Source organism: Microbispora sp. ATCC PTA-5024, from assembly GCF_000511135.2.
GTDB classification, from domain to species: domain Bacteria; phylum Actinomycetota; class Actinomycetes; order Streptosporangiales; family Streptosporangiaceae; genus Microbispora; species Microbispora corallina.
In genome coordinates, this window is record NZ_KI866522.1 from 2311243 (window position 1) to 2364980 (window position 53738).

Genomic DNA, 53738 nt, shown 5'->3' on the forward strand with positions numbered 1-53738 from the left:
CGGGCCGTTCACGCCGTACCCGCCGGAGATGGCCACCACCTCCCTCGACCCCGAGGCCGTCGAGCATGAGATGTGCCTGGCCGCGCCGCACGTGCTCGACCGCGCGACCGCCCTGCTGGAGAACGTCGACAAGACCGTGCTGCCGTTGCTGAAGAACGGCGGGGTCGGCGTACGGGAGGTCAAGCGGGTGGCCAGGGAGACCGGCTCGTCCGAGGACGAGACCCGCCTGCTGCTGGAGGTCGCCGCGGTGGCCCGGCTGATCGCGCTCGACGAGGCGGCGGGCGGGCTCACGCCGACGGACCGGTTCGACGCCTGGCGGCTGGAGGAGCCCGCCACCCGGCTGCGCGTGCTGCTGGCCGCCTGGTGGCGGATGGAGCGCTCGTCGCTGCGCCGGCCGGAGGGACGCCAGCCGGCCCTGCTGAGCGACGACCCCGCGGGCGAGACCGTCGCGCGGATCCGGTGGGCCGTGTTCGCCGCGCTGGCCGAGATCCCCGAGGACCAGGGCTTCGCGACCCTGCAGGAGCTCGTGCAGCGGGTGCACTGGCGGGCCCCGCTGCTGGACAAGGAACTGCTGGCCGGGTGCGCGCCGTCGTTGCTGGAAGAGGCCCGGCTGCTCGGGCTCGTCGCCTGCGACACGCTCACCGGCCTCGGCCGGGCGCTGGCCCCGCTCGCCGCCGCGGCCGGCGACGAGAGCCACAACTCGGTGCCCGAGGTCGAGCACGACCCCGCGCTGGCCAAGTGCTCCACGCACGCGCTCGCGAGCGCGCAGCGCACCGCCCTGTTCGGGGCCGACCTCACCGCCGTGGTGACCGGCCCGCCGTCGGTGGAGCTGGCGGCGCTGCTCGACCGCGCCGCCGACCGGGAGTCGCAGGGCTCGGCCTCCGTGTGGCGGTTCGGCCCGGCGAGCGTACGACGCGCGCTGGACGCCGGGGAGACGGCCGAGTCACTGATCGACGACCTGGCGGAAGTCGGGACGCTCCCCCAGCCCCTGACATACCTCATCCGCGACGTCGCCCGCCGCCACGGCGAGGTGACGGTGTCGTCGGTCGGCTGCATCATCCAGGGCTCCGACCCCGCGCTGCTGGCCGAGATCGCGGCCCACCGGAGGCTGGCGCGGCTCGGGCTGCGGCTGCTCGCCCCGACCGTGCTGGCGAGCGCCGCCGCGCCCGCCCCGACGCTGGACGCCCTGCGTGAGGCGGGGTACGCGCCCGTGCCGGTCGACGACACCGGCGAGATCACGGTCCGCCGCGAGCCGCCCGGCGGCCGGCTGATCCTCCTCCCGGGCGGCCGGGTCGCCGAGCTCGACCCGCCCGGCGCTCTGCTCGAGCCTCCCCCGGACCCGCGCGAGCACGCCCGGCGGCTGCTGGTCAACGCCGGGTCCGCCGGCCCCGGCGGGCAGACGTGGGCCGTCATCGGGCGGATGGCGACCCGGCTCCCCGCGGCGCAGCAGTCCCTGCTCGGCTTCGTCGTCGACCGCGACGTTCGGGCGCTGATCACGCTGTCCGACGGCGTGACCGCGACGGTCAGTCACGGGGAGCTGCGCAGCGGCGTCCTCGACGCGTGGTGCGAGGAGGCCGGCGACTACCTCGAGTTCCCGCTCAACGAGATCGCGTCCGTCACGAACACCCACTGACGGGACCGGCCGTCACGGCGGCGGCGAGGCCGGTGAGCCCGGCCTTGATCTGCGCGGGGTCGCGCTCCCGCAGCACGGCCGTGACGTGCTCGGCCGCCAGCGGGGCGAGCAGGGCGTGGGCCAGGTAGCCGGCGTCGGCCTCCGGCCGGGCCTCGGCCAGCAGGATCGACAGGTGCAGGTGCCAGAAGCGGTAGGCCCCGATGCGGTAGCGGGCGCCCGCGCTCGCGGTCTCGGAGACGCGCAGCAGGTCGAGGTGGCCGAAGAGGTAGTCGGCGTAGGCGGCGACGAACGCCCGGACGCGCTCGGCCGCCCCCGCCCCCGGCCCGAGCGGCGGGGGCCCCGACAGGATGCGCTCCTGAAGGTCCCGCTCCTGCTCGTCGAGCAGGGCCGCCACGAGTCCCGACTTGTCGCCGAAGCGGCGGAACAGCGTCCCCTTGCCCACCTCGGCCCGGGCCGCCACGGCGTCCATCGAGACGGCCTCGACACCGTGCTCGCGGAACAGCGCCGCGGCCGCCTCCAGCACCTTGCGCCGGTTGCGGGCTGCGTCGGCCCGCTCGCGCGCGGGCGGGCCGCCCATGAGGGCCAGCAGTTCCCGAGGCCCCTCCGACGTGCTCATACAACCGGACTGTAGTCCAATTAGCTGTCCGGAGGCAACCTGAGGCACCCGTCAGCCCACGCCGCAGCGGCGGACCGCGAGCAGGGCGAGGGCCCGGGTGACGTCGCGCAGCTCGCGCAGGTCCACCTGCTCCCGGGGCGCGTGGGCGAACCGGACGTCGCCCGGCCCGTAGTGCAGCGCCGGCACGCCGCCCGCGTTGTACAGCCGCAGGTCGCTCCCGTACGGCGCGGCCGTCGTGCCGGGGCCGGCGCCGGTCACGTCGGCGACCGCCCGGGCCGTCTCCCCGAGCAGTGGGTGGCCTTCCGGCAGCCGGCCGCTCGCGAACTGCCCTCCCGGCCAGGTCACCGCGACCGGATTGTCCCGCAGCCAGGGGTCGTCCAGCCCCGCGAGCGCGTCCTCCAGCGCGGCCCGGGCGTCGGCCGGGTCCTCGTCGAGCCGCACACCGAGCCGCCCCTCCGCGACGAGCAGGTCGGGGACGCTGCTGGCCCAGTCGCCGGCCCGCACGGTGCCGATCTCGATGGGGTACGGCAGGGGGTTGCCGTCGAACAGCGGCCCGGCGTCGCGGTTGCGCTCCCGCTCCAGCCGCCGTACGGCCTGGAAGACCGGCCAGAAGGCCTCCACGGCGTTCACGCCCTCGTACCGGGTGGCGCCGTGGGCGGCCCGGCCGGCGACCTCCAGCCGGAACGTGAGCGCCCCGGCGTTCGCCGTGATGATGCTTCCGCTGGTCGGCTCGGTGATGACCGCCGCCTCGCCCGTGTGGCCCCTGGCCAGGGTGGCGAACGCGCCCAGCCCGCCGTCCTCCTCGCTCACCACGCAGTGGACGGCGAGCGGCCGGGTGAGCCGGACGCCGGCGGCCCGGAGCGCGCGCACGACGGCCAGGTTGGCGGCCAGGCCGGCCTTCATGTCGCAGGCGCCCCGGCCGTGCAGCGCGGTCGCGGTGAGGCGGGCGCCGAACGGGTCCTGCCCCTCCCACTTGGCCGCGTCGCCGATCGGCACCACGTCCACGTGCCCCTGCAGGATCAGCGCGGGCGGGCCCTCCCCCTCGCTGGTCGCGACCAGGCCGTACCCCTCGGACCGTTCGGCCTCCGTGCCCGGGAAGCCCTCGCGCGACCGGAGGTCGTCCAGGTCGAACTTCCACAGGTCGACGTCGAGGTCCCACTCCGCCAGCTGCCGGGCGCACCGGTCCTGCAGGTCCGACTCGGCGTCGGTGCCGGTGACGCTCGGCACCCGGACGAGGTCCGCCAGGAGGCGCACGGTCCCCGCCTCGTCGATCGCGTCCAGCACCCTCGCTTCGACATCCATGCGCAGACTGTACGGCCTCGGGGCAGGAGGGCACATCTCGCCTATTTCCCCGCGAAATTCCCGTACGGACACTACGATCAAGGACTTCGGGCGAGGGAGGAACCAGGCGTGGCGACCGGCTCTGCGGCGGCGGCGGACACGGCGGGCGGGCGGCCCGTCCGCGGGCGGGGACGGGCCCGGGTCTGGGGCGCGGTGGCCTGGGCCGTCGTCGCGCCGTTCGCGGTGTGGGCCGTGCTCCGGCTGCTGCCGGCCGACGTGCAGTTCCACTGGGTGCAGATCGTGGCGTTCACTCCCTATGTGGCCCTCGCGTCCCTGGTCGCGCCGCTGGTCGCGCTCGCCGCCCGAAGGCGGACGCCCTTCGCCGCCGCCGTGTGCGTGACCACCGTTCTGGCGACCTGCGTGGTGCCCCGGGCGTTGGGATCGGGGCAGCCCGCCGCGGACGGCCCCGCGCTGCGGGTCATGTCGGCCAACCTACTGATGGGGTCGGTGCCCGCCGCCGACCTGGTCGGGCTGGTCCGGCGGGAGCACCCGGACGTGCTCACGCTCCAGGAGTTCACGCCCGCCGCCGAGGAGGCGTACCGGAGGGCGGGCCTCGGAACGCTCCTGCCGTACGCCGTGTCGTCGCCGCGGCAGGGCGTCGGCGGCTCGGCCGTCTTCGCCCGGTTCCCTCTCGACGCGGGCGAGGCCCTCGAGTACGGCGGGTTCCGGCAGGCGACGGCCACCGTGCGGGTGCCGGGAGCCGGGCCGGTCGGGATTGTGTCCGTGCACCCCTGCGCCCCCCGGTACGTGGAGCGGCTGAGGTGCTGGCGGGACGGCCTGGCGGCGCTGCCCCGGCCCGGCCGCGGCGTGCGGATCCTGTCGGGCGACTTCAACGCCACCCTCGACCACGCCCGGGTCCGCGACCTGCTCGCCGCGGGGTACCGGGACGCGGCCGACGCCACCGGCGACGGGCTGTCCACCACCTGGCCGTACCGGCCGTGGCGGCTGCTCGGCGTCCAGGTCCCGCCGGTGACGATCGACCACGTGCTGGTGGACCCGCGGGTGGCCGTCCGGTCGTTCGCGGTCAACCGGCTGCCGCGCACCGACCACCGCTCGATCGTCGCCGACCTCGTCCTGCCCCGCGGCTGAGCGGCGTGCCCGGACGGGGATCACGCGTCAGGCGAGCAGCAGCCGGGTGAACCGGGTCTCGAAACCCTCACCCGTGGGCGCGGCGCACATGCCGCCGGCGAGGGCGGGCACGCCGGGCGGGAAGTAGGCCAGCCGGAGCATGTGGACCGGCTCCTCGTCCCCCAGGCCGTAGCGGACGGTCACGGCGTCGCCGGCGCGTTCGAGGTCGAACGTCACGGAGACCGCGTCCACCGGGCCGTCGACGGGCGCCCGGGTGACCGACCAGTCGGAGAAGCCGCGGGTCACGACCGTGCTGAGCTGCAGGGCGCCGTCGACGAACTCGCACCCGGCCTTGATCCAGTTCTGCTCGTCGACGCGCAGCACCGCACCCGCCTGGTCGTACTGGTCGGCGTAGGCGGCCTCGAACGTCACCGACACGCGCGCGTCGCCGTCCACCGTGCGGCCGAACATGTGGGCCGTGTCGAAGGAGTAGCCGTAGTGCGTCTGCTGCCACAGGTCGGTCCTGGCGCCCGCCACGACCCGCAGTCCCTCGCCCTGTGCCGACCAGTCGTCCGGCTCGTTGATCCAGATCCAGTCCTCGAATGCCATGCCGGCGATCATTTCATGAGAGCGCTCTCCCCGGGTGGCGGACATGGAGAGGCAAAGGACGATCTCGTGGGGTAAAGGACGATCTACCACCCTTTTGGGCCATTTTGTCCTCTTTACTGTCTCTTTCCCTATACTCGTGCCCTACCTCACCCTTTCCATCCGAAACTCCCCCAAATCGCAAAGCCGTCGTCACCCCTTCCCCAGGGGTCGGTGTCCGTCCTCGCGCCGTCCGCCCCGCCGCCTCCCCGCGGGTCCGTCGTCCGGCGCGTCCTCGGCGCGCACCCGGAGCCCGCCGTCCAGCCGGGCGTCCTTCCGGCGGCGCCCGCTCTCCCCCGCGGGCGCGATCCTCACGAAAGGAGCCCCATGCACACTCGAGCCCAGCAGGTGTTCGTCGCGGTCACGGCCGGCGCCCTCGTCGTCACGGGCGCCACGACGGCCGACGCCGCGGTGGTCGGCCAGGCTCCCTCCCTGATCTCCGCGGCGCGGATCCCCGTCCAGGTGCTCCCCGCCCCGGGCACATCCGTCCTCGCGACCCCCTCCCCCGCCGCTCCGGCTCCCGCGTCCCCCGCTCCCGTCGCCCCCGGGTCCGACGCCTCGCCCGCCCCCTCACCCTCCGCGTCCCCCGATCCGTCCCTGCCGTCCGGCGTGGCGACGGCCACCTCGTTCTGGGACGGCGAGACCGCCTCGGGCAAGCCCATGCGGTACGCGACCGTCGCCAGCCCCTACTGGCCGCTCGGGACCAGGGTGAAGATCAGCTACCACGGCCGGAGCGCCGTGGGCGTCGTCGAGGACTTCGGCCCCGCCGAGTGGGCCGTCGCCCAGCACGACATCCCCGCCATCGTCGACCTGTCGGAGCTGATGATGGCCGACCTCAGCGGAGTTCGGTCGAACACCGTGCACGTCCACTTCCAGGTGCTGAAGTGGGGCAAGGGCGGCGTCTACCGCCATTCCGGCACGGGCTACGCCCTCGCCATGGGCAAGGGCTGACCCCCGGACGGGCTCCCCGCGCCTCACCCGCCGTTACCCCGCCGTCGGCCGGGATGACGACGGCCCGTCCGCCCCGCGTAAACTGCCAGCGTGGCCGACCCGAAGTTCGAGATCCAGATGCTCCACGACCGCGTCATGGTCAAGGTCGAGCGGGATGCCGAGGAACGGCGCAGCAGCGCGGGCATCGTCATCCCCGCGACGGTCAAGTTGGCCAACCGGCTCGTCTGGGGCGAGGTGTGCGGGGCCGGCTCCAGCGTCCGGTCGGTCAAGGCCGGCGACAAGGTGCTGTTCAACCCCGAGGAGCAGTTCGAGGTCGAGGTCCAGGGCCACCTCTACCTCGTGATGCGAGAGCGCGACCTGCACGCCGTGGCGACCCAGCAGACCGACCACGGCACCGGTCTCTACCTCTGACGCCGGCGCCCCGCCCCCGTGAGCCGGCCGGGTGTTCACCGCCCGGCCGTCCGGCGCTGGCCCGCCGTTCACGCGCGCTAGGGTGACCAGCGGTAGCGCCCTCCGTCGATGGTGATGAGTCATGACTTTTCAGGAAGAGCTGGTCGAGCTTCGCCGGTCGCTGCACCGCGAGCCCGAGGTCGGTCTCGACCTCCCGCGCACGCAGGAGAAGGTCCTCGCGGCCCTCGACGGCCTCCCCCTCGAGATCACCACGGGCGAGCGGCTGTCGTCCGTCACCGCGGTGCTGCGCGGATCCCGGCCCGGACCCGCCGTCCTCCTGCGGGCCGACATGGACGCGCTGCCGGTGCACGAGAAGGCCGACGTGCCGTACCGGTCGCGGGTCGACGGCGTGATGCACGCCTGCGGGCACGATCTGCACACGGCGATGCTCGCCGGGGCGGCGCGGCTGCTGTCCGGCCGGCGCGCCGACCTCGCCGGCGACGTGGTGTTCATGTTCCAGCCCGGGGAGGAGGGCCAGGAGGGCGCCAAGATCATGATCGAGGAGGGCGTGCTCGACGCCGCCGGCTCCACGCCCGTCGCCGCGTACGGCATGCACGTCTTCTCCACGACGATCCCGCGCGGGCTGTTCCTGACGCGCGGCGGCCCGGTGCTGGCCGCGGCCGACACGCTGACCGTGACCGTGCGCGGGCGCGGCGGCCACGGGTCGTCCCCCCACCGGGCCCTCGACCCCATCCCGGCCGCCTGCGAGATCGTCACGGCCCTGCAGACCCACGTGACCCGGACGTTCGACGTGTTCGACCCCGTCGTGGTGACGGTCGGCAGCTTCCACGCCGGCACGACCGACAACGTGATCCCCGATGAGGCCCGGTTCGAGACCACGATCCGGACGTTCTCGGCCGAGTCGCGCGACCGGGCCAGGGACGGCCTGGTGCGGGTCGCGCGCGGCATCGGCGAGGCCCACGGGCTGACGGTGGAGTGCGAGTTCGGCATCGGGTACCCCGTGACGGTCAACGACCGGACCGAGTCCGACTTCGCCGCCGAGATCGTGCGGGAGCACCTGGGGGCCGGCCGGTTCTTCCCGCTGCCCAACCCCGCGACCGGGTCGGAGGACTTCTCGTACGTCCTGGAGCGGGTGCCGGGGGCGTTCCTCATCGTCGGGGCGTGCCCGCCGGACCGCGACGCCGCCACGGCGCCGTCCAACCACTCGGCGGAGGCCGAGTTCGACGACGCGATCCTGTCCGACGGCGCCGGGCTGTTCACCGAGCTCGCCGTCCGGCGCCTCGCCCTCGCCGCTCACTGACGGCCCCTTCGCGCCGGCCCGTCCCCGCGTCGCCCGTCCCGGACGACCGTGATCCACGCGACGGCGCAGACGCCGGCCGGCAGCGCCAGAGCGGCCGGGGCGCCGGACGCACCGCCCGCGGTGACGAAGGCGCCCGCCAGCGCCACCCCGAGGGTCGCCCCGACCTGACGCACGGCGTTGAGCAGCCCGCTCGCCGCGCCCGCCGCGCCCTCGGGCGCGGCCGCGACGACCATCGCGACCAGCGCGGGGAGGGCGAGCGACACCCCCGTCCCGGCACCGGCCAGGCCCGCCGCCAGGGCCGGATAGGCGGCCCCGGACGCGACGGCGGCACCGAGCGCCGCATCGGACGCGATCAGCAGGATCAGCCCGGCGAGCACGGGTGTCCGGGGGCCGGTACGCGCCAGGATTGCGCCGGTGAAGAGTGGGTTGACCGCGAAGGGCAGCGTCATCGGGAGGAAGGCCGCCCCCGTCTCCGCGGGCGTCAGCCCCAGCGTCGCGGGCAGGACCAGGGGCAGCGTGAACAGCACGGCCGACAGGGCGAAGCCGACCGCGGCGCCGGCGAGCAGGGCCGCGGGCATGCCCCGGGCGCGCAGGACGGAGGGCGCCAGGACGGGCGCCGGGCTGCGCCGCTCCCGTGCCGCGAACGCGGCCGCCGCCACGGCGAACGCCGCGGTGGAGCAGGCGGCGTGACGGGCCTCCCCCGCGCCCAGCGCGATGACGGCGTCGGTCAGCAGCCCGAGGGCGGCGCACGCGGCGATCTGGCCCGGCCAGTCCACGCCACGGGTGCCGCGCGGGCAGCGGACGGCCGGATCGGCGATCAGGGCCAGGACGACGGCCGCCAGCGGCACGTTCACGAGGAAGACCGCCCGCCAGCCGGCGAGACTGACGAGCGCCCCGCCCGCGATCGGTCCCGCGGCCACGGCCGCCCCGCTGATCGCGGCCCAGGCCGCCACCGCCCGGGCCCGCTCGGCGGGCGCCGGGTAGAGGCGTGCGATCACGGCCAAGGACGCGGGCACGGTGGCGGCCGCCGCCGCGCCGAGCAGACCCCGCAGGCCGACCAGGGTCCATGTGCCCGGCGCGAGAGCGCACAGCAGCGAGCCCAGGCCGAAGGCCGCCACGCCGGCACGGAGGACTCGGTGCGCGCCGTACCGGTCGGCGACGGCGCCGGCGGACAGCAGGAGTGCGCCGAACGCGACCGTGTAGCCGGTGACGGTCCACTGAAGGCCGGCGACCGACGCTCCCAGCGACCGGGCCAGGTCGGGCTCGGCCACCGAAAGCACGGTCATGTCGAGCAGGACCATGAAGTAGCCGAGCGAGACGCCCACCAACGCGAGCGCCGTTCCGGCTGAGCGGACGACCGTGCCGCCGGCAGGACCGGAGACGGAGGGATCGGGGACGGAGGGATCGGGGACGGAGGGATCGGGGACGGAGGGATCGGGGACGGCAGGCGGGTCGAGGGCCTGAGGCAGGCCGGGCGAGCGGGGGGCCGGAGGTGTGCCCGGCGCCTCGGCGTCGCCGGGCCGGCTGGGATGAACACGCATGGAACTCCTCGGAACGTCGAGAACGCGTGCCCCAGCCTGTCCGCGCTGGTGGCGCGGCTCCACCGGCCGGCCCGCACCCCGCGTTCGGAATAACCGAACGCTCCGGTCGCCTTGGCCCTCCTGGGAGGGGAGGCTGGGCGGGTGGAACTACGGCAGCTGCGGGTGTTCGACGCGGTCGTCACGCACGGGACGGTGACCGAGGCGGCGGTGCGGCTCGGTCTTGCGCCGTCCTCGGTCTCCCAGCAGATCCGCACGCTGGAGCGGTCGCTGGGCGTGGCCCTGTTCGGGCGCGGCCCCCGGGGCATGCGGCTCACCGAGGCCGGGGAGCGGCTGCTGCCCTGGGCGCGGACCCTGCTCGATCAGGCGGAGCGGGCCCGGGCCGACGTCGCGGACGGCCCCGCCGTCCTGCGGCTCGGCGCGCTGGAGACGATCGCGGCCACGCACGTGCCAGGCGTGCTCGCCCGTCTCGCTTTGCGCCGGCCGGAGCTGCGGGTGGAGGTGCGCGCGTCCACCTCGCGGGACGAGCTCCTCTCGGCCGTCGCCGCGGGCGACCTGGATGCGGCGCTGCTGCTGGACCGCGGCGCGTCGCTGGGTGGGCTCGGCTTCGTCCCCCCGCCCGCCGGCACGGACCTGGAGTTCGTGGATCTGGAACCGGTGCCGCTGGCGCTCGTGGCGGCCCCCGGCCACCGTCTCGACGGGGCGCAGCGCGTCACACCGGCCGATCTGCGCGGCGAGAGGCTCCTGGTGAACGTGCCGTCGTGCTCGTTCCGCATCGCTGCGGACCGTCTCCTGGGCCCGCACGTGGAGAGGGTGCCGGCGGGCGGCGTACCGGTGATGCGGGCCTGGGCCGAACGGGGACTGGGCGTCGCGCTGCTGCCCGAGTTCGCCGTCGGCGACCGGGTGGCGTCGGGCGCCCTCACCCGGCTGCCGATCGACGCCCCGGAGCTGGAGCTGCGGCTCGTGTGGCGGGCGGGCCGCGAGACCCGCGCCGGTGTCCGGCAGCTTCTGTACGCGGCGAGCGCGCCCCCAGAAGGCCCGTAGAGGTGGCAGTGGCCCCGGTTTTGCCCCCGCGCCTATCGGGAGGCGCGCGCGGCGAGCAGCTCGCGGGCCTTCTGCAGGATGTCGACGCCCAGCGTGAGCCGGACCGACGCCCAGACGATCGCGGCGGCGCACGCGAAGGTGACCACGGCGGCCAGGACCCGCACGGCGAGGTTCTGCCGTTTCAGCCAGTCGGTCACCGCCCGGACCCGCTCCTTGGCGAACACCAGCAGCCGGGACGCCCAGGCGAACTCGGTGGCCAGCACGGCGAGGCCGGCGAAGACCACGAGCCAGCCCGGCCCGGGGAACGGCACCATGATGAGCCCGCTGACCACCATCGCCGCCCCGAGCACGCCGATGACGATGCGCAGCGTGAGCCGGCCGCCGGGGCGCGCCCGGATCCGGTCCAGCCAGCCGAGCCCCGGGGGCACGTCCTCGTCTCCCCCCGTACGGCTGCTCTCCGCCGTCGCCACGCGATCACCCCCGTCCGATGCCCAGGATAGCCATCGCGCCCGCCCGGGCTCGTTCACCGCGCCCGGAGGCAGGCGGCGACCTGGTCGGCGATCTCCAGCTCCTCGTCGGTGGGGACGACCAGCAGCGCCACCTCCGCGCCGTCCGGGGAGATCATCCGGGCGCCCGTGGCCGGGGCGGCGTTGCGCTCGTCGTCGATCGCGACGCCGAGCCGGGTGAGCCCGGTGACGGCCAGGGCCCGGGTGCGGGGGTCGTTCTCCCCCACGCCGGCCGTGAAGACGATCGCGTCCACGTGTCCGAGCGCCGCGTAGTAGGCCCCGATGTAGGAGCGCAGGCGGTAGCCGTACACGTCCATGGCGAGCCGGGCGTCCTCGTCGCCCGCGTCGACCATCCGCCAGACCTCGCGCAGGTCGTTGGCGCCGCACATGCCGAGCAGGCCGCTCTCCTTGTTCAGCGCGGTGTCGATGTCCGGCAGGCTCATCCCCGCGACCCGGTTCAGGTAGGCCGGGAGGGCCGGGTCGACGTCGCCGGACCGGGTGCCCATCACCAGCCCCGCGAGCGGCGTGATGCCCATCGAGGTGTCGGCGCTGCGCCCGCCCCGCACGGCGGTGGCGCTCGCGCCGTTGCCGAGGTGCAGGACGATCGTGTTCACCTCGTCGTACGGGCGGCCGAGGAGCTCGGCGGCCCGCCGGGAGACGTACGCCGCGGACGTGCCGTGGAAGCCGTAGCGGCGGACGCCGAGCTTCTCGGTCCACTCCTTTGGGACCGCGTAGGTGTGCGCGTGCCGCGGGATCGTGCCGTGGAAGGCGGTGTCGAAGACGGCGACGTGCGGCAGCCGGGGGAACACCCGCCGGGCCACCCGGATCCCCTCCAGGTTGGCCGGGTTGTGCAGCGGCGCGAGCGGCGCCAGCTCCTCGATCGCCCGCTCCACCGCGTCGTCGATCAGCGTCGGCTCGACGAAACGGCTGCCGCCGTGGACGACCCGGTGGCCGACGGCGGCGACGCCGCCGAGCGCGGGACCGTGCTCGGCGAAGGCGTCGAGGACGGCCCGCAGCCCCTCGTCGTGGTCGGCGAAGGGCCGCTCGACCCGGACGCCGTCGTGGGTGAGCACGCTCTCGCGCTCTCCGATGCGCTCGACGAGCCCCCCGGACACGCCCCGGCGGGTCGCCATGTCGATCAGGCGGTACTTGATGGACGACGACCCGCTGTTGAGGACGAGGACCTGGCCGGTCACTGTGTCTCCTCCCGCGCCTGCGCCTGGATGGCCGTGATCGCCACGGTGTTCACGATGTCGTTGACCGTCGCGCCCCTGGACAGGTCGTTGACGGGCTTGCGCAGGCCCTGCAGCACCGGCCCCACGGCGACCGCGCCGGCGCTGCGCTGCACGGCCTTGTACAGGTTGTTGCCGGTGTTGAGGTCGGGCACCACGAAGACGGTCGCCCGGCCGGCGACCGCGCTTCCGGGCATCTTCGTGCGGGCCACGCTGGGCTCGGCCGCCGCGTCGTACTGGATGGGCCCCTCGACCGGCAGGTCGGGCCGCAGCTCCCGGACGAGGGCCGTGGCCGCGCGGACCTTGTCGACCTCGGGTCCCGCTCCCGACTCGCCGGTGGAGTACGACAGCAGGGCCACCCGCGGCTCGACCCCGAACCGCGCGGCGGTGACGGCCGACGAGACCGCGATGTCGGCCAGCTGCTCGGCCGTGGGATCGGGGACGATGGCGCAGTCGCCGTACACGAGGACGCGGTCGGCCAGGCACATGAAGAACACGCTGGAGACGATCCCCACGCCGGGCGAGGTCTTGATGATCTCGAACGCCGGCCGGATGGTGTGGGCGGTCGTGTGGATCGAGCCGGAGACCATGCCGTCGGCCAGGCCGAGGTGGACCATCATCGTGCCGAAGTAGGAGACGTCGGTGACGATGTCGCGGGCCGGGCCGACCGTCACGCCCTTGTGCGCCCGCAGCCGGGCGTACTCCTCGGCGAACATCTCCCGCAGCTCCGGGTCGAACGGGCTGACCACCCGCGCGTCGTGCAGGTCGAGGCCCATCTGGGCGGCCGTCGCGCGGATCTCCTTCTCGTCGCCGAGCAGGGTCAGGTCGGCGACGCCGCGGCGCAGCAGGCTGTCGGCCGCCCGCAGGATGCGCGGCTCGCCGCCCTCGGGCAGCACGATCCGCCGCCGGTCGGCCCGGGCCCGCTCCAGCAGGTCGTACTCGAACATGAGCGGGGTGATCGCGCCGGCCTTGGTGATCCGCAGGCTGCTCAGCAGCGCCGCGGTGTCGACGTGCTCGGCGAACAGTCCGAGGGCGGTGTCGATCTTCCCCTTGGCGTCCGGGCTGAACCGGCCCTCGGCCTCGGAGAGCCGCCGGGCGGTGGGGTAGGTGTCGCCGTCCGTGGCGATGATCGGCAGCTGGATGTCCATCCCGTCGAACAGCCGCAGGACGGGGTCGGGCAGCGGCATCCCCCCGTTCAGGATGATGGCCGACAGGGCGGGGAACGTGGGCGCGCGGTGCGCGGCGAGCAGGCCGGGCACCAGCGCGGCGGCCCGGTCGGCAGGAACGACGACCGCGACGCCGTCGGTGAGCCGCTCCAGGATGTTCGGCAGGGACATGGCCCCGACCATGAGCGCGCCGGCCTCCCGGCCGAGCTGGGCGGCGTCGCCGCGGAAGAGCCGGCCGTCGCAGGCCGTCATGAGGTCGCTCACCGTTGGCGCGGACAGCCGCGGGACCTCCGGCAGGACGTAGGCCCGCACGCGCGCCGCGACCTCCCGCAGGAGGCCCGGCGCCACCCGGGTCACGATGGTGGCGAGCTCGGTGGCGTGCCGCTCGGCGAGCTCCTTGCCGGACATCTCGACGGCGGCGGCGATCTCGTCGGCCGTCCGCTGGAGGCCGTTCACGACGTTGACGACCGGCGTGCCCAGGTTGGCCGCCAGGACGGCGTTGAACGCGAACTCGGTCGGCGCTCCCACGTCGGTGTAGTCGGTGCCCATCACCACGACCGCGTCGCAGCGCGCCGCGATCGCGCGGTAGCGGGCCACGATCTCGCCGGCCGCCCGCTCCTCGTCGGCGTGGACCTCCTCGTACGTCACCCCCACACAGGCGTCGTACGGCAGGCCGATGCCGAAGCGGCTGCGCGCGGTGTTGACGAGGCTGTCCTCCCGGCCCTGCCGGACCACGGGACGGAAGACGCCCACGTTGCCGACCTGGCGGGTCAGCATCTCGAGCAGGCCGAGAGCCACGGTGCCCTTGTTGCTCCTGGCGTCGCCGGCCGCGACGTACACCCCGATGGCCATCCTGCGTCTCCCTGTTCCGGCCCGGCTCGCGACCCGCAGCACAGGCTACGCGACACGGGTGACGGTTCCGGCACACCGAGGGCACGGCGGGACCATCGGCGGATGATCGGGGACGGAAGGCCCGGCCCAGGAGGGAGCGGGGGACCGGCCCGGGGCGGCGGTGCGGCCCCGGGCCGGCGATCACGGGATCGGGAAGGGTCAGGAGGCGGTGCAGCTCACCGGCGACGGCACGCCGTTGCTCCCGGTCCAGTTGGCGTTGAACCCGAACGTGGTGCTCGCTCCCGCCGCGAGGGAGCCGTTGTAGCTCACGTTCGTGACGGTGACGTTCGCCCCGGACTGGCTGACCGTGCCGCTCCAGAACTGGGTGATCGTCTGGCCGTTCGCGAACGCCCACTTGACGGTCCAGCCGCTGATCGCGGCCGAGCCGCTGCTCTTCACCGTGACCTCACCCTGGAAACCGCCCGGCCACTGGTTCGCCACCTTGTACGTGGCCGTGCACGCCTTGCCCGCGCTGGGGCTGGGCGAGGGCGACGGGGACGGGGACGGGGACGGCGAGGGAGACGGCGAAGGCGAAGGAGAGGGTGACGGGGAGGGAGAGGGTGACGGGGAGGGTGACGGGGAGGGTGACGGGGACGGCGAGGGCGACGGGGAGGGGGACGGCGTGCCGCCGGTCCGGTCGCCGTAGACGATCCCCCGGCCGTTGGTGCCGACGTAGACCCGGCCGTAGATCCGGGGGTCGCCGGTCAGGGCCTCGCCCCAGTTGCCGTACTGGTGCTGGTCGTCGTTGATCCGCACCCAGGTCGCGCCGGTGTCGTCGGAGCGGAACAGGCCGGTCACGCCGCCCGAGGTGCCGACGAGGTAGAGGGCCTGGTACGACCGGCCCGGCGCCGCCTTGCCGAAGCCCACGTTCATCGAGTCGGACACGTTCGACAGCTTGGCGAACGAGGCGCCGGAGTCGGTGGAGTGCCACAGGCCGCCGGTCCCGGCCAGCCAGATGTCGCCCTCCTTGCCGGGCAGGGCCTTGTAGTGCACGCCGCTCGTCGGCAGCCCGGTCGCCGCGGTGGCCGCGAAGCTCGCGCCGCCGTTGGTGCTGACGTAGAACTTGCCGGCCGAGTACGCGTAGAACTTCTGCGGGTTGACCCGGTCGGACTCGACGATCGCATTGGCCGGGACGCCGGTGGAGGCGCTCCAGCTGTTGCCGTAGCCGACGGAGTAGACCACCTGGATGCCGGGGTCGGCCGGCGACCACACGAAGCGGCTGCCGTCGGCGGCCGCGGCGACCGTGCCGCCGTTGTTCACGCCGCCGGGCTCGGTGCCCTGGAACCAGTTGGCGCCGCCGTCTGTGGAGAAGGCCACGTGGCTGTCGTTCGGCCGGTCGGAGTCGGTGAAGTTGCCGGCCCGCACCATGACGCTCGGGTTCGTCTCGGCGTAGTCGAGCGAGGTCGTGGAGGTGAAGACGGGCTGCGTGAACATCATGGACGGCACGGCGTCGAGGTTGGTGTGGCGGAAGCCGCCGATGTCGCCCAGCCCGCTGATCAGTGGGGCGCCGGTCGGCGGGCTGATCAGGTCGAGGACGGCGGTCTCCTCCAGGCCCTTGACGGTCGGCCTGATCGTGAACTGGCCGCCCGAGTCCCACTTGGTGAGGTCCGTGGTGCCGTAGATGGTGGCGCCCGTGCCGTACAGCATCCGGTCGGAGTTGAACGGGTCGATCTCGACGGACTCGTTCATCCAGCCCAGCTTGGGCGTGACCTCCGGCGGCTGCGGGTTGGTGCCGAAGGTGAGCCAGGGGGCCGCGGAGATGTCCATCTTGTAGCGGAAGCTGCGGTTCGGGTACGAGGTCCAGTCCCAGACGCGGGTCCAGGTCGCGCCGCTGTCGGTGCTCCTGAAGAAGATCGCGTCGGGCCACCAGGAGACCTGGGTGGCGACCATGATCGTCCCGGGGTGCTGGCGGTCGATCGTCAGGCCGCTGTAGCCGAAGTAGTCGTCGGAGCTGCTGGACGGGATCGGGCTGATCTGCGTCCAGGCGCCGGTGGCCGTCGCGTAACGCCAGACGTCGCCCTTGGCGCCGTCGTACGGGCCGCCCGTGTCGCTGGTGGCGATGTAGAGGTAGCCGTTGGCGGTGTCGAGCACGCCCTTGTGGGCGATGTAGCCGGTGGGCTGCCCGGCGACCCGCTCCCAGGTTGTTCCGCCGTTGGTGGTCCGGTAGACGGTGTTCTGCTTGTCCGCCACGCCGACGTAGACGGTCTGGGTGGCGCTGCCGGAGGTGCCGGTCCGTTTGTCGAACGTCACCCACACGACGCCCTGGTTGTCGCCGTTGTACGCGTCGCCCGGGCTGGCGACGTAGTTGCCGGCGTTGGGGAAGTTCGTGACCTTGGCCCAGGTGGCGCCGTAGTCGGTGCTCTTCCACAGCCCCTGGCCGCTCGGCGCGCCGAAATACAGGACGCTGTCCTTGTTCGGGTCGACGGCGAGGCGCTCGCCCATGCCGCGGCCGGGCATGTTGCCGCCCAGCTTGAACGGCAGCGGGGTCACCTGCCAGGAGTCGCCCTTGTTCGCGGAGCGCAGGATCGCGCCGTTGTTCGGGTCCCAGCTGTTGGTGTACATGCCGACCGCCGCGTACACGCGATTGGCGTCGGCCGGGTCGGCCGCGAGGCTGGCGACGCCGTTGTAGCCCCAGTTGGACTGGCCCACCCAGTCGAGCAGCGGTGTCCAGCTCTGGGTGGACGGGTTCCACCGGTACGCGCCGCCGATGTCCGTACGGGCGTAGATGAGATCCTTCTGCGCCTGGCTGAACACGATTCCCGGGACGAATCCGCCCCCGGCGATCTGCACGTTCTTGAACGTGTACGGATCGGCGGCGACGGCCGAGACCGGCGCCGTCCTGATCACGGCCGTGGCCAGCGCCACGGCGGCGACCACGAGCATGCTTGCCCATCTTCTTCGCATGGACGGTTTCCCCTTCGGGCTCCGGAGAGCCCCTGTAGGCACGGACAACCGCCATGCACGACCAGGAGGGACCCTGACCGTCGACCGCCCACGTGCATGGAACTGACGGAAGATTCACACAGGAGCGGAAGCCCCGTCAATAGTTGGGCGTTTGAACTAATGCCCGGCCACGCGCCGTTCAGGTCGGTGGAACATACTTCTGCTCATGACCACTGCTCTCGTACTGGCCGGAGGCGGCGTCGCGGGGATCGCCTGGGAGGCGGGCCTGCTGACCGGCCTGCGCCGTGAGGGTGTCGACCTCGGCACCGCGGACAGGATCATCGGCACCTCGGCCGGCTCGGTCGCCGGGACGCTCGTCGCGACCGGGGCCGACCTGGAGGAGGCCATCGCCCACCAGGTCGCCGTCGACACCGGTCCCCCGCACAAGGTGGACCTGGACGCCGTGATGCAGGCGTTCGCCGTCCTGTTCGACCCCGCGCTCGAACCCCAGGAGGCGCGCCGCCGGGTCGGCCACATGGCCCTGGAGGCGCGGGTCGACCACGCGGCGGAGCGCCTCGCGGCCGTCGGCGAACGCCTCCCGGTCAAGGAGTGGCCCGACCGGGAGCTCATGATCACGGCGGTGGACGCGCAGACCGGCGAGTTCGTCGTGTGGACCAGGGACGCGGGCGTGCCGCTCGTGCTCGCGGTCGCGTCGAGCTGCGCGGTGCCGATGGTGTTCCCGCCCGTGGAGATCGACGGCCGCCGGTACGTCGACGGCGGGGTGCGCTCGCCGACCAACGCCGACCTGGCGGCGGGCGCCGACACCCTGGTGATCCTGGAGCCGCTGGGGGCGATGTCGCCGCGGGCCGTCCTGGAGCGCGAGCTGCTCGCGGTGCGGGCGCCCCGCACGCACGTCGTGCAGGCGGACGAGGCCGCGGTCGCCGTCTTCGGGGACAACGTGCTGGATCCGGCCCTGTGGGGGCCCGCGTTCCAGGCGGGGCTCGCGCAGGCGCCCGTCGTCGCGGAGCCGCTGCGCGCCGTCTGGCCCTGACGCCTGAACAGGAGACCGGGCGCGGTGGGAGACCGGCGCGCCACGCCGGTCTCCCCGCTGGTCACCGGACCTCGGTGACCGCCTTGCTGACCGCGTTCGGGCCGTCGTACTCCCGGTCCGGGATCTTCTCCAGAGCGCCGATCACCGTGTCGTCGGCGCCCTGGTCGCGGGCCGTCTGGATCAGGTCCGACTTCCCGGCCGGGTAGTCCACGCCCTTCAGGTGCTTCTGCAGCTGGATCGGGTTGGGTGCCTCAGCCATGGGGGTTCCTCCCTCCGTCGGCGGTTCCGCTCTTCCCCCTCCGACTACCCCTCATCTCCCGCGTCACTCAGGGCCCTGCGGGCGTATGCCCGGACGTCCGCGTCGGAGTCCCGCCGCGCCGCGTCCAGCGCCCAGGCGACGTCGGGCCTGCGGGCCCAGCAAGACAGGGCCAGCACGGCCGCCTTCCTGACGTCGATATGGGGGTCGCCGAGCGCGGCAGCCAGCGGCCCGGCGGCCACCGAGGGGTCGGCCGAGGCGAGCCCCCGCGCCGCGCCCACCCGCACCTGCCAGGCCGGGTCGCGCAGGGCGAGGACCGCGGTCGCGTCGAGGGCCCGGCCCGCCGCGCCGGCCGCCTCCAGTGCCGCGGCCCGCACGAGCGGGTCGGGGTCGGCGGCCAGCCGGGCGAGCGTTCGATCAGCCCCTCGTCGCGCAGCAGGTCGAGCGCGTCCCTGATCGTGTTCCTGGACGTGCCGAACTCGCGGGCGAGGGCCGCCTCCAGCGGGAGGTGCCCGTCGCCGAAGCTCCCGTGCACGATCTCCCTGCGCAGCAGGTCGGCCACCTGCCGGGCCCGGTCCGCCCGCCGCCGTGTCTCCGCCAGCTCCATGCCTATAAAGCTAGCTATCAGGTAGGAAAATAGGGATGACGCGGAGATTGCGCCACTCCCGGACGGCTTTACCGGCCTGCTGGCTGCGGTTTTGTCGCGGCTGCGGGAAGAAGCGCCACCTTGGTGAAAGGGAGGAATGTGAGGGTAGCTAGCGTTCCGTGCCTCTTGCCCATGTGATGGCCGCACAGGATCTGCGGCTCGACGTCAACGCTCTGGACTACGCGATCCTCGCCCTCTACTTCCTCGTCGTGCTGGGCATCGGCTTCGCCGCGCGACGGGCCGTACGGACGAGCCTCGACTTCTTCCTCTCCGGCCGGGCGCTTCCCGCGTGGATCACCGGGCTCGCCTTCGTGTCCGCCAACCTCGGCGCGACCGAGATCCTCGGCATGGCGGCGAACGGCGCCCAGTACGGCCTCATGACCGTGCACTACTACTGGATCGGCGCCGTGCCCGCGATGGTGTTCCTCGGCATCGTGATGATGCCGTTCTACTACCGGTCGAAGGTGCACAGCGTCCCGGAGTTCATGCGCAGGCGCTTCAACGGCGCCACACAGCTGTTCAACGCCTCGACGTTCGCGATCGCGCAGATCCTGATCGCCGGCATCAACCTGTACGCGCTGGCCCTGATCATGGAGTCGCTGCTCGGCTGGCCGCTGTGGCTGTCGATCGTGGTGTCCGCCGCCATCGTGCTCGCGTACATCACGCTCGGCGGCCTGTCCTCGGCGATCTACAACGAGGTCATGCAGTTCTTCGTGATCGTCGCGGGGCTCGTGCCGATCGTCGTCCTCGGCCTCATCCGCGTCGGCGGCTTCTCCGGGCTCGGCGAGAAGGTCAGGCAGAGCGTGCTCGGCGACGGCGGGCTGCAGACCTGGGCGCACACGGCGGGCACGGACAACCCGCTGAACGCCAACTGGATCGGCATCGTCTTCGGCCTGGGCTTCGTGCTGTCGTTCGGGTACTGGACGACCAACTTCGCGGAGGTCCAGCGGGCCCTGTCGGCGCGCAACACCAACGCCGCCCGGCTCACCCCGATCGTCGCTGCCTACCCCAAGCTCGTGATCCCCGTCGTCACCGTCATCCCGGGCCTGGTCGCGCTCGTGCTGTTCAACAACATCGGCAAGAACGGAGGCCCGACGTACAACCAGGCCATCCCGCTGCTGATGGACACCTTCCTCCCCAACGGCGTGCTCGGCATCGCGGTGACCGGCCTGCTCGCGTCGTTCATGGCCGGCATGGCGGCCAACATCAGCGGCTTCAACACCGTGTTCACCTACGACATCTGGAAGTCGCACATCCAGGGCGACCGGCCGGACGAGTGGTACGTGCGGCTCGGCCGCATCGCGACCGTCGTGGGCGTGCTCGGCGGCATCGGCACCGCGTTCATCGCCGCCGGCTTCAACAACATCATGAACTACCTGCAGTCGCTGTTCTCGTTCTTCAACGCCCCGCTGTTCGCGACGTTCATCATCGGCCTGTTCTGGCGCCGGATGACGGCGTGGGCCGGCTTCTGGGGCCTCGCCTCGGGAACGGCCGCCGCCTTCGCGTCGTACATCCTCTTCAAGGCCGGGGTGGTCGACTTCGGCACCGAGCTGAACGCCAGCTTCTGGGGCGCCGGCATCGCGTTCGTCGTCGACGCCGTCGTCTCCGTCGTGGTCACGCTCGTCACCACGCCCAAGCCGGAGGCCGAGCTGCGCGGCCTCGTCTACGGGCTGAGCGACGCCTCGATCGCGGACGACGCCCTCGCCGGCGACGCCGCCTGGTACCGCTCCCCCGTCGTCCTCGGCGCCGGCGCCGTCGTCCTCGCCGCCGCCTTCTACCTGCCCTTCATCTGAGGAGGTTCCCCATGGCCGCCCCGCAACGGCTCTTCGACATCCGACGGGTGATCGGTGGTCTGTTCCTCGTGTACGGCGTCGTCCTCACGGTCACCGGGCTGTTCGACGGCTCCCAGGCCGTGCAGAAGGCGGAGGGCGTACGGATCAACCTGTGGACCGGCATCGGCATGCTCGTGATCGGCGGCGTCTTCCTCGTCTGGGAGCGCCTGCGCCCGACCGCCGCCCCCGCGCCCTCCCAGGAGGACGCCGACGAGTGAGCCCAGGCCGGTCAGTCCTTCAGCAGCGCCGCGGCGTTGGCCCGCGTGACGACGACGGGCGGCACCCACACCACCGGGATGGCGACCGTCGTGCCGTTGGACACCCGCGCCGCGCCGCCCACCACCCGGCCCCGGGCGGCCTCGACCGCCATCCGGACGGCGGCCGCCGCCTGGGCGGCGACGTCCACCCCCACGGCCGCCGTCTGGGAGCCGAGCACGATCCTCCGGAGGGTCTCCCGGTCCACTCCCGCTCCCACCAGCGGCGCCCCCGAAGCCGCCAGGATCGCCGCGGCGTCCGGGCCGCTCCGAGGCCGTGGGTTCCCACCGGGCGGTTTCGGGCCGGCGGCGGGGGCGGACATCGCGTCGCCGCCGCAGCACACGCCGCCGAGGGCCGCCGGGCCTAACGCTGCCACCGCGGCGCGCGCCTCCCCCGCCGCCCGGCCCGCCGGGACGTCGCGCTCCCAGCCGACCCGCACGCGCCCGTCCACCACGGCGTGGACCCCCTTCTTCAACGCCGCCGCGAAGGAGTCACCCGGCGGGCCGTACAGCAGCGCGACCGGTCCCCTCCCGCCGCGCGCCCTCATCGCGTCGATCAGCGCCCGGCCCTGGGCCCGTCCCATCTCCTCGGGATCGGTCGAGACGTACGCGTCGATCGGGCCGTTCGCGAGGCGGTCGTACGACACCACCTTCGCCCCGCGCATCTTGGCCCGGGCCACTGCGGAGGTGATGGTCGCCGGGTCCACGGGGTCGAGGAGGAGCACCCGCACACCGTCGTCGAGCAGCCGGTCGATCTGCCGGCTCTGCCGCCCCGGGTCCCCCTCGGCGTTGCGGTAGGCGACGCGGCACCGCGGGCACAGGGCCCGCACCGCCTTGAGGATCGCCGGCCGGTCCTCCGCGTCGTACCGCTCCGTACGCGTGTCGGGCAGCAGCACCCCGATGGCGAACCCCTCGCGAAGCGAGCCGACCGCCCCGAGCGGGTCCCCGGACTCCTCCCTCGGCCCGCATCCGGCCACCACAAGGGCCAGGGAGACCGCCCCCGCCGCCAGCCGTCTCCCCACGTGAACCCCCCGATTCTTCGCAGAGCCACCCTGGCCTGAGGTACCCGATCCGTTGCCTCGTGACGCCCCGGCGTACCCCGTACGGGGACGGCCATGAGTCGTTCCTTGGCCGCGATCTCCCTCGGCGTGACCGTTCGGCCCTCGCTGACCGGTTCGTCGCCTTCCGTATTCGATCTCCCTTTCGCTACCGGCGTAGGCCGGAGTCCGGCCGCTCGACGATCCACGTACGCACTAAGTTGTGAGAGACTCCACCATTGCGGGGCGGTAGCTCAGCCGGTCAGAGCATCGGACTCATAATCCTTCGACGGTTAGCGGTGTGCCCACCTGCGTTTTCCCCGGCCACGCGCTGTGTGTGTGCGAATAATCCGACGCTGTATCTTCGCCCAGGTCAGCGACACATAGGGCCACATGTGTGGCCATCCATCACGCTCTGATACGGTCGTCGCGCTTCGTCCCCCTGACGGAATAAGTGCGATGCACGTCCGTATTAGCTCGTGACGGCGGGCTCTTGATCCGCTACGATCCGAGGTCATACCGACTCGCCGGACTTTCCAGGACGGGCGAGGGACACAGGCGCCGCGCCGTCGGCCCAGTCCTTCCCAGGGCGAGCGGGTTGGCGGCGCGGCCCCGAAAGGGAGAGGCGGCCCCGGACAAGCCAAGTGCCCGGGGTCGCCCGTCCCGCGGCGGCGAGACTCCCCTACCGCCCAGCTTCCACGCGCTCCCTAATCTCCGACTAGGGCCGTTCGGTCCCCAGCCAACACCTCGGGCGCATGACCTTCACGCTCCACGACGAACACGGGGACACCTTCCGCGAGCCCGAGCTCGCGCCGCTCAGACTCTGTGGGCATCCGCGTTGTGACCCGAGTGTCACCCCCGATGACCACCTCGGCAATGTCGTGCTGGGCACGGACACGTGACCCTCGCCTGGTCGTTGTAATCAACCCCTCGGAACGGAGTACGGCCATAGCCTGCCGCACGGATGTGCGGCTGAGGTCATATTCGTCCATGTAGTCCGGCTCGGCGCGAAGTCGCTGGCCTGGCCGCAGTTCTCCACGTTCGATCTGACCTCGGATGATGTCCGCCAACTGCCTGTAGACGGGGACGCCGTTGTCCGGGTTGATCATGGAAAGGAACGTAGTCGCTACGTAGGTACGTCCTTCTCATCTCTACGTAGCGATGATCGGTACGTAGAGACGACCGAGCTAACGATCCGGTCAACGCCCCCTGGCCAGGTAACCCACCCAGGTGGATCATCCGTCCCAGGAACGTTCCGAGATTCAACCAACCCCCGGAGACCGAGCGATGGCCCACCAGCAAGGCCCCCAGGATCCACGACAGTGGCACACCCAGCCGGGGCAGCAGCCGCAGTACCAGCAGCCCTACGGCCAGCCGCCCGGCTACGGATACCCGCCCCCTCCCCCGCCGAAAAAGTCCAACGCCCCGCTAATCCTCATCATCATCGGCGTCGGAGCCCTGCTCCTGTTCGGCGGTTGCGCCGCCATCGTCGCGCTGGCCGGCAACTCCACCCCGGACGTCGTCACCGCCACCGCACCGACAGCGACCGAGGCCCAACCGCAGGATCAGCCGCAGGATCAGCCGGCCGACACCACGCCCCCCGGGGGCGCCCCCGAGCCGGTCGCCGTCGGCGCCACGGTCAGCCTGAAGGGCATCGACCAGGGTCTCAAGGTGGACGTGACCGTGACCAAGGTGGTGAACGACGCCACCCCGAAGAACGAGTTCACCAAGCCGCAGGACGGCAACCGGTACGTCGCGGTCGAGGTCAAGCTCGGCAACACCGGGCAGGCCGTGTACGACGACAGCCCCTCCAACGGGGCCAAGCTGATCGACGACCAGGGGCAGCAGTACAACTCGACGTTCGGCGAGGTCCGCGAAGGCGTGCTGCTCAACGCCGTAACGGTCCGGCCCGGGGACAGCCGGAAGGGCGTCATCCTGTTCGAGGTGCCGAAGTCGACCAAGCTCGCGAAGTTCCAGTTCTCCCTGAACAGCGGCTTCGCCGACCAGACGGGCGAGTGGGTCCTGTCCAGGTAGCTGACCCGCCCGCAATCGCGTAGGGCCGCCCCCGAGTCCGGTCGGGGGCGGCCCTACGCGTCAGACGGCCCAGCTGCGGCGATCGCGCCTATTCGCTCTCCCACTCGTATCGCAGGCGCCACCTAGACAGTGCGAGGACGTTCACACACACCTCAATGGGCCGCTCATCCTCGCCAACGGCCACACGGACCACCTCAAAGGCCAGCTGCACATCAGACAGCCCGAGGAACGCCGCCTCGTCAGGTGTGGGCCGGCGGCCCTCGATCTCTTCGAAGAAGCGGACCGGGCCGTATCCGTGCTCCCGAAGGACGGCGTACAGCCCGGCAGGGTTTGTGTCCACCTCGGATGGCTGGATCTCGCCTGCTATCCGCCAGGGAATGTAGGAGGTGGCGAGCTGCATTGGTCGCTCGCCGCCATACATCCGCCGGGCCCGAACCATCACTTGTTCGTCGTCATCTAAACCCAGCCATGCGGCCACGTGTGGCGGCGCATCCTCCGGACCGCGGATGTCCAGTTCGGTTCGAGGCTCCAGTCCTGCCGCTCGCATCTGGGCAGCAAACCCGCTGGGAGTTCCCGTCTGAAAGCTCGATGGGATGGTCCGCACCCGTTTCGTTGCCGGGGCTTCCAGGACGTACGACCCTCCACCGAACTCTGAGCGGATAAGGCCCGTCGCCTTCAGTACCTCCATAGCCCTGGCGATGGAAGTCTGGGAGAGGCCGAAGCGCCTCGCCAACTCTGGCTGGCTTGGCAGCTTGGCGCCCTGCGGCCATCTCCCGTCGCGGATCTCGGCCGCCAGCAGGTCAGCAACCTGCTGGTAGCGGGGACGCGGGTCTTCGATGGTCATACCTCTCCCCTCACGACTAGGTTGCGATCTTATACCCCCGCTGTCGTACCTGCTGGGCAGCACTACTCGGTTCATGGATGCTCCGGGTCTCTTGCCTCACCTCAACCTATCGGTTAGGTTGTTCCTAGAACCTAACCGATAGGTCCTAGCAAAGGAAAGCCCCGGCAGAGATGCGACCTCCACCGGGGCCCAATCGAGAGCAGGAGTCTCGAATGCCCCTTCAGGGTACGCCAGACCCCCAGCCACACGCCGACCCTGCAGATCCCTCGTTCACCCTTGGGCTCGGCATGGGGACAGCCCTTGCGATGGAGTTGGTCAACGCCTTCGGCCCTCGACGGGGCCTGATGGCGCTCGACAGCACCGTCCACAACGCCTTCACCGAGCACGAGCTCGGCATCCTGGCCGCCGCAGCGGCGCGAATCCTCGCCCAGCGCGAAGCGGCCCCGGACGACCTGTCTTCCCTCCCCCACGTAGACATGGAGGGCTGCTCGGACGCCGAGTGCCTCATCTGCTGGGGGGCCGAGTCGTGACCGCGACCTGCCCCACCCACTCCGTCCCGCTGGACGGCGGCCCGGTCCTCTACACCTGCCCCATCGGTGGTCACGGCGTGTACGCCGCGGACCTGAGCGTCGAGTTCCACCCCGCGGGGGTGACCCGATGACCGCGAAGCAGGACCCGCCGCCCACCCCGAAGAAGCAGCCCACCCCGATCAACGTGTGCCGTGACTGCGGAGCGCACTCCACCGGCGGCCACATCTGCCGCGGGCGTCAGGTCCGCCGCCGCTGATCGCGGGGTTCCGTGGCCAGGCGCGGACCCGGGACCCCACCCCGAACCAGACCACCGAAGGAGAACACCGCCATGACCAAGACCATCAACACCACCGCCTGGCCCGAGGGCGTCATCGCCCGCTACCTCACCGTCGGCGGCGCCACCGTCGACATCCGCGTGGAGAAGGACGACTGCGGCGAGGGCGACGACCACGTCGCCGCCTGCACCGGCTGCACCAGCACGTTCGGAAGCAGCAAGTCGGACTGGAACCTGCAGTTCATGGTCCGCCCGTGGGCGCAGTCCCACGCCGAGAAGTGCCGGGCGATGCCCAAGCCGTGAGCGGTCCCCGGGCCGGCAGACCTGACACCCCCGGACCCGGGGACCGCACCCCACCACCAGACCACAGACCACACGCAGAGGACCCGATGAGCCAGATCCATCTCGCCCCCAGGGCCGACGAGCCGGAGACCGAGCGTCCCGAGCACGCCCGCCTCACCCGGGCCGAGCGGCGGGCCCGCGACGCCGAAGCCCAGGCCCGGCGCGCCGAGGTCCTCGCCGAAGCCCGCCTCCGCCGGGAGGAGCGCGCCCAGGAGTGGAAGCGCCGCCGCAAGGCCGCCCGCACCGTCGACCGCGCCGCCTGGTGGGAAACCACACGGGACCGCGCCGACCGGCTCCGCCGCGCCCTCGTTCTCGTCGCCGCGATCGTCGGCGTCAACCTCGTCGCCGTCGCCGGCCAGGTCAACGCCTTCCACGAAGGCCTCGGCTGGCCCCTCCCGGGCGCGCTGGGCGCCGCCGCGGTGGTCGAGTCGATCGCCATCTACGTCGGCTGGCACGCCCACGTCGCCCTCATCGAAGGCGACAGCGTGTTCCGGTTGCGGGCCGCGTCCTACGGCATCGCCGCGCTCGTGGCCGGGCTGAACTACCACCACTACGCCACCGACTGGCACCCCACGGACAAGGCCATCATGTTCGGCCTCGCCTCCCTGCTGTCGCCGTGGCTGTGGGCGATGCACTCCCGGTACGTCCACCGCAAGCAGCTGCGCGCGGCCGGGCTGATCGACCCGAGGGCGCCGAAGTTCTCGATGCTGCGCTGGCTGCTGCACCGGGCCGAGACGTGGCAGGCGCTCCGGTGGGCGGTCCGCCACAGTGAGCAGTCCCCCGCCGTGGCGATCCTCGCCGTCCAGATGGACACCACCACGACCGAGGCGGCGCGGCTGCTCGACCGGACCCGTGACCGCCTGGTGTCCGCTCAGGGCGCGCTGATCCGCGCCCAGTCCGACGCGCTGACGGTCACCGAACTGCGCATCGCCGAGCTCGCCGCGGTCTCCGGCGAAGTGTCCGCCCAGCCGACGGTCGAGTGTCCGACCGAGACACCCGCGATCACCCCCGCGCCGGCCACCGACCCTGCCACGGGCGACGCCCCTTCTGGTGACCAGGACGGTGACCGCGACAGGCCCGATGAGCAGGACAACCGCGACGCCGAGAAATGGATCCGCGCGGCGATGCGCAAGGGCCGCACCCCCACCTACAGCGAGGTCAACGACAAGTTCGGGTTCAGCCGCGGGTGGGCCGGGCTCCGTGTCCAGGCCGCGCGCGATGAACTGGCCGCCAAGGGCTACGTCTTCCTCCCTCGGAACATCGTCAAGCCGCCCACCGCGTCGGCCACCACGGATGCCGTTCCTATGACCACGACGGAGGTGTCGTGATGCTCGCCTGCCTGATCCTGACCGTCCTCGTGCTGGTCCTGAAGTCCACCCGGCAGCCCTGCCCCGACGGGTGGACACCCGCCCAGCTCGGCCGCGCCCTGCGCTCCCAGGGGTGGCGTGCGCCGTTCATCGTGGCCGGCATCCTGGCCGCCGCGCTCGCCCTGGCCGCCGGCGGGCTGCTGATCGTGGCGTTCGACGGTGCCCGCCACCTAGCGGCTGGGACCGCCCTGTTCGCCGACCTGGCCCACCGCCACCTGTGCGACCTGCTCGGGTGGCAGCCGCTCACCCTGTGGGGGACCCGATGACCGAGGCACCGAACTTCGACTCCAGGCGCGACGCCCGGGTCATCCGCCTGCCGGTGACCCGCGACGCCCAGGACGTGGAGAAGGCCCCGCCGCCGGCGCCGAAGGTCCGCCGTGAGGTCCTGGCCGTGGTCACCCGCACCCGCGGTGACCTGGCCCTCCGCGCCGACCGGGTCCGCAGCTCACGCGCCATGCCCGTCGTGAAGGCCGCCGCCCGGCACTCCACCGAGGGATCGGCGAGGATCCTCGGCGCGTGGTGGCGGTGGATCACCGCGGCCGACCACTCCCAGGCCCTCGCCAACGGCAAGGGCGAGTTCGTCGAGGCCATCCGCGAACGCCGACGCAAGATCGCCCTCTACTCCGCCGGTGCCCTCGCCGCAGGTGACGCCTGGGGGTGGGCGCAGGACTGGTGGGCGATCTGGCTCCCGCCGGCCGGGGCGGCGCTGCTCGTGATGACCGCCGGGGGCGTGGTCAACGCGATCGCCACCGCCAAGGACACCAACGGCAGCGACGAGCGGACGGTCCTCGGCACCCACCCGGGCAGCAAGGCCATCCGGCACGCCCTTGAGGCGGCCGGGCAGCTCGGCAAGGCCGACGACATCCGCGTCATCGGCCCCGTGACCAGGAACGGCTCCAACAGCGGGTGGGTCGCCACGGTCGAGCCCAAGGCGGGTGTGCCGGCGGCCAAGCTCATCAAGCGGCAGCCGGAGATCGCCGCCGCGTTCGGCGTCGGCATGCCGCAGGTCGCGATCGACCCCGCCCGCGGGCACAACGGCCGCGTCACCATCGAATGCTTCGACGACGACCCGCTTTCCGGCGACCCCGTCCCCTCCCCGTTGGTGCCTCGGGCGGACCCGTTCGACATCTGGCGGGAGAAGGTCCACGTCGGGCTGGACGCCCGCGGCCGGGCGGTCAAGTTCTCCCTCATCGAGCGGTCGCTCCTGGTCGGCGGTGAGGCCGGGTCCGGTAAGAGCTCCGCGGACCACAACGTGCTCGGCGCGGTCGCGCTCGACCCGCACGCCCGCATGTGGCTGATCGACGGCAAGGGCGGCGCTGACCTGCTGGATTACGAGCAGATCGCGCACCGGTTCCTCGCCGAGCCCGACCCGAAGGCGTGCTACGACGTGGCGCTCGAACTTCAGGAGGTGATGGAGGACCGCTACCGCGGGCTCAAGCGGGCCGGGCAGCGGAAGGTCACCGCGGAGAACTGGGAGGACCTCGGCATGCCGCTGGAGTTCCTCCACATCGACGAGATCCAGCGGTTCACCACCGACGACGAGTTCGGCAAGAAGATCGTGAAGGTGCTGTGGGACCTGGTGTCCCGCGGCCGGGCCTCCGGCATCGTGCTGTCCGCCGCGACCCAGCGGCCGGCGGCCGAGGTCGTCCCTACCCTGCTGCGGGACATCCTGTCGATTCGGTGGGCGCTGCGCTGCACCACCCCGCAGGCGTCCGACACGATCCTCGGGCAGGGGTGGGCGGGCCGCGGCTACAACGCCTCGACCATCGACTCCACCCAGCGCGGCGCCGGCCTGCTGCTCGCTGAGGGCGCGATGCCGGTGTGGCTGCGGTCGTGCTTCATCGACGACAACGACGTGGCCGCCATCACCCGGCGGGCGTACCGGCTTCGCGAGTCCGCGGGCACCCTCCCCGCCAGGGAGAGCAGCCCGGACGTGCTGCTGCTGAAGGCGTGCATCGCCGCGTGCGGCGACGCCGAGAAGATCTGGACGGCGGACCTGCTCGACCGGATCAGCGACGACCCGGCGTGGGCGGGGGTGGCTGATGACCCCAACGACCCGGCCGAACTCGCTCGCAGGCTGCGCCCTCTGGGCCTCCAGCCGAAGGGCCAGGACATCGACGGGACCAACCGCAACGGCTACCGGCGCAGCGACTTCACCGAGGCGCTGAATCGCCTCTTCGGGAGGTGATTCAGCCACCCCCTCGGACCCCCGTCTAGCCCGTCTAGGAACGCATCTTCGCAGGTCGGAAGGCTCTAGTTTCCTAGGCCCAGGGTCTAGCTCCTAGAGCCAAACCGTCTAGTCCTAGACCCTCCCTAGACCCCCTTCCAGACCCCGAAATCACCACCGAAAGGAGGCATCCCTGTGCTCGCACTGATCGCGATCGGCGCGTTCCTCGGAGCCTGCTACCTGATCTCGTGCTGGTTCCTGCCGTACAAGCCGTGCGGGCACTGCAAGGGCACCGGCCAGATCCACTCCACCTCATTCAAGGGCGCGTTCGGCGACTGCTGGCGCTGCCAAGGGACCGGGCGCAAGCGCCGCGGCGGCGCCCGCCTACTCGGCCGAGGAGAAGACAAATGAAGTCCAAGCGCTGCATTTACTGCGGGACCCGGTACACCGGCCCGAGCGTGATGGACGGCCCGTACGCGACGAGCGAGAACGACGCCTACTGCTCCCACGAGTGCGTCGGCGCCGAGCTCGCCGACATGGACCGGTGACCCCATGTGCAGACCCGTGAAGGTGTCCGCCGGCGCGGTGGTGGCCGAGGTTGCTCTGGCTGCCCTGTGCACCCGGGCCGGCCTCGCCGTCGCCACGGTCGCGGTCAGCGGTGCCGCCCTGGTGTACGTGGGGGCGCCCGTGGTCGTCCTGGCCGCGGTCGGGACCGTGGTGGCGTTGGTCGCCCCGGTGCTGCTGGCCGTCCGCGCGAACCGGATGGTGCGGTTGCCGGCCACCGAGCCGCAGCCCGCGCCGTTGCGTGCGATCGAAGGCCGCCGCGTGCTGGAGCTGGAAGCCGCCCCCTCCTACGTCATCACCGACCTGACCGTGACCGACCGGTCCACGGCCGACACCCACCACTGAAGGGAGACCCCGATGGGTCTGGCTAGGAGAGCAGTCGAGCAGTGCAGCGCATGCAAAGGGCAGGGCGGCTGGCAGGTCCCGAAGAACGGTCACTACGTCGTCCGCGTGTGCGGAGCGTGTGACGGCAACGGCTGGGTCTACAAGCGCTGACGTTGCGGGTTCCCGCCCGGCTGGTGTCGGGCGGGAACGGCCGGAGCGCCAGCTCCACAACCACCGAACAAGGAGAACACGTGAACAAGGCTCAGCTCATCGACGCCGTCGCCTACACCACCGGCAACCGCAAGACCGCCACGGACGCCGTGAACGCGGTCCTCGACGCCATCAAGACCGCCGTCGCCTCCGGGGACAAGGTGTCCATCACCGGGTTCGGCGCGTTCGACATGGTCCACAAGCCCGCCCGCACCGCGAAGAAGCCCGGCACCGACCAGATCGTCCCGGTGGCGGAGTCCTGGGCGCCGAAGTTCAAGCCCGGCAGCGAGTTCAAGGCCGCGGTGAACGAGGGCGGCAAGGCGACGCAGGCCGCCGCCTGAGACCAACCCCTTGGCGTCCCGCCCTCCTTCCCCGGGGGCGGGACGCCAACCTCACATCTATGAAAGGTGAGCACGATGGCCAAGACGCCCCAGCCGGACCGGACCCTGCCCTGCGGCTGCGTGTGGGTGAACGGCGAGCAGGTGGAGGTCTGCCGCCTCCAAGTGATGGCGGCCCTCGCCCTCGGCCGGCAGATAGCTGAACCCGCCCCCCGCCTTTGAGAGGAGCATCACCCGCATGACGCATGTCCTCGTGGGCCAAGTCGTCGGCGCCGACCTCGACAAGCCGGCCGGTGGCCGGGAGCCGCAGTGGAAGCGGCATCTGCGCGCCGAGATGGTCACCCTCGGGCCGGACGTGCAGCAGCTCGTGTGGGCGTGGCTGCTCCGCCAGCGGTCCGAGCACACCGCCGCGGCGTACGGGCGGGACCTCCGGGAGTGGCTGGCGTTCTGCAACGAACGCGACCTCGACCCGCTGGCGGCGACGATGGGCCACGGCGACGCCTACGGGCGGTGGCTGGAGCGGGGGCGCGGACTGTCCGCGAGGTCGGCGGCGCGGAAGCTCGCCGCGGTGTCGTCCTGGTACACCTACCTCGTCAAGGCGGGCGGGTTGGAGGCCAACCGGTTCCGGGACGCCAACCGGCCGGAGACCAACCGCAAGGAGTCCAAGACGGTCGGCCTGACCGAGTCGGAGGCGTTCGCGTTGAACCGGGCCGCGGCCAACGACCACGGGCGGCAGCGGGTGCGGACGGCGGCGATCGTCGCGCTGATGCTCTCCGTGGGGCCGCGGGTGGCCGAGGTCACCTCCCTCCCCCTGGACTCGCTGGGGTGGGAGCGCGGGATGCGGACGGTGCGGATCGTCGGCAAGGGCGGGAAGATCCGCACCCGGCAGTTGCCTGAGGAAGCCGGCGCCGCGATCGACGCCTACCTCGCGGTCCGCGGCGACGGGCCGGGGCCGCTGTTCCTGTCGTCGAAGGGGAAGCCGCTCACGACGGGGTACGTCGCCGAGCTCGTGCAGCGGCTCGCCCGGGAGGCCGGGTTGCACAAGCCGGAGCGGGTCCACCCCCACACGTTGCGGCACACCTTCGCCACGTTGGCTCACGAGCGGGGGGCGTCGCCGCGGGAAATTCAGGACGCGCTCGGTCACTCGTCGATCGAGACGACGGAGATCTATCTCCACTCGCCGCGGCGGTTGGAGAACGACCCCTCGGTGAAGGTCGCGAAGGTCCTGTGGTGAACCGAGCGATAACGCGGATTATGAGCTACCCGCACTGATCTTCTATCCCTCGTCATACGCTCGACTTTGGAGGAGACATGAACGCAGGCACACTCACCGCCATGGCGGCTGTCAACAACGGCCGCGAGTGGCCGTGCGAGATAGAGATCCAGCAGGACGTTGAGTACGTCCGTTCAGAGCGGGCAACCAAGCCAGACCCGGGCTGGGAGTTCATCGACGCCGCCGGGCACTTCCACGCTTTCGCCGAAGGCGGGGAGTTGCCGACGCTGAACAGCGAGCGTGTAGAGATGCCGTGTGACGGCTCCTGCGGCGGAGTCTGCGAAGGCGAGGGCTACACGGTCCTCCGCCACACGTGCCGGATCTGCGGGCAGGAGGTCGAGCCTGGCTACGTCCCGGACTACGAGGCGCGAACGGTCGGAGAGCCGATCTTCCTCCGCAAGATGGCTACCGTGACGATCACCAGCGCTGAGCCCGTCACTGACTCACGTGATGAGGTGTCCGTGCGGGTGCGCTACGGCGACGAGGAGTTGTTCGGTACGGGTTTCGTTGTCAACCGTGCTGGGAGCGGCGGCGGACTCGACGGGTGCCGCTGGCGAACGACCATCTCTGCTAGGTCGCTCAACCCCAGGCTGAAGAACTCCTAGAGACGACGAAGGCCCCTCCCGCCCAACCGGGCGAGAGGGGCTTGGTGTTCCAGGGGTGTGATCGCCGTCCGCGTGTCGGTGGCGTCATGCACCATGATCCGGTGCCCGGCCCTTAGGAGGGGGAGGGCCGGAACGCGAACAGCGCCCCACCCCCGTCGAGGGGTGGGGGCGCTGTGTCTGTGTGGCTGACCGAGCGACGACAGACGGACCAGAGGGTAGACCCCAGGACCGACAAAACGGGGAAGGGCCGCCTGCTCCCCCTCGGTGGGCGTGGGGAGCAGGCGGCCGGCGGGTTGTTGAGGTCGCCCTGGACCTCTCACCGCAGAGGGCACCGGTCGGGACGTGGGGCCGATCCGACGGGCCCTCAGCTCAGGCGCGCGTGAGCGCGGTCTCCTTCGGGGAGACGTTCCCGTACAGCAGCAGCCCCAGAACGATCGTCAGAGCCGAGATGATCGCACCCATCTGCACCTCCGACACCGGCAGCCCGAACGCCACCAGACCCGTCAGGATCGTCTTCGCGGCGCCGGTGAACAGCGACACCTGCCACGGGCGGGTGACCGCGGCGGTGATGAGGGCGAACACGCCGGAGGTGATGGTGAGCAGGACCGCGGCCGACTGCTCGGTCAGCCCGAACACGCCGAACGCGACGAGGGCGGCCAGGATGGACTGGAGTCCGTAGAGCACAGCCGCGGGGTCACGGCCGAGAATCTTGAAACCTGAGTTCACAAGCCCCTCCTTCGGGGGGACAGGCCCGCCAACCTCTGGCGGGACGAACAGCGGGGGGTTACAGGCCCTTGGCGGACAGCCAGGACCGCATCGCCTGCGCCAGCGCCTGATCGGCGCCCACGGGCGTGGGCGGAGCCGGCGGCGTCACCGGGGCAGGGAACGGGCGGCCCGTCAGCTCCTCATACGCCGCGGCGAGCGCCACCTGGTCCACGCCCTCCTGGAACGCTCGGGCGCCCAGATGCTCGGCCCAGATCACGACCCACGCCTCTTCCACCTGGTGCTGCACGAACGCGTCCGTCATGTCCACCACGTGAGCCCACGTGACGACCGCGGTACGGTCCCCACGGTCCGGTGTGACGTCCACGTACCGGCCGGACACGACGGCGTGCCCGCCCCACTCCGGGGTCCGGCGGTAGTCCCACAGCCCGGCGTCGGTCTGCGCGTCCTGCGCCGTCTCCAAATCCACCCCGAGCAGCACACTGCCGAAGATGCTGATCGCGGCGCGCATCTCGTCGAGGTCGCGGGCGTCCACCGCAGCGAACGCCAACGGTTTCACCCCGCCGATCCCGCCGGCGAGCAGAGCTTCCAGCATCGTCTGCATGTCGACCCCGTTGTCCCCCGCACCCGTGGCCGGGTTGAAGGTGGGGTTGCCCGACCGCCGGTACAGGTCGTAGACGTCGGCCAGGGTCGGGGACTGCTCTGCCCCGCCGAGGTACTTGCTGACGAGCTTCCGCTGGTTCGCGACGGACGTGGGGCCGCACACGCCGTACTTGTCGTTGGTGTACAGCCCCCAGTCGCCGACCTGGGCGAAATGGTCGGCCGCGGGCGGGTGGGCGGGGACGGCACCGGTCAGGAAGCGGGACAGCTTGAGGGCGGGCGCCCGCTTGGGTGGGCGCCGGCCCAGCATCCGTGAAGGCACGAGCTCAGCTCGCCGGGGTGACGCAGGCGAGGGTTTCGGTGTCCGCCTGCCAGGAGCACGTCCACGGCCCGTTGCCTGCGAACGTCATTTTGAACGGGGCGCCGTCGAGTCCCCGGCCGGGGTCGCCCTTCGGGCCCTGCGGGCCGGTCGCGCCGTCCTTGCCGTCCGCGCCCTTCGGGCCGGTGTCGCCCTTCAGCGACGCCAGGTAGTCCGCCTCGGTCTTGGCCTTGTTCGGCTGGGTACCGTCGGCCAGCTTGAGGTCGCGCCACACCTCGAACGCCGACGCGCCGGTCGCGCCCTTGTCGCCCTTGATGAGCCCGGACGTGCTGGGCACGGTGATGCGCCGCTCGGTGGACTTGCACTTGCCCACGGAGCTCTTGGCGAGGTTGTTCCTCTCCAGGATCCGCAGGTAGCCGGTCGACTTGCTGACGCAGCCGCCGTAGGACTTCGCCGGTTCCGACGCCGCCACAGCGGCCACAGCGCCGCCGAACACGCCCACCGCGAGCAGCGCCGCGGCGACGAGCGCGAGGATTCGCTTCATCACTTCTCCTTAGTTCGGCATCCACACCCATGTGAGGAGCCAGGTCTCTGCGTCGACCACACCCGTCACGGGCATGCCGACCTCGCGCTGCACGGCCTCGCACGCCCGCTTGGAGTCGGCGCCGTACCAGCCGTCGACCGCGAGCTTCGGTGAGAACCGTCGGGCGGCCTTCTGCCACTTCTCGACGTCCGGGCCGTGCATCATCGGGTCCGCCACCTTCAGGACCCGCGCGAACTCCGGCACCGGGTTGTCATCCGGGTCCGCCGGCGGCTCGGGCTTGGGCTGGTCACCCTTCACCAGGTCCATGAACCGGTCCCACGGGAACCCCGACCCGGGATCGGTGTGATCGGTCTTGTGGAACGCCTTCGAGACGTCCACGTGCCCGCAGATCCCCCGCTTGCCGGCCTTCACGTCGGCCACGCTCAGCTGCCGCAGCGGGATGTCCCACCGCTGCGCGATCTGCCGGACCAGTCGGGCGGCCTGCTGCAGCATCGCGTCGTGGTCGACGTCACCCCACCGGGAGGACGGGCCCTTCTGCGGGTCGCACAGCTCCACACCGATCGACCCCGTGTTCGGGGGTGCGTGGAACGCCACGACGTTCTCCGGCAGGCAACGGACCACCTCACCCGGATCCACCACGTAATGCGCGCTGCCACCCGTCTTCGGCGACTGGAAGAAGTGGGCAACCGCCACCGCTCCCCCGCGCGTGCACGGGCTCACCGTGGCGTGGATGACGATCCTGTTCACGGTGGTCTGCGTGCCGCCGTGGAAGTTGGTGCGGATCTCCTTCATGGGCTGGCGTCCTCCTTGCTCTCGGCGCGCGCCCGGCGGCCCCGCTGCCAGGTGCGGATGATGACTTCGAGACGCCAGGCCAGCACCACGGGCACGCCCATGAACGCGACCAGCCGGGCGATCAGGAACCACGCCCCATCCGGAACGACCACCCGCAACGCCCACAGATCCAGGCACAGCGCGAACACCGCCTGAAACACGAACGTGTGGCGGCCGGCGTCGGTCTTCCACCACCTGGCCAGCAGCCCCTGAGCGGCCACACATCCCGTGGCCAGGACCGCCGACACGAGGATGAGGACCGTCCCCGTGAGTCGCATCAGCTCATCCACCGCGGCCTCCGAACGCGTCGAGGAACATCTGCTCGAACCCGTTCTCCTCACGTAGCCGCCGCAGCATCTCGGCCAGGCCCAGCGCTTTCCGCGCCGACTCGTGGGCCCGCTTCGCGTCCTGCTCAGCGCGACGCCTCGACTCCTCGGCTTCCTCGGTGGCCTTACTCAGCTCAGGCCGGTCGCGACCTGTCATGGCGCCTCGCTCTTGGCCTTGAGCTCCTTCAACAGGGCGACACCGATCTGGGTGCCCTCCGTTGACGCGAGCAGCACGGCCCGTATCTCCTCTGCGTAGGCGCGGCGGGTCAGGTCATGCGCCTCGTGTTCCAACGTCCACAGGCGGCGCCATTCCTCGGCGTCGGCGTTGGCTTCGGCCACCCGGGCATCCCGATCGGCGCGCAGATCCGCCAGCTGCTCCTCGTGGCGTTTCTGGGGGATCAGGTAGCCCTTGAAGACCGCCCCAGCCATCGTGAAGATCATGGCCAGCACGATGGTGACGAGGGAGCCCTGCACCCACGGGACAGCCATCAGGTCCACTCATCCCCCGCTCTGTGTGGTGTTTGGGTGCCGCCCGCGGCTTCCCCTTACCTGACGGCTGGCGACAGCCCATCAGCGCGGGCGGCACGATCAAGGGCCCGGCCGGATGGCGGGCGGTACGAGGCGGTCCATGCCGAACGTCATCGGCGCCCCCGCCGCGGCCACAGCCGGGTGCACGGCACGGTCGCCGGCGGCGAGCTCCCACTCATCCCTCGCCCGGCGGGCGCGGACACGGTTGCCGTCCAACCTGTGGGAGGTGATCAGTTCCAGCGGGTCCTCGGGGGCGACGTCGTCCAGGCCGAGGAGGAACTGCGGCGGCAGCTCACCACCGGCCGCGGCCCACTGCTCGGCGGCCTGCTCGACCAGCGCGCGGCGGTAGTCGAGGGCGGCCTGCCGGTCCTCCCGCGGCGCCGGGGTCACCTGGACGAGGTGTGCCTTCACCACGGCAGCGCGGGCCAGCATTGCCTCCCGGCGCTCGACATACGGGAGACGGACGTCGGTGGGGTCGGGGATGTCCTCCGCCGCCTTCAACGCCGCCGCGGTGGTGGGGTTCTGCCAGGCCAGGACGTCCGAGCGGTCGGGAAGCTTGTAGTGGAGGATCGTGTCCACGATCGTGGGCACCTCATCCACGTCGAACCCGAACCGGGAGCAGAACTCCTCAAGCAGGACGTGCGGGCGGATCTCCCAGTGGTCGCCGTTCGACGGGTTCGTCTCGTCGGCCCGCCAGTCCGGGTAGTGGCAGACGATGCCCCACACCGGGTGGACGTCGTCCGCCAACGGGCGCAGCAGCGGGTGCGTGCGGTCCGGCGCCACCGTCGGGTGCGTGAAGCTGGCTTGGGTTTCGTAGATGTAGCCGCGGTCCACCCGGCCCCCCTCAACTAGTGGCGGAACGCGCACTGGTACAGCGCGACAGAGACGGAGGTGGCCCAGGCGACCGAGTACGACGACGCGCTGGACGCGGTGATGCACCACGCCATGGACACCCCGCCGCCGTTGCGGAGCGACACGATCGGGCCCATGTTGGACGCCATCACCGACGGGTACCCGACCGTGGCGGAGGTGCTTGACCCGCCGATCGTGATGGACCCCCACAGCAGGCCCGTGTTCGGGCCGAGGCTGGCGAAGTCGTCCCAGGCGCCGTTGTGGCGGCAGATGTTCGGCCCGAACCGGAACCAGTTCCCGCTGGTGGAGTCGTTGTAGCCGAACCGTGATTCGTCGTGGCCCCAGTAGGCGAACGACCCGGCCCCGGACGTCATGGACACTTGGCCGGCGTCCAGGGTCAGGGACGACTGCACCCCACCCGAGGTGCCGGAGTACAGCTTGAGGACGGCTTGCCCGGTGCCGGACTCGGCGACGACCCGGGTGGGGTTGGTGCCGGTGCCGTCGGGGTCGAGCCAGATCTCCGGGTTCAGGGCGCCGTCCGGGTTGAGGGTGATCTGCCGGGTGCCGACCCGCCCCACCACCAGCGGCCCAGACTCGACCCGGTTGAACGCCGGTTTCGTGTTGATGCTGGTGAAAAGCTGCTGCTGCCCCAACTCCAGGGCGCGGACACGCTTCAGGACGTCGTCCGGGTACACCACGGCCATCAGGAGTCCACCGATTCCTCGAACGTCAGCGTGCATTGCTCCTGGCCGTCGCTGCGGGACACCGGGCGCACATCGATCCCGATGACCCGCCACGACTTGCTGAAGGACGCGACACCGGACCGGACCGGCCACCACGCGTTGACCAGCATGATCCGCACGTAGTCACCCAGGTTCCCCGGCGAGAACGACGTCCCAGGGCCGAGCCGGACAGTCGCCCGGTGCACGCGCACGGCGCCGCCGCGGTTGGCGGCCAGGAACGCGGCGTAATTGTCGAGGGTGTCCTGCTCCGACACGGTGGAGTAGTCCACCGTCTGGTCCAGGCGGGGCCACCCGGCGTCGATGTAGTCCTGCGCCGGGGTGATGAGCGACGTCAGGGGGATGCTGCCGGCGGCGACGTCGGTGTTGGTGGACTCGCCGCGGGTCTGCCACTGGGTGCCGCCGCGGAGGGCGTCGATGTCCTCCTGCCACGACAGGACGTCGTCGCCCTTGAACACGTACCCCGTCGTGCTGCCGAGGGTGGGGTACCCCCACTTCCACCGTTTGGACCGAACCCCCGTGCCGGCGTCCACGCTGGTGTCGATCAGCCATTCGAACCCGTCGTCGACCTGGGCGAGTTCGGTGAGGCGCTGCCCGTAGGAGGCGGCCTCGGTGCCGAGGTAGGTGCGGTCCCGCACCGCCCCGGACATGCCTGGTTGCAGGGTGATGCCGAGGTCGGCCTGCGGGTCGGACTGCATGTGGGTGATGAGCTGGCGGGCGATCTCCACCTGGTCGACGCCGGCGAAGGAGGGGATGTCCTGCCGGATGATGACGTGGCCGAGGTACGACTCCAGGGTGGACCCTTGGATCGTGACCTTGGGGTTGGCGCGGCCCTGCTGCTGCACCGACGCCGACCAGATCAGGTAGGTCCCCCAGATGACGCCGTTGCGGTAGACGTGTATCACCGTGCGGCCGGGACCGGTGGACAGGCCGTCCGGCTCGCCCGGGTCGACCGGGTGGCGGGGAATCACCTTGGCGACCCGGTCCGCCATGACCGCGTCGGGGATCTCCACCGACGCTGACAGGGTGCCCGGTTCGATGATGCGGCGGGTGAACGTCACGTCCTGCAGCGGCAGGTCCGTGATGTAGGCGTCGGTCAGCAGGTCCGCCGCGACGTACCGGTAGGTGACACTCACCACGCCCCCGATCTGTCAGGCCAGGTAGGCGGGCTGGAATTGCAGTTCAACCCCGTTGGCGCCACCACTGGACGCGGAGTAGCTGATGGCGTTGGTGCCCTTGACGAGGTACCAGTCCTCCGGGGGGACGCTGAGCGGTGCCAGGGTGTGCATGTAGTCGGCGGCGCCGATCACCGCGGTGCCCGCATTGGTGTCCACCAGCAGCGTTTCGTTCGACGCCAAGGTGACCCCGAACGACAGGATGCGGTCGGTCGTCTGGTTCGTGATGGACGGGTTGGTGCAGGGCCCGTTGATCCGCACCAGCGGGTGCGTCGAGGTGTTCCCCTCATTCACCGCCGCCGCCGTGGACCCGTTGTCCACAACCACTGAGGTCACGGTCAGCCCGTACTTGCGGGCGTCGGAGCAGGCGATCAGCACGCTGACCGTAGGCATCCCCACCGAGTAGTCGTCATCCATCGACGACACGAAATCCACCACCGCGCCACGGGCGATGCGCTTGGGCCCCCACCCGCGGATCACCAGGTTCCGCTCCGACTCGTCATCGGGGACGGACGCCGCGGCGGCGAGCTCGTCGAGCAGGGAATCCACCGTGGACGGGTCGGTCCCGGCGAGGGCCTGCATCTTGATGGTGACGAGCCGCTGCTGAGCGAGCTTCCGCCCCGACCACGCCCCATGCCGTTGCGGGCGGAGGGTGTTGCCGTTGTCGATGGTGGGGAGGCTGGTCCACCCCGTGATCTCGTTGACGCGGAAGCTGGTCCCCTCACCCCACAGGGTGCCGTCGTACTCCACCTGCCCAGGAAGGACGACCAGGTCACCGGGCAGGATCGGCACCGTAACCACGGCGAGGGGAACATGGGCAACGGCGGGAACCGCCGAGGCGGTGAAGATCGATCCCGCACTGACGCCCTGCGCCGGCACCACACCTGCTGCAGCCACCGCGCCTGGGGCGATGATGCTGCCTGTCGACAGGCCCGGCGCCGCCACCGACGCCACGGCGGGCACCGCCGTGGCTTGGACGGATGAGACCGTGCCAACCGTGATGGTGGGGGTGGGCACGGCTGATACGGCGGCGACAGTGGTCGCGTTGGTTGTCTGCCCCGTGCTGACCGCCGGGGCGGGCACAGCGGCCACAGACGCTACGGCGGCGGGTGAGGGGCTCTGCCCGGTGCTGATGGTCGGGGTGGGTGCGGAGGTGCTGGCGGGGACCGCGCTGGGCGTCGCTGTGGCGTTGATGGCTGCGGGCCCGAGCCAGTCCACATCGGTGATGGCGAGATCATCGACGAGGAGGTCGAACCCGTACACAGCGTCGAACGCGATCGACGACCCTACGGTGGTCCCGGTGTTGACGCCGGTGGCGGTCTTGGTCTCGGTCGCGGTGCTGGAGTCGGCCGAGGTGTAGATCCGCAGCTCGACCGCGCCGTTGGAGCTAGTGGTGCCGTAGACGATTTTCGCTTCGATCCGGCACCAGGTGTTGAGCGGCAGGGCCGTCGTCGAGGCGACAAAGGTGACGGGCGTGAAACCCGTGGACGTGATGGTTACAGTCCGGTCCGTCTTGAGAGTGATCCAGACGGCGAACTCGCTCTCGTCCACGATGACGCTGTCGCTGGCGGGCGACGCCGACAGATACAGGTACTCCCTCAGCCACACCGTGCGCGCGCTCAGGGTGTAGTTCCAGATGAGGGAGTCGCTGCTCGACGTCAGGTCATGGAGCTTGGCGACCAGCGGGGCGCGTAGACCGGTTGCCTGGCTGCTCGTGTAGGAGGGCGCCGAGCCCCAAGAGTCGAACGCATTCCCCGACGTCCCGCCGGAGTTGCTGGTGGTGATGTTCGCGCCGTCGGTCCCGCCAGAGAACGAGTTCTTCTTGAGCACACCGACCTCCACTCTCGGTCACAGGTCGGCGGGCACGAAAACGCAGCATGGAGACGGTCTCTGTTTCTCAGGAGGGCACGGCTTTTAGCTTGCGCTTCGCCTCGCGCCGCTCCACCACATACGGGTCACCCTTGTAGCGCTCGATGATCTCCAGCGCCCACGCCAGCTTGTCCTCGACACGTTGGCCGCAGGGCTGCGACTTGGACCACAGCTCAAGGTTCTCGATGCGGTTGTCATCCCGCACCCCGTTGATGTGGTGCACATTCTCATCCGGCCAAAGCGGGCGGCCGAGGTGATCCGACATGACGATGCGATGTTCATAGCCCCACCCGCGCGACTTCGCCTCCGGGTGACCGACCCGCTTGATGAAGGCGTAACCCGTCTGAGGGTCCACCCACCGGCCGGACTTCCGGTCCCTTCTGGCTTTCGTCCAGCCGTTGCGGAGGAACTGCCGGTAATGGGCCTGGCACCACCCCTGGCGCGCGATCAGGTCCGGGCACCCTTCCTCTTTGCATTGCCCGAGCCCGTTCTTCTTCTCTCTGACCCGCGTGCCCAACGGCTTGAGCTGGCCGGTTCGGCGCAGTTGCTGGACGTGGGCATTGCACAGATTGCGGGTTACTGCCTGCCGGTCGCATCCATCGAAGGCGCAGGGGATGCCGAGGTACTTCGGCCCTGGCCCAGCCTTATGAGATCCGATGGGGAACAGTTCGACACCGCGCGCCTGCTGCGCCTTGTGCCCGCCGCACAGGCCGCGAGTGTCGGGGAGCCGACCGCAGCCCGGGAACGAGCAGAGCTTGCCCTTGTTGGACGTGCGGGATGCGAGAGGTCGAAGCTCCTGCCCCTTACGCAATTGCTGGTAATGCCCCGGGCAGTAACCGAGACCGCGCGAGGGTTTGCCACATCCATCGAATTTGCAGGGGGAAGCCATGCGTAAATTCTAGGACAAACCTTAGAGCGAGAGTGTGAAAATTCCTGAAGCCGACCAGGTAATTAGAAACGTACCTGAAACCGTGCTGAAGTCGCTGCCGAAGTTGACCAGCAGGATGCAGTTCTTCCCGGTCAACGCGTTCGCGTAGATCAGGGCACCCTTCGCGGTGATCGTCGAAGACGTCCACTGCATGTTGTCGGCCGCCCATTTGATCGTCCGCGTCGGCGACTCCGACAGCGCGGTACCCGTGAGCGCCTGACCGCCGGCCGTGTAGCCGGCCCCGGACGCCTCACCCGAGGTGTACGGCGACGACGAGTACCCCGTATCGGTGCTGAAGTTCGGGGTGATCGAATTGGTATACAACGCGATCTTGTGGTTCTCGGCGTCGAAGTCGACCGCCAACTGGGTCGTGTCGAGGATGTCCGTCCACGTCGTCACGTACAGCCCACTCGCGGAGATCGCCATGGGTCAGCCTCCCGCCCTCACGCCGTCGGGGCGCACCGTCGCGCTGCCCGGCGTCCCGTCCGCCACCATCACCCCGGCGCCGGCCACGCCCTCACGGGCGTCGTTCAACGCCTGAGACGCCTCCCTGTGCGCCGCACGCGCCCTCCCGGCAGCCGCTGCGTCCCCGGACTCCAGGGCGGCCCTGTAGGCGTCCCTGGCCGCCAGAGCGGCGTCCGCCAGGTCCGCCAGCCCGTCATGAGCCTCAGCCAGCGCACGCAGCTGCTCCGCCTGCTCACGCGACCCCATCGCGCACCTCCCGCGTCCCGATGTCGCCCTGAATGCACGGGGCGTTGATCTTCACGTCTTGGCCCGTCGACACACCCTGGGATGCCGACCGCTCCCGCACCCGGTTGCCGAGCTCGTCCTGCCGCACCTGGTACCGCTCACCCGCGTGCGGGCCCTCGGCGAGCGTCCCCTCACCGACCACCCGCTCCGTGCGGGACCGGCCGCCTGGGTTGAACCCGACGTTCTTGCTTTTCAGCCATTCGCCGTACGGCCCATCACGCTGCGGGTCATATCCAGGCATGCGGAAACCGCCTCTCGTTCATGAGGAAGGGGTGGGGGTCAGCCGTAGGCGTTGAGCCGCATCGTCATGCGCTCGGTCAACATGTCCACATCCGCGGTCTCCTGAATCACGGTGTCGTTGAAGTTCACCGTCACCCCGCCACCGCTGTGGGTGGACACGTTCGACCCGCCGGTGGACCCCGCGATCATCGTGGAACTGGACGACTTGCCCGCGTACGGCTCCACGTAGCCCGCCGTCGCCACCGACTTCTTCGCCGCCGCCTTCGCGGCAGCCGCCACAGCGTTCCCCGCAGCCACGATGGTCGACTTGCTGGCAGTGCTGGACGAGGACGACCCCGACGACGAGGTGGAGGTGGACGTCTTGGCCTTGGCCAGGGCCGCCTCAAGGTTGGCGATCTGCTGCCGCAGCTGGGCGATCGTCTTCGCCATGCTCGCGGCCGTGCTCGACACCGTCGAGGACAGCTTCGTCGTGGTGTCCTTCACCACCACGGTCAAAGCCGCGGACGACTCCCCCACCGTCGTGGTCAGGGTCTTCGTCGAATCGCCCAGGTCCACGATGGTCGAGGTCACCGTGCCGGAACCGCCGAGCGTGGCCGTGAGCGCAGACGTAGCCTGCCCCAGCGACGCGGAGATCGCCGACGACGCCGCGGACACACCCGTGAGCACGCCCTGCGCCGGCACGAGTTGCATCCCGAAGTCGCTGGCGACCTGCGACAGCAGCTCCGTGGCCCGCTCCCTGTACCGGGCCTCGTACGGGATGAACGCCTCAGGAGCCCGTCCCTCGCCGTACAGGATCGTCGGCCGGGCCGCCACATTCGGCGGGGTCGACCGGACACCGCCGGCGGCGTACCGCTCGATCGCGCCGGACTCGTGCAGCGCCTTACCGGCCCCGGTCGAGGTCGAGTTGTCGCCCTTGGTGACCATCGTGATCGTGATGGTCTTGTTCTGCAGGCGCCCGATCTCCGTGCGGAGCTTGATGACCTCGTCCTTGGCGTGCATGAGCTGGTCCTTGGAGATGCCCGCGGACTCGCCCAGTTTGAAAATCGCGTCCCGGGCTTCCTTCGACTTCCCGGCCAGCTCGAACATCTTCGGCGCCGCAAGCAGGATCGCCAGCTTCTGCTTGTCGGTCGCCAACGCGGAATCGCCGGTCGCCTTCGCCAGGTCGGCCTGCTTGTCCGCGATCGTCTTCACATCAGTGATGTAGTCCGCGAACTTCTGCCGGGCCAGCACGATCGCGTCGCGCTGCTTGTCCGTCATCTTCGCGCTGAAGTCCAACTTGCCGCCGGCGGCGTCGACCGCCTGCTTGACGTCGTCGTACTTCTGCTTCAGCCCAGACAGGGCCGCCTGGATGTCGGTCTTCCCGGTGAAAATGTTCAGCGCCTGCTGGAAGTCGTCCAGCTTCTGCTTGGCCCCGCCGATCGCGTCGGCCGTGTCATCGGTCGGCTTCTTCGCGGACGCGACGGCGGAGGTGTATTCAGGGAACAGCGTCTTCAACTTGTCGACGGAGACCCCGGAGTCAGCGGCCATCTTGGCGAGGATGTCGAACATCTTCGCCGCCTGAGCGCCGTTGCCCGACTGGACGGCCGTGGCCAGGCCCTTATCGAGGTTCTGGATCCGTGTCAGTCCGGAATCGAGGTTCACCCCGAAGGTGTCGCTGAAGACCCCGTTGATCTGGCCGCCCAGCTTGGCGAAGGTGTTGTCGCTGGTGAGCCGGGAGGCGACGTCCCCGAAGTTCTCCCACTGGGACGGGTCGAGCGCCGACACCTTGCCGTTGATCTGGTTCAGCAGCTCCGGCGCGGGCTTCCCGCCATCGGCCACGGCCGCGATGTTCTGCGCCAGCGTGTGGATGTCGGGGTTGAGCCCGCTCAGCTTGTCCCGCAGACCCGTCGCGGCGCCGGCGATAGCCCCGATGCCGAGAGCGATGGCTCCGCCCTTCAGGGTGCCGCTCAGCCCCGAGAACCCGCCCGCGGCCTTCTCCGCTGCCCCGCCTGCTCCGGCAAGTCCCGGCTTGGCCTTCTCAGCGGCGTCGCCGGCCTTCTTGATGCCGAGGCCGAGGCCGCTCCACCACTCGGTGACGCCCTTGACCGTCTGCTGCAGCTTAACCGCCACGATGATCGCGGTGATGCCGCCGGCGATGGAGTACAGAACAGGCGGCGGCAGCTTGATCAGCACGTCGGCAAGGGCGAGCAGGACGGTGAGCTTGAGCCCCTGGCCGAGCTTCAAGGCGCCGAAGATCAGACCGACCCCGGTAGCCACCGCCTGGACCTGGTCCGGGCTCAGCTTCGCCAGGTGCTCGGAGATCCCGACGAGAAGATCCAGCACACCGGGCCCGATGTTGCCGCCGGCCTGGACGATCTTCCCGACCGCCGTAGCGATGTTGCCGATGATCTCGGCGACCTTGGGCGCGTTCGCCTTGACGGTGTCCATGAAGCCGTTGAAGCCCGGGTCGTTCTTCAGCTTCTGGCCCCAGTCGGCGAACTTCTCCGACCCCTTCTCAAAGGCGCCGATCGCGTCGTTCGCGTGCGGGAGGATCGCGTCGATGACGCCGGTCATGCCCTTGAACACGTTGCCCGCGATGTGGCCCAGGCCCTCGATCGCGTCGGGCATCTCGTGGTTCAGGTCCTTCAGGAAGGTGTCCCACCACGGCCCTTCGAGTGCCTTCTTCGCCTCGTCCTCAAGGGTGGAGAAGGACCCGGCGGCGGTCTTCACCAGAGGAGTGAAGTCCTTGAAGTGGGACTTCACGATGGCCATCCCCTTGGAAATCACGGGGAAGACGTCGCCCTCCAGGGACTGCTGCCACTTCTTGTAGCTGTCCTGGAAGCTCTTGATGTCCTTGGCGAGGTCCTTCTCCCGCTTGGACAGGTCGGCCATCTTGGACGCGGCCCCGCCAGCGGCGCCGCCAGCCTTGTCGAGGGCGGCCTTCTGCTGCAACCGCTCAACCTTGAGCTGCCGCTCGGCCATGATGGCGTCGCGCTGCGCGTCGCTGTACTTGCGCTGGGCGTCGAGGAGCCGCTCCTGCGCCTGGGCCACGCGGTCCTGCGCCTGGGCGACGTCCCGGGCCGCCTGCGTCTGCGCCTCGGCCACCCCGCGCTGGGCGTCGGCGATGGCCTGCTGGGAGTCGGCCACCTGCTGGTTAGCGGCGGCGAGCGCGTCCTGGGCGGACTTCACGCGGTCGCTGCCCTCGACACCCTTGGCGTCGGCCTCAGACTTGTCCTGCTGCAGCCGCTGAACCTCGGTGCCGAGCTCCTTGACCCGCTGCTGGGCTCGCTCGTAGGCGATGGTCGCCCGCTCGATGTCCGCGGCCGAGCTGTTCCGGTTGCCTTGTACGGCGTCCAGTTGCTTTTTGGCGTCGGCGAGGTCGAGGGCGGCCTGCCGCTGGTCGAGCTGGGTGTCCGCGAGGCGGTTGCCGAGGTCCTCAAGGTCCCGCGCGGCCTCGCGGCGGGCGTCGTTCAGCGCCTCCTGCGCGTCCTTCGAGGCGCGGACGGCGTCCGCGTACTGCCTTTCCGCGTCGGACACACGGCGTACGGCGTCAGCGACACGGGCGGCGCCCTCGGAGGCAGCCTGGGCCACGGCATCCTGCGCCCGCTTCACGTCCTGCTGCGCCTGAACAACGCCCCTGGAAGCGTCCTTGACGGCCTCATTGGCCCGCCGGACACGCTCCTGAGCCTGCGCAAGCTGCAGGGCCGACGCGGCGGCCTGAGCCTGCTTCTGGGCCAGGCTCTGCGTTGCCCCGCCCGCGCCACCCGCAGCCGTCTGCTGCTGCTTCAAGGCGTCATTCACGCGGCCCAGGGCAGGAATGGCGACGCCCGCGAAGCCGACGGCGCCGGCACCGGCAGCAGCGAACGCGCCCCCTAGGGAGGCGCCGATCGCGCCGATGGAGATGAGCGCCGGTGCGGCCACGAGGGCAGCCAGGGCAGCCCGCACACTCGCGATGGCGGTGAGCGCCGCCATGACATCGGCGCTCACGTTGACGTTCGCCGTCTGCCCGTCCAGGCGGGAGATCTCCGCGTCCACGGCGGCAAGCTCGGCCATCGCACCGGCGACGCCGGCCCGGACGTCGAAGCTGATGTCGCGGTCGTCGATCGCGGAGAGCTCTCGCTGGATCATGTGCATCTCGGCCAGCGCCGCGCCGGCGTCGATGTCGACGCCGACCTTCTTGTCCCGCAGAGTCTCAAGCTGCTTCCGCAGCTCCGCGATTTTCACCTCGGCGGGCGTGCTGTTGGCGTCCAGCTCGATCTTCGGCAGGCGCTTGAACGCGTTGTCCAGCTTCGCCCGGAAGCCGGAGGCGAACCCTGCGGTCTCGACGAACTTCCGGTTCAGATCGCCCAGGGCGCGCTGCGCGTCGTTCGCACCGGCCAGGAAGCCGGAGACCTTGAGAGTGAGCTTCGCCGACACGCTGCGCTCCGCCACGACCCGCCACCCCCGCCCGCTCTGTCGCCAAGTTGTGAGGTGGTGATCGTGAACCAGAGCAGAAGGGTGGGCGTCCTACGCGCGACTACACCCGCGCCGAAAAGAGGGACAGATGTCCGACCCCTACGGGCCACCTCAGGGCCGCCCATACGGCACCCCGCAGCAGTACCCGCCGCAAGGCGTCTACCCCCAGCACCCGCAGTACAGCAGCGCGCACCAGCAGCCCGGCATGTATGGACCGCCGCCGAAACCCCGCAACGGCGCCGGCGTCACCGCCCTCGTGCTCGGCGTCATCGCCTGCCTGTTCCTGCCGCTCGGGGTCTTCTTCGTGATCGGCTTCCTGATCGGCGTTCCGGCCCTGATCTTCGGAATCGTCGGCCTGGTCCGAGTCAAGAACGGCACCGCGACCAACCGGGGCGTCAGCATCGCCGGCACCGCCTTGGCCGCGGTAGCGATGGCAGGCGCGGTTGTCCTCGTGGTGATCGCGACGGCAAAGACGAACGCGCTGAACGACTGCGTGAATCGGGCCACCACCGCGGAACAGCAGATCGCCTGCTCGCTGCAGGGCTGAGGCTAGCTCTCCTGCTCGATCTCCCAGATCAGCGCGTCAGGCCGCTCGACCTTGCCGCGCTTCGCGTGCGCTTCCTGCTGCTTGAGCTTCTCATCGCACGCTTGGCAGCGGCGCGGGTGATCCACCTTGTAGGAGTGGACGGGTTCGCCGTCCTTCATCGCGGTCGTCTCAGTGAGCGACAGGTGACAGCCGGGGCACCGGTCAGCGTCCTCGGCCATCTTCGCCAGAGCCCACGCCACGTCCTCCGGCGTCCACCTCGGCTCCGAGGTGACGACCGCGCGAACCAGGCGGCCGGCCCTGTCGTACTCGACCTCGACGATCTGCGCGGGCTCGCGCCCGAGAAGCTGCGACCGGGGGATGCGGTACGCCGAAGCGACCGCCATCTCCTGGGCGTGTTCAGGGGATTCTCGGATGCGAGCCCTCAGCGAGGGATGTCGACGGTCCCGCGGTTGAGAAGCAGGCCCTGCCAGAACAGCAGGTCCCACTGCCCCTGCGTGAACACCGTGTCGACCAGTTCCTCCACCTGGGGAACGGTGAGGGCGGGGTCGACGAGGCAGGCCGCGACCAAGGCGACGGGGAAGGTCTCGCCGTTGTAGTCGAGGCCGTCGGCCTTGTCCTCCTCCCGGGGCGGCTTGGCCGCCTTCAAGTCGGAGAACTGCTTCTTCGACAGGGCCCGCATGGTGAAGGTCTGGGTGGAGTCCTGCATCTCCTCACGCAGGACGGCCATCTTCTCCTCCAGGGCCCGCAGCTCGTCGCTGGTCCCGGACAGGGTGCCGCCGCGCTTCTGCCGGTCCTTGAGGAGCTGCAGGTCCCGCTCCAACCCCTCGTACTCTGCCTGCAGGTCACCCCGCAGGCAGAGCGGGACGGCCTTGGTGGGGAGCTTGGCCTTGGCCTTGATCTCGTCGAACGTCGGCACTAGGCCACCGTGCTCTCAACGGAGTAGGTGCCCGACGCGTACAGGGTGAGCTCGACCTTCTCGTACGACTCCCGCTCGGGCGCCATGGGGCGGCGCTCGCCGCAGGTCACCGTGTACACCTCGACCTTCTGCGAGGTGGCGTAGCCGGTGGCGGCGGTGATGCCGCGGCGGACCACGAGGTAGCCGGCGGTGCCGCGGGTCATGACGGACCACATGCGGTCGGCCGAGGTGGTGGAGTCGCGGTAGTACGTGAGGGTGATCTTCGCCTTGGACCGGCCCGGGGACTCGAAGTCCTGCGTGCTCGCGAGGACGTTGCCGGCGATGGTGCCCTCGTCGAACTCGATCTTGAGTCCGTCGTCGGTGACGGTGTTCTCCAGCACCACGATGCCCGCGTCCGTGAGCTCGGCCACCGTCGGAGCCGAGATCGACGAGATCGCCGGGACGAACGTGGCCTTCGTGTTGCCGTCGGTGAGGCGCTTGGCCATGACCTACTCCTTGTCGTCCGAGGCAGGCCGAGCCGCCTTCGAGGTTGTGCGGGGTGTGGGGGTCTCAGGGGCGGGAGCCGCAGCCGGCGGCGACGGCTCCTCCTCGTAGTCGGGGATGTCGCGGTGGTCGAGGACCTCGCACCCCTTCCACGGGGCGTAGGCGAGCTGGTCCTCGTTGATCCAGTGCTCCGACTGGTAGACGTCCTTCACGAGCACCTGGCGGGCCATCAGAGGCGCACCACGTAGTAGGTGACCGACGTGGTGGACGACCAGGTGAGGGCGATCAGCTGGTCGGTGGGGTCGGCCCAGTCGCGCTGCAGCTTGAACCCGACCGTCGCGCCCGCGGCCACAGTCCGCTGCGGGTCGGGGTTGGCCTCCCCGTAGCTCGTGTTGCCGGGGACGGCGGCGGTGCATGTGATGGAGCTGCCACCACCGTTGGTGATGATCAGCGCCAGGTTGTCATCCGGGGTGATCTTGTCCCCGGACGCCGCGCTCCGCGAGGTCAGGGTGGCTCCGGCGGTCGTGATCGCCTGAGCGGTGTAGGTAGCCATGCGGGCTCTCCTCAGGGCATGAAAAAAGCCCGCACGGTGGCGGGCCCGTCAGGTGAATGGGTTAGGCGTCTGACCTGGTCAGGTACTGGGCGGTGGCGTACCACAGGCCGGTGGAGTCGTCGTCCCGCTGCACCGGTTGCGACCCCTCGCGGACGGTGGGCCACACCCGGCGCCCCGGCACGGTGACCGTGGTGCCGAGCACCGCGGCAGCGGCATGGTCCGCCGCCCACGCGGCCTGCTGGGCGGACTCCCCCACGGCCGTGATCTGGAACCGCAGCTCGTTCGGCGCCACGTTCGTGAGCGACCGGTGAAGCTGCGACTCCACCCCGCTGTCGGGGTAGACCACCACGTACGGCGTGTCCGGTGTGGGGCGGGGGGCTCCGGCCCAGTACACGCCCACCCCGTCGCCGAGCTGGGCTTGCAGCAGGGCGAGGATGGCTTCGACCAGGGGGCGGGACTCCAGCGGGGTTGTCATTGCAGGAAGCTCCGGGCGAGCTCGTCGATGGCGGCGTTGAAGCGGGGTTCGACGCTGACCGCCGCCCGGGTCATGTCCCAGTGCGGCGGCTGATTCACCGACCCGTACTCGAAGCCTCGGCCCATGCCGCCCTGCGGCAGTTCCGACTCGGGCCCGACTTCCCACTCCACCCCGTCGCGGATCGGGATCTGCTCCGCCGTGATCGTGCGGGGGTAGAGCTTGCCGTGCTTGCGGGCCGTGCTCCTCGCGTTGTCCCGCCACTCATTCCGCAGGTCCATCGCGTACCGCTTCACCAGCGGGTAAGCGCCCTCCGCGACTTTCCGTGAGTCGGCGCCGATCTCCGCGGCGAGCTTGAGGAGTTCCGACCCGTCGAGGTCGATGTCAGCCACGAGCACCCCCTATGACCGGTCCTCGACCGTGATCCGGCGGGCGGTGGACGTGCCGTTGAATCCGACGTCCACGACTTCCAGGTGCCGGCCGAGCACCCACTGGTCGTCGGATGCGGTGACGGTGACCCGGTCCTCCCGCCGCACCTCGGGTGCGGCGTCCCAGGGGAGGCGGATCTCGTACTTGTGCAGGGTGGCCTCGCCCTCACCGAACTGGACGTCGTTGCCGGCGGCGGTGGCCTTGACTCGGCAGGGCCCGGTGTACACGGGCGCCCAGGTGGCGGTGTTCTTCCCCGTGGTGGGGTCGAACGAGGTCCCTGACTTGCGTTCGATGGTGCAGGTGTCCCGCATCAGGGCGAGCGCTTCGCGCCGCCCGTCCGCCAGGGCCTGCTCCAGCACCCGGTCCGTCATGACAGGACCGCCGACCTGGCCGGCCGCCGGTAAGCCGCCAGGGCGTCCCGGTTCTGCTGGGTGAGGGTGGTGCCGAGGGTTTCGTTGGCGTAGGTGCGGGTGTAGTCGTCGATCGTGACCGTCCGCAGCCCCATGGTGTTGGTCATCGACCGGGCCGCCACGTCCAGCACCACACCGACGATGTCGTCGGGGATGCTTGCGTACCCGTGGGAGTAGGTGACCTGGACGCGGTCGGTCCACCACCCGCAGTACCGTGTCAGCTCATCCGCCAGGCGGGTGAAGGTGACGTTGTCCACGGCGAGCAGGTTCGGGTACCCGACCCCGCCGAGCTCGGTCACCGTCAGCGGGTGGTCGGCATCGACGACCACGGGGCGTTGCGGCAGGTACAGCACCCGCCGCCCCCCAGCCAGCGTGACCGTGTCGTCCTTGACCAGGCTGATCTGCTGCCCCGTCCACCGCCGCACCATCCCCGACGCCAGCCGCAGAGCCAGCTCCGCCTGCGCGGCCGGCACCGACTGCCCGGTGTAGGCGTCGAGGTTCGCCGGTGTGGCGAGCGGAGGACCATCCATGAACCCCACACCGGCCTCCTCTCATCAGCGGGTCAGCGGCGGGACAGGGTGACGCGGACGAACCCGCCCGGGTCGGTGATGCCCGTGCCGTTGTGCACGCTGCGCCACTGCAGGACGTCCCCGGCGGCCAGGTCGAGGTTCGCGGACGTGCCCGACAGGGTGACCGCGGTCTCGTCGTAGGCGGCGGCGTTGGTGCCGTTGCTGAACGTCAGGCTGGCCACGGACGTGGTGCCGGACCCGGACTGGCCCTTGTTCACCAGGGAGATGGTCCGGTTGTTCGTCGCAGCGCCGGTGACGGCCGACGAGGGGACGTACGTCACCGAGGTGACGGTGCTGTCGAACGGCGCGACGAACGCCGCGGTGTCCTGGTCGTTGCCCGCGGTGCCGACGGCCGGCACCGGGACCTCGATGTTTCTCACAAAGGGAGCGGTGTCCACCATTGGTGTGATCCTGTTCTCTCGGTCAGGGGATGTCGATGCGGGCGACCGGGTACCGGCTGGCCTCGACGGGCTGGTCGTTGTTGATGGTGTTCGCGACCTGCCAGCCCACCCGGAAGGTGAGGCGGATCGCGGTCATGTCCTGCTGGGCCAGGTTGTAGACGATGGCGCCGGTGTTGTCCTGGATGACCGCCTCGGTGAGGATCTTCATCGTGATGTCCTGCCGGACACCGACGACGAACTGCGACCAGTCACCCGCGAACAGGCGCGGCGAGCCCGACCCGGTGGCGAACATGCCCCGCATGGGGTACACGATCGGGTAGCCGTCGATCGTCATGAGGTTGCCCGCTACGCGCGACTCGTCCAGCTTGCGGCCCTGGCTGTCGCGGGCCTTGCGGAGCTTGGACTTGACCGCTGTGGAACCGACGAAGCCGTTGACCTCGTACCCGTCGGCCTCGACCTTCTCGTAGGCGTCGTCGATGGACCCGAAGAACGCGCCCGAGGTGGCGGTGGACGACTCGGTGACGTTGTTGCCCGCCGAGGTGGCGGCGGACGCGATGTTCGTCGGCCAGCTACTCGGGGCGTTGGTGCCGAAGAACACCGCCGCGTCCAGGGTGCGGCCGAACGCCTCCGTGAGGAGCGGCATGGCCTCGTCCCAGATGTTGGCGTCCACGTCGGCCAGGACGTTGTCCGGGACCGGCATGATCGTCGCGATCTCCTCGATGTTCAGGTACTTGTTCGCCCAGGACATCTCGGTCGTCTGCTTCAGACCGGTGTCACCGGACACGAAGTACGCGGTCGGCAGGGCCGACAGGACCGGCAGGCGCAGCTGCGCCCGCCCGACGGGGATGCGCTTGAACAGCTGCAGCACCGCGCTGGTCTCGGTCGCCTTGCCGAGCATGGCGTTGGAGACCTCTTCGGGGATCAGC

At 70.9% G+C, this 53738-nt stretch carries 64 protein-coding genes and 1 pseudogene (2 of these 65 only partly in view); 25 read left to right on the top strand and 40 right to left on the bottom strand.

Translation table 11 applies throughout. The features are described from left to right. On the top strand, nt 1-1633 hold the 3' portion of the coding sequence (locus tag MPTA5024_RS10255; protein ID WP_036321987.1) for a helicase-associated domain-containing protein. 746 nt of this gene lie to the left of the window's left edge; the window shows 1633 of its 2379 coding nt (coding positions 747-2379); the start codon falls outside the window, past its left edge; the stop codon is at nt 1631-1633. Here MPTA5024_RS10255 and MPTA5024_RS10260 read toward each other — a convergent pair. Further along, on the bottom strand, nt 1617-2249 hold the full coding sequence (locus MPTA5024_RS10260; RefSeq protein WP_198167033.1) for a TetR/AcrR family transcriptional regulator: 633 nt from the start codon (nt 2247-2249) through the stop codon (nt 1617-1619). The genes MPTA5024_RS10255 and MPTA5024_RS10260 overlap by 17 nt on opposite strands. A 51-nt stretch (nt 2250-2300) precedes the next feature. Continuing rightward, entirely contained in the window at nt 2301-3551 is a 1251-nt protein-coding gene (locus MPTA5024_RS10265; protein WP_036321990.1) for an ArgE/DapE family deacylase, read from the bottom strand. Between the two features lie 108 nt (nt 3552-3659). Here MPTA5024_RS10265 and MPTA5024_RS10270 point away from each other — a divergent pair, with 108 nt between their 5' ends. Continuing rightward, nucleotides 3660-4679 (top strand): endonuclease/exonuclease/phosphatase family protein, encoded by a 1020-nt coding sequence (locus MPTA5024_RS10270; protein ID WP_198167034.1) that lies wholly within the window; start codon nt 3660-3662, stop codon nt 4677-4679. 27 nt (nt 4680-4706) lie between these two features. On the opposite strand, the gene MPTA5024_RS10275 is transcribed toward MPTA5024_RS10270, so the two are convergent. Continuing rightward, nucleotides 4707-5267: a DUF1349 domain-containing protein gene (locus MPTA5024_RS10275; protein ID WP_232326370.1), complete on the bottom strand. Its 561-nt coding sequence runs from the start codon at nt 5265-5267 to the stop codon at nt 4707-4709. Nucleotides 5268-5630: 363 nt separating this feature from the next. Here MPTA5024_RS10275 and MPTA5024_RS40750 point away from each other — a divergent pair, with 363 nt between their 5' ends. The 3 genes from MPTA5024_RS40750 (at nt 5631) to MPTA5024_RS10290 (ending at nt 7965) form a co-directional block, all read left to right on the top strand. Beyond that, the gene (locus tag MPTA5024_RS40750; RefSeq protein ID WP_157099350.1) at nt 5631-6254 is read left to right on the top strand and encodes a hypothetical protein; all 624 of its coding nucleotides are present in this window, start codon (nt 5631-5633) and stop codon (nt 6252-6254) included. Between the two features lie 90 nt (nt 6255-6344). Beyond that, a complete protein-coding gene (locus tag MPTA5024_RS10285) occupies nt 6345-6665 on the top strand; it encodes a GroES family chaperonin (protein ID WP_036321997.1) in 321 nt (106 codons plus the stop codon). 121 nt (nt 6666-6786) lie between these two features. Beyond that, nucleotides 6787-7965: a M20 metallopeptidase family protein gene (locus MPTA5024_RS10290; protein ID WP_036322001.1), complete on the top strand. Its 1179-nt coding sequence runs from the start codon at nt 6787-6789 to the stop codon at nt 7963-7965. Here MPTA5024_RS10290 and MPTA5024_RS10295 read toward each other — a convergent pair. After that, a complete protein-coding gene (locus MPTA5024_RS10295) occupies nt 7959-9506 on the bottom strand; it encodes an MFS transporter (protein WP_232326371.1) in 1548 nt (515 codons plus the stop codon). The genes MPTA5024_RS10290 and MPTA5024_RS10295 overlap by 7 nt on opposite strands. A gap of 141 nt (nt 9507-9647) precedes the next feature. Between MPTA5024_RS10295 and MPTA5024_RS10300 the strand changes: the two genes are divergently transcribed. Next, the gene (locus MPTA5024_RS10300; protein WP_036322004.1) at nt 9648-10547 is read left to right on the top strand and encodes a LysR family transcriptional regulator; all 900 of its coding nucleotides are present in this window, start codon (nt 9648-9650) and stop codon (nt 10545-10547) included. 32 nt (nt 10548-10579) lie between these two features. Here the strand turns inward: MPTA5024_RS10300 and MPTA5024_RS10305 are convergent, their stop codons facing one another. The 4 genes from MPTA5024_RS10305 to MPTA5024_RS10320 form a co-directional block, all read right to left on the bottom strand. Then, on the bottom strand, nt 10580-11017 hold the full coding sequence (locus MPTA5024_RS10305) for a TIGR02611 family protein (protein WP_051457896.1): 438 nt from the start codon (nt 11015-11017) through the stop codon (nt 10580-10582). A 53-nt stretch (nt 11018-11070) separates the two neighbouring features. Then, nucleotides 11071-12249: an acetate/propionate family kinase gene (locus tag MPTA5024_RS10310; protein WP_036322006.1), complete on the bottom strand. Its 1179-nt coding sequence runs from the start codon at nt 12247-12249 to the stop codon at nt 11071-11073. After that, nucleotides 12246-14303 carry a phosphate acetyltransferase gene (gene pta, locus MPTA5024_RS10315; protein WP_036322009.1) on the bottom strand — a complete coding sequence of 686 codons (2058 nt, stop codon included), beginning with the start codon at nt 14301-14303 and terminating at the stop codon, nt 12246-12248. Before pta ends, MPTA5024_RS10310 begins: the two co-directional genes overlap by 4 nt. Nucleotides 14304-14501: 198 nt before the next feature. Continuing rightward, nucleotides 14502-17246: a cellulose-binding domain-containing protein gene (locus MPTA5024_RS10320; protein ID WP_051457897.1), complete on the bottom strand. Its 2745-nt coding sequence runs from the start codon at nt 17244-17246 to the stop codon at nt 14502-14504. Nucleotides 17247-17451: 205 nt separating this feature from the next. Here MPTA5024_RS10320 and MPTA5024_RS10325 point away from each other — a divergent pair, with 205 nt between their 5' ends. Continuing rightward, nucleotides 17452-18276, top strand: coding sequence for a patatin-like phospholipase family protein (locus MPTA5024_RS10325; protein WP_036322013.1), 825 nt, complete (start codon nt 17452-17454; stop codon nt 18274-18276). Nucleotides 18277-18337: 61 nt separating this feature from the next. Here the strand turns inward: MPTA5024_RS10325 and MPTA5024_RS10330 are convergent, their stop codons facing one another. From MPTA5024_RS10330 to MPTA5024_RS42020, 3 genes and pseudogenes are all read right to left on the bottom strand, one after another. Beyond that, nucleotides 18338-18535, bottom strand: a complete 198-nt coding sequence (locus MPTA5024_RS10330) for a DUF2795 domain-containing protein (RefSeq protein WP_036322015.1) — start codon at nt 18533-18535, stop codon at nt 18338-18340. 44 nt (nt 18536-18579) lie between these two features. Then, a complete protein-coding gene (locus MPTA5024_RS42015; RefSeq protein ID WP_036322018.1) occupies nt 18580-18909 on the bottom strand; it encodes a HEAT repeat domain-containing protein in 330 nt (109 codons plus the stop codon). A gap of 83 nt (nt 18910-18992) precedes the next feature. Further along, a pseudogene (locus MPTA5024_RS42020) lies at nt 18993-19139 on the bottom strand (hypothetical protein); the annotation flags it as partial. Between the two features lie 158 nt (nt 19140-19297). Here MPTA5024_RS42020 and MPTA5024_RS10340 point away from each other — a divergent pair. Together MPTA5024_RS10340 and MPTA5024_RS10345 are read left to right on the top strand one after the other, a co-directional pair. Continuing rightward, nucleotides 19298-20971, top strand: coding sequence for a sodium:solute symporter family protein (locus MPTA5024_RS10340; RefSeq protein WP_232326373.1), 1674 nt, complete (start codon nt 19298-19300; stop codon nt 20969-20971). Nucleotides 20972-20982: 11 nt separating this feature from the next. Then, a complete protein-coding gene (locus tag MPTA5024_RS10345) occupies nt 20983-21228 on the top strand; it encodes a hypothetical protein (protein WP_051457898.1) in 246 nt (81 codons plus the stop codon). A gap of 11 nt (nt 21229-21239) precedes the next feature. Here MPTA5024_RS10345 and MPTA5024_RS10350 read toward each other — a convergent pair whose 3' ends face one another. Together MPTA5024_RS10350 and MPTA5024_RS10355 are read right to left on the bottom strand one after the other, a co-directional pair. Beyond that, a complete protein-coding gene (locus tag MPTA5024_RS10350) occupies nt 21240-22286 on the bottom strand; it encodes a substrate-binding domain-containing protein (RefSeq protein ID WP_084369548.1) in 1047 nt (348 codons plus the stop codon). Nucleotides 22287-23008: 722 nt separating this feature from the next. Then, nucleotides 23009-23410: a GntR family transcriptional regulator gene (locus tag MPTA5024_RS10355; protein WP_036322020.1), complete on the bottom strand. Its 402-nt coding sequence runs from the start codon at nt 23408-23410 to the stop codon at nt 23009-23011. A 178-nt stretch (nt 23411-23588) separates the two neighbouring features. On the opposite strand from MPTA5024_RS10355, the gene MPTA5024_RS39480 reads away from it, so the two are divergent. After that, on the top strand, nt 23589-24335 hold the full coding sequence (locus MPTA5024_RS39480) for a DUF4352 domain-containing protein (RefSeq protein ID WP_051457900.1): 747 nt from the start codon (nt 23589-23591) through the stop codon (nt 24333-24335). An 88-nt stretch (nt 24336-24423) separates the two neighbouring features. Here MPTA5024_RS39480 and MPTA5024_RS10365 read toward each other — a convergent pair whose 3' ends face one another. Then, complete coding sequence (locus MPTA5024_RS10365) at nt 24424-25179, bottom strand: GntR family transcriptional regulator (RefSeq protein ID WP_036322022.1); 756 nt, start codon at nt 25177-25179, stop codon at nt 24424-24426. 287 nt (nt 25180-25466) lie between these two features. Here MPTA5024_RS10365 and MPTA5024_RS10370 point away from each other — a divergent pair, with 287 nt between their 5' ends. The 14 genes from MPTA5024_RS10370 to MPTA5024_RS10415 all read left to right on the top strand — a co-directional run bounded on the left by MPTA5024_RS10370 (nt 25467) and on the right by MPTA5024_RS10415 (nt 33173). After that, nucleotides 25467-25709, top strand: coding sequence for a hypothetical protein (locus MPTA5024_RS10370; RefSeq protein WP_157099352.1), 243 nt, complete (start codon nt 25467-25469; stop codon nt 25707-25709). Further along, the gene (locus MPTA5024_RS44200) at nt 25706-25840 is read left to right on the top strand and encodes a hypothetical protein (RefSeq protein WP_269750557.1); all 135 of its coding nucleotides are present in this window, start codon (nt 25706-25708) and stop codon (nt 25838-25840) included. Before MPTA5024_RS10370 ends, MPTA5024_RS44200 begins: the two co-directional genes overlap by 4 nt. Further along, complete coding sequence (locus tag MPTA5024_RS44205; RefSeq protein ID WP_269750558.1) at nt 25837-25965, top strand: hypothetical protein; 129 nt, start codon at nt 25837-25839, stop codon at nt 25963-25965. The genes MPTA5024_RS44200 and MPTA5024_RS44205 overlap by 4 nt, the downstream gene beginning before the upstream one ends. Nucleotides 25966-26037: 72 nt before the next feature. After that, on the top strand, nt 26038-26286 hold the full coding sequence (locus MPTA5024_RS10375) for a hypothetical protein (protein WP_036322024.1): 249 nt from the start codon (nt 26038-26040) through the stop codon (nt 26284-26286). Between the two features lie 86 nt (nt 26287-26372). After that, nucleotides 26373-27653: a hypothetical protein gene (locus tag MPTA5024_RS10380; RefSeq protein ID WP_036322025.1), complete on the top strand. Its 1281-nt coding sequence runs from the start codon at nt 26373-26375 to the stop codon at nt 27651-27653. Next, entirely contained in the window at nt 27653-27958 is a 306-nt protein-coding gene (locus MPTA5024_RS10385; RefSeq protein ID WP_157099353.1) for a hypothetical protein, read from the top strand. Before MPTA5024_RS10380 ends, MPTA5024_RS10385 begins: the two co-directional genes overlap by 1 nt. Next, a complete protein-coding gene (locus MPTA5024_RS10390; protein ID WP_036322028.1) occupies nt 27955-29880 on the top strand; it encodes an FtsK/SpoIIIE domain-containing protein in 1926 nt (641 codons plus the stop codon). The genes MPTA5024_RS10385 and MPTA5024_RS10390 overlap by 4 nt, the downstream gene beginning before the upstream one ends. Nucleotides 29881-30054: 174 nt before the next feature. Then, the gene (locus MPTA5024_RS10395; RefSeq protein ID WP_036322029.1) at nt 30055-30270 is read left to right on the top strand and encodes a hypothetical protein; all 216 of its coding nucleotides are present in this window, start codon (nt 30055-30057) and stop codon (nt 30268-30270) included. Further along, nucleotides 30267-30407: a hypothetical protein gene (locus MPTA5024_RS40755; protein ID WP_157099354.1), complete on the top strand. Its 141-nt coding sequence runs from the start codon at nt 30267-30269 to the stop codon at nt 30405-30407. Before MPTA5024_RS10395 ends, MPTA5024_RS40755 begins: the two co-directional genes overlap by 4 nt. Nucleotides 30408-30411: 4 nt before the next feature. After that, nucleotides 30412-30768 carry a hypothetical protein gene (locus MPTA5024_RS10400; RefSeq protein ID WP_157099355.1) on the top strand — a complete coding sequence of 119 codons (357 nt, stop codon included), beginning with the start codon at nt 30412-30414 and terminating at the stop codon, nt 30766-30768. Nucleotides 30769-30998: 230 nt separating this feature from the next. Next, a complete protein-coding gene (locus tag MPTA5024_RS10405; RefSeq protein ID WP_036322031.1) occupies nt 30999-31298 on the top strand; it encodes an HU family DNA-binding protein in 300 nt (99 codons plus the stop codon). A 75-nt stretch (nt 31299-31373) separates the two neighbouring features. Further along, entirely contained in the window at nt 31374-31517 is a 144-nt protein-coding gene (locus MPTA5024_RS40760) for a hypothetical protein (protein WP_157099356.1), read from the top strand. A 16-nt stretch (nt 31518-31533) separates the two neighbouring features. Further along, nucleotides 31534-32529, top strand: coding sequence for a tyrosine-type recombinase/integrase (locus tag MPTA5024_RS10410; protein ID WP_051457901.1), 996 nt, complete (start codon nt 31534-31536; stop codon nt 32527-32529). A gap of 77 nt (nt 32530-32606) precedes the next feature. Further along, complete coding sequence (locus MPTA5024_RS10415; protein WP_036322033.1) at nt 32607-33173, top strand: hypothetical protein; 567 nt, start codon at nt 32607-32609, stop codon at nt 33171-33173. 369 nt (nt 33174-33542) lie between these two features. On the opposite strand, the gene MPTA5024_RS10420 is transcribed toward MPTA5024_RS10415, so the two are convergent. From MPTA5024_RS10420 to MPTA5024_RS10495, 15 genes are all read right to left on the bottom strand, one after another. Next, a complete protein-coding gene (locus MPTA5024_RS10420; protein WP_036322034.1) occupies nt 33543-33899 on the bottom strand; it encodes a hypothetical protein in 357 nt (118 codons plus the stop codon). Between the two features lie 58 nt (nt 33900-33957). Beyond that, nucleotides 33958-34818, bottom strand: coding sequence for a hypothetical protein (locus MPTA5024_RS10425; RefSeq protein WP_157099357.1), 861 nt, complete (start codon nt 34816-34818; stop codon nt 33958-33960). A gap of 4 nt (nt 34819-34822) precedes the next feature. Then, the gene (locus tag MPTA5024_RS10430) at nt 34823-35359 is read right to left on the bottom strand and encodes a collagen-like triple helix repeat-containing protein (protein ID WP_036322038.1); all 537 of its coding nucleotides are present in this window, start codon (nt 35357-35359) and stop codon (nt 34823-34825) included. A gap of 9 nt (nt 35360-35368) precedes the next feature. After that, nucleotides 35369-36151 (bottom strand): peptidoglycan recognition protein family protein, encoded by a 783-nt coding sequence (locus tag MPTA5024_RS10435; protein ID WP_051457902.1) that lies wholly within the window; start codon nt 36149-36151, stop codon nt 35369-35371. Continuing rightward, nucleotides 36148-36468, bottom strand: coding sequence for a putative phage holin (locus MPTA5024_RS42025; protein WP_036322040.1), 321 nt, complete (start codon nt 36466-36468; stop codon nt 36148-36150). Before MPTA5024_RS42025 ends, MPTA5024_RS10435 begins: the two co-directional genes overlap by 4 nt. A gap of 4 nt (nt 36469-36472) precedes the next feature. Continuing rightward, complete coding sequence (locus MPTA5024_RS10445; RefSeq protein ID WP_036322042.1) at nt 36473-36673, bottom strand: DUF7620 family protein; 201 nt, start codon at nt 36671-36673, stop codon at nt 36473-36475. Beyond that, entirely contained in the window at nt 36670-37014 is a 345-nt protein-coding gene (locus MPTA5024_RS10450; RefSeq protein WP_036322044.1) for a hypothetical protein, read from the bottom strand. The genes MPTA5024_RS10445 and MPTA5024_RS10450 overlap by 4 nt, the downstream gene beginning before the upstream one ends. A gap of 90 nt (nt 37015-37104) precedes the next feature. Next, nucleotides 37105-37878 carry a hypothetical protein gene (locus tag MPTA5024_RS10455; RefSeq protein ID WP_036322045.1) on the bottom strand — a complete coding sequence of 258 codons (774 nt, stop codon included), beginning with the start codon at nt 37876-37878 and terminating at the stop codon, nt 37105-37107. 14 nt (nt 37879-37892) lie between these two features. Next, complete coding sequence (locus MPTA5024_RS10460; RefSeq protein ID WP_036322048.1) at nt 37893-38600, bottom strand: hypothetical protein; 708 nt, start codon at nt 38598-38600, stop codon at nt 37893-37895. Then, complete coding sequence (locus MPTA5024_RS10465; protein WP_051457903.1) at nt 38600-39775, bottom strand: hypothetical protein; 1176 nt, start codon at nt 39773-39775, stop codon at nt 38600-38602. Before MPTA5024_RS10465 ends, MPTA5024_RS10460 begins: the two co-directional genes overlap by 1 nt. 12 nt (nt 39776-39787) lie before the next feature. Beyond that, nucleotides 39788-41641, bottom strand: a complete 1854-nt coding sequence (locus MPTA5024_RS10470; RefSeq protein WP_036322050.1) for a phage distal tail protein — start codon at nt 41639-41641, stop codon at nt 39788-39790. Between the two features lie 67 nt (nt 41642-41708). Then, a complete protein-coding gene (locus tag MPTA5024_RS39485; protein WP_084369551.1) occupies nt 41709-42569 on the bottom strand; it encodes an HNH endonuclease signature motif containing protein in 861 nt (286 codons plus the stop codon). 21 nt (nt 42570-42590) lie between these two features. Next, a complete protein-coding gene (locus tag MPTA5024_RS10480) occupies nt 42591-43034 on the bottom strand; it encodes a hypothetical protein (RefSeq protein WP_051457905.1) in 444 nt (147 codons plus the stop codon). A 271-nt stretch (nt 43035-43305) separates the two neighbouring features. Further along, entirely contained in the window at nt 43306-43599 is a 294-nt protein-coding gene (locus MPTA5024_RS10490) for a hypothetical protein (RefSeq protein WP_157099359.1), read from the bottom strand. A 38-nt stretch (nt 43600-43637) separates the two neighbouring features. Next, nucleotides 43638-48008 carry a hypothetical protein gene (locus tag MPTA5024_RS10495; RefSeq protein WP_157099360.1) on the bottom strand — a complete coding sequence of 1457 codons (4371 nt, stop codon included), beginning with the start codon at nt 48006-48008 and terminating at the stop codon, nt 43638-43640. A gap of 112 nt (nt 48009-48120) precedes the next feature. Here MPTA5024_RS10495 and MPTA5024_RS10500 point away from each other — a divergent pair, with 112 nt between their 5' ends. Then, nucleotides 48121-48579: a DUF4190 domain-containing protein gene (locus MPTA5024_RS10500; protein WP_051457906.1), complete on the top strand. Its 459-nt coding sequence runs from the start codon at nt 48121-48123 to the stop codon at nt 48577-48579. 2 nt (nt 48580-48581) lie between these two features. On the opposite strand, the gene MPTA5024_RS10505 is transcribed toward MPTA5024_RS10500, so the two are convergent. The 11 genes from MPTA5024_RS10505 to MPTA5024_RS10555 form a co-directional block, all read right to left on the bottom strand. Next, the gene (locus tag MPTA5024_RS10505) at nt 48582-48962 is read right to left on the bottom strand and encodes a hypothetical protein (protein WP_036322059.1); all 381 of its coding nucleotides are present in this window, start codon (nt 48960-48962) and stop codon (nt 48582-48584) included. A 38-nt stretch (nt 48963-49000) separates the two neighbouring features. Further along, complete coding sequence (locus tag MPTA5024_RS10510) at nt 49001-49495, bottom strand: hypothetical protein (protein ID WP_036322061.1); 495 nt, start codon at nt 49493-49495, stop codon at nt 49001-49003. Then, on the bottom strand, nt 49495-49980 hold the full coding sequence (locus MPTA5024_RS10515; RefSeq protein ID WP_051457907.1) for a phage tail tube protein: 486 nt from the start codon (nt 49978-49980) through the stop codon (nt 49495-49497). The genes MPTA5024_RS10510 and MPTA5024_RS10515 overlap by 1 nt, the downstream gene beginning before the upstream one ends. 3 nt (nt 49981-49983) lie before the next feature. Further along, nucleotides 49984-50208: a hypothetical protein gene (locus tag MPTA5024_RS10520; RefSeq protein ID WP_036322062.1), complete on the bottom strand. Its 225-nt coding sequence runs from the start codon at nt 50206-50208 to the stop codon at nt 49984-49986. After that, nucleotides 50208-50531, bottom strand: a complete 324-nt coding sequence (locus tag MPTA5024_RS10525; RefSeq protein ID WP_036322063.1) for a hypothetical protein — start codon at nt 50529-50531, stop codon at nt 50208-50210. The genes MPTA5024_RS10520 and MPTA5024_RS10525 overlap by 1 nt, the downstream gene beginning before the upstream one ends. Nucleotides 50532-50592: 61 nt before the next feature. Beyond that, nucleotides 50593-51006 (bottom strand): hypothetical protein, encoded by a 414-nt coding sequence (locus MPTA5024_RS10530; protein WP_036322066.1) that lies wholly within the window; start codon nt 51004-51006, stop codon nt 50593-50595. Next, the gene (locus MPTA5024_RS10535) at nt 51003-51395 is read right to left on the bottom strand and encodes a hypothetical protein (RefSeq protein WP_157099361.1); all 393 of its coding nucleotides are present in this window, start codon (nt 51393-51395) and stop codon (nt 51003-51005) included. Before MPTA5024_RS10535 ends, MPTA5024_RS10530 begins: the two co-directional genes overlap by 4 nt. A 9-nt stretch (nt 51396-51404) precedes the next feature. After that, a complete protein-coding gene (locus MPTA5024_RS10540) occupies nt 51405-51803 on the bottom strand; it encodes a DUF6093 family protein (protein ID WP_036322071.1) in 399 nt (132 codons plus the stop codon). Next, nucleotides 51800-52381, bottom strand: a complete 582-nt coding sequence (locus tag MPTA5024_RS10545; RefSeq protein ID WP_051457908.1) for a hypothetical protein — start codon at nt 52379-52381, stop codon at nt 51800-51802. The genes MPTA5024_RS10540 and MPTA5024_RS10545 overlap by 4 nt, the downstream gene beginning before the upstream one ends. Nucleotides 52382-52404: 23 nt before the next feature. Next, nucleotides 52405-52791 (bottom strand): hypothetical protein, encoded by a 387-nt coding sequence (locus tag MPTA5024_RS10550; protein ID WP_157099362.1) that lies wholly within the window; start codon nt 52789-52791, stop codon nt 52405-52407. Nucleotides 52792-52834: 43 nt separating this feature from the next. After that, nucleotides 52835-53738: the 3' portion of a phage major capsid protein gene (locus MPTA5024_RS10555; protein WP_051457909.1), read on the bottom strand. It continues 41 nt past the right edge of the window; only the last 904 of its 945 coding nucleotides appear in the window; its start codon lies beyond the right edge, outside the window; it ends in the stop codon at nt 52835-52837.

What these genes read in the sequence shown, in the direction of transcription:
- MPTA5024_RS10260 (WP_198167033.1), bottom strand. Translation starts at nt 2,249, where the DNA reads ATGAGCACGTCGGAGGGGCCTCGGGAACTGCTGGCCCTCATGGGCGGC.
- MPTA5024_RS10265 (WP_036321990.1), bottom strand. Translation starts at nt 3,551, where the DNA reads ATGGATGTCGAAGCGAGGGTGCTGGACGCGATCGACGAGGCGGGGACC.
- MPTA5024_RS10275 (WP_232326370.1), bottom strand. Translation starts at nt 5,267, where the DNA reads ATGGCATTCGAGGACTGGATCTGGATCAACGAGCCGGACGACTGGTCG.
- MPTA5024_RS40750 (WP_157099350.1), top strand. Translation starts at nt 5,631, where the DNA reads ATGCACACTCGAGCCCAGCAGGTGTTCGTCGCGGTCACGGCCGGCGCC.
- MPTA5024_RS10290 (WP_036322001.1), top strand. Translation starts at nt 6,787, where the DNA reads ATGACTTTTCAGGAAGAGCTGGTCGAGCTTCGCCGGTCGCTGCACCGC.
- MPTA5024_RS10295 (WP_232326371.1), bottom strand. Translation starts at nt 9,506, where the DNA reads ATGCGTGTTCATCCCAGCCGGCCCGGCGACGCCGAGGCGCCGGGCACA.
- pta (WP_036322009.1), bottom strand. Translation starts at nt 14,303, where the DNA reads ATGGCCATCGGGGTGTACGTCGCGGCCGGCGACGCCAGGAGCAACAAG.
- MPTA5024_RS10320 (WP_051457897.1), bottom strand. Translation starts at nt 17,246, where the DNA reads ATGCGAAGAAGATGGGCAAGCATGCTCGTGGTCGCCGCCGTGGCGCTG.
- MPTA5024_RS10325 (WP_036322013.1), top strand. Translation starts at nt 17,452, where the DNA reads ATGACCACTGCTCTCGTACTGGCCGGAGGCGGCGTCGCGGGGATCGCC.
- MPTA5024_RS10330 (WP_036322015.1), bottom strand. Translation starts at nt 18,535, where the DNA reads ATGGCTGAGGCACCCAACCCGATCCAGCTGCAGAAGCACCTGAAGGGC.
- MPTA5024_RS10345 (WP_051457898.1), top strand. Translation starts at nt 20,983, where the DNA reads ATGGCCGCCCCGCAACGGCTCTTCGACATCCGACGGGTGATCGGTGGT.
- MPTA5024_RS10355 (WP_036322020.1), bottom strand. Translation starts at nt 23,410, where the DNA reads ATGATCAACCCGGACAACGGCGTCCCCGTCTACAGGCAGTTGGCGGAC.
- MPTA5024_RS39480 (WP_051457900.1), top strand. Translation starts at nt 23,589, where the DNA reads ATGGCCCACCAGCAAGGCCCCCAGGATCCACGACAGTGGCACACCCAG.
- MPTA5024_RS10365 (WP_036322022.1), bottom strand. Translation starts at nt 25,179, where the DNA reads ATGACCATCGAAGACCCGCGTCCCCGCTACCAGCAGGTTGCTGACCTG.
- MPTA5024_RS10370 (WP_157099352.1), top strand. Translation starts at nt 25,467, where the DNA reads ATGGGGACAGCCCTTGCGATGGAGTTGGTCAACGCCTTCGGCCCTCGA.
- MPTA5024_RS44205 (WP_269750558.1), top strand. Translation starts at nt 25,837, where the DNA reads ATGACCGCGAAGCAGGACCCGCCGCCCACCCCGAAGAAGCAGCCCACC.
- MPTA5024_RS10375 (WP_036322024.1), top strand. Translation starts at nt 26,038, where the DNA reads ATGACCAAGACCATCAACACCACCGCCTGGCCCGAGGGCGTCATCGCC.
- MPTA5024_RS10380 (WP_036322025.1), top strand. Translation starts at nt 26,373, where the DNA reads ATGAGCCAGATCCATCTCGCCCCCAGGGCCGACGAGCCGGAGACCGAG.
- MPTA5024_RS10385 (WP_157099353.1), top strand. Translation starts at nt 27,653, where the DNA reads ATGCTCGCCTGCCTGATCCTGACCGTCCTCGTGCTGGTCCTGAAGTCC.
- MPTA5024_RS10390 (WP_036322028.1), top strand. Translation starts at nt 27,955, where the DNA reads ATGACCGAGGCACCGAACTTCGACTCCAGGCGCGACGCCCGGGTCATC.
- MPTA5024_RS40755 (WP_157099354.1), top strand. Translation starts at nt 30,267, where the DNA reads ATGAAGTCCAAGCGCTGCATTTACTGCGGGACCCGGTACACCGGCCCG.
- MPTA5024_RS10400 (WP_157099355.1), top strand. Translation starts at nt 30,412, where the DNA reads ATGTGCAGACCCGTGAAGGTGTCCGCCGGCGCGGTGGTGGCCGAGGTT.
- MPTA5024_RS40760 (WP_157099356.1), top strand. Translation starts at nt 31,374, where the DNA reads ATGGCCAAGACGCCCCAGCCGGACCGGACCCTGCCCTGCGGCTGCGTG.
- MPTA5024_RS10410 (WP_051457901.1), top strand. Translation starts at nt 31,534, where the DNA reads ATGACGCATGTCCTCGTGGGCCAAGTCGTCGGCGCCGACCTCGACAAG.
- MPTA5024_RS10415 (WP_036322033.1), top strand. Translation starts at nt 32,607, where the DNA reads ATGAACGCAGGCACACTCACCGCCATGGCGGCTGTCAACAACGGCCGC.
- MPTA5024_RS10430 (WP_036322038.1), bottom strand. Translation starts at nt 35,359, where the DNA reads ATGAAGCGAATCCTCGCGCTCGTCGCCGCGGCGCTGCTCGCGGTGGGC.
- MPTA5024_RS10435 (WP_051457902.1), bottom strand. Translation starts at nt 36,151, where the DNA reads ATGAAGGAGATCCGCACCAACTTCCACGGCGGCACGCAGACCACCGTG.
- MPTA5024_RS42025 (WP_036322040.1), bottom strand. Translation starts at nt 36,468, where the DNA reads ATGCGACTCACGGGGACGGTCCTCATCCTCGTGTCGGCGGTCCTGGCC.
- MPTA5024_RS10445 (WP_036322042.1), bottom strand. Translation starts at nt 36,673, where the DNA reads ATGACAGGTCGCGACCGGCCTGAGCTGAGTAAGGCCACCGAGGAAGCC.
- MPTA5024_RS10460 (WP_036322048.1), bottom strand. Translation starts at nt 38,600, where the DNA reads ATGGCCGTGGTGTACCCGGACGACGTCCTGAAGCGTGTCCGCGCCCTG.
- MPTA5024_RS39485 (WP_084369551.1), bottom strand. Translation starts at nt 42,569, where the DNA reads ATGGCTTCCCCCTGCAAATTCGATGGATGTGGCAAACCCTCGCGCGGT.
- MPTA5024_RS10480 (WP_051457905.1), bottom strand. Translation starts at nt 43,034, where the DNA reads ATGGCGATCTCCGCGAGTGGGCTGTACGTGACGACGTGGACGGACATC.
- MPTA5024_RS10490 (WP_157099359.1), bottom strand. Translation starts at nt 43,599, where the DNA reads ATGCCTGGATATGACCCGCAGCGTGATGGGCCGTACGGCGAATGGCTG.
- MPTA5024_RS10500 (WP_051457906.1), top strand. Translation starts at nt 48,121, where the DNA reads ATGTCCGACCCCTACGGGCCACCTCAGGGCCGCCCATACGGCACCCCG.
- MPTA5024_RS10505 (WP_036322059.1), bottom strand. Translation starts at nt 48,962, where the DNA reads ATGGCGGTCGCTTCGGCGTACCGCATCCCCCGGTCGCAGCTTCTCGGG.
- MPTA5024_RS10515 (WP_051457907.1), bottom strand. Translation starts at nt 49,980, where the DNA reads ATGGCCAAGCGCCTCACCGACGGCAACACGAAGGCCACGTTCGTCCCG.
- MPTA5024_RS10520 (WP_036322062.1), bottom strand. Translation starts at nt 50,208, where the DNA reads ATGGCCCGCCAGGTGCTCGTGAAGGACGTCTACCAGTCGGAGCACTGG.
- MPTA5024_RS10525 (WP_036322063.1), bottom strand. Translation starts at nt 50,531, where the DNA reads ATGGCTACCTACACCGCTCAGGCGATCACGACCGCCGGAGCCACCCTG.
- MPTA5024_RS10530 (WP_036322066.1), bottom strand. Translation starts at nt 51,006, where the DNA reads ATGACAACCCCGCTGGAGTCCCGCCCCCTGGTCGAAGCCATCCTCGCC.
- MPTA5024_RS10540 (WP_036322071.1), bottom strand. Translation starts at nt 51,803, where the DNA reads ATGACGGACCGGGTGCTGGAGCAGGCCCTGGCGGACGGGCGGCGCGAA.